53 protein-coding genes (1 of these 53 running past the window's edge) are annotated in these 57,671 nt (G+C 50.5%); 16 read left to right on the plus strand and 37 right to left on the minus strand.

Features of this window, described 5'->3' with window-relative positions:
- Positions 1–467 precede the first annotated feature (467 nt).
- The 4 genes from ACO0LL_RS26340 (at position 468) to ACO0LL_RS26355 (ending at position 8,973) form a co-directional block, all read left to right on the plus strand.
- The gene (locus ACO0LL_RS26340) at positions 468–1,517 is read left to right on the plus strand and encodes a MerR family transcriptional regulator (RefSeq protein ID WP_422953785.1); all 1,050 of its coding nucleotides are present in this window, start codon (positions 468–470) and stop codon (positions 1,515–1,517) included.
- 33 nt (positions 1,518–1,550) lie between these two features.
- The gene (locus ACO0LL_RS26345; RefSeq protein WP_422953786.1) at positions 1,551–2,342 is read left to right on the plus strand and encodes a fumarylacetoacetate hydrolase family protein; all 792 of its coding nucleotides are present in this window, start codon (positions 1,551–1,553) and stop codon (positions 2,340–2,342) included.
- The gene (locus tag ACO0LL_RS26350) at positions 2,329–4,836 is read left to right on the plus strand and encodes a DEAD/DEAH box helicase (RefSeq protein WP_422953787.1); all 2,508 of its coding nucleotides are present in this window, start codon (positions 2,329–2,331) and stop codon (positions 4,834–4,836) included. Before ACO0LL_RS26345 ends, ACO0LL_RS26350 begins: the two co-directional genes overlap by 14 nt.
- A gap of 282 nt (positions 4,837–5,118) precedes the next feature.
- Positions 5,119–8,973 (plus strand): EAL domain-containing protein, encoded by a 3,855-nt coding sequence (locus ACO0LL_RS26355; RefSeq protein ID WP_422953788.1) that lies wholly within the window; start codon positions 5,119–5,121, stop codon positions 8,971–8,973.
- A 44-nt stretch (positions 8,974–9,017) separates the two neighbouring features.
- Here the strand turns inward: ACO0LL_RS26355 and trmB are convergent, their stop codons facing one another.
- The 26 genes from trmB to ACO0LL_RS26485 all read right to left on the minus strand — a co-directional run bounded on the left by trmB (position 9,018) and on the right by ACO0LL_RS26485 (position 31,329).
- Positions 9,018–9,734 (minus strand): tRNA (guanosine(46)-N7)-methyltransferase TrmB, encoded by a 717-nt coding sequence (gene trmB, locus ACO0LL_RS26360; RefSeq protein WP_422953789.1) that lies wholly within the window; start codon positions 9,732–9,734, stop codon positions 9,018–9,020.
- A gap of 660 nt (positions 9,735–10,394) precedes the next feature.
- A complete protein-coding gene (locus tag ACO0LL_RS26365) occupies positions 10,395–11,768 on the minus strand; it encodes a hypothetical protein (protein WP_422953790.1) in 1,374 nt (457 codons plus the stop codon).
- A 585-nt stretch (positions 11,769–12,353) separates the two neighbouring features.
- Positions 12,354–12,719 (minus strand): hypothetical protein, encoded by a 366-nt coding sequence (locus tag ACO0LL_RS26370; RefSeq protein WP_422953791.1) that lies wholly within the window; start codon positions 12,717–12,719, stop codon positions 12,354–12,356.
- On the minus strand, positions 12,716–14,359 hold the full coding sequence (locus ACO0LL_RS26375) for a hypothetical protein (protein WP_422953792.1): 1,644 nt from the start codon (positions 14,357–14,359) through the stop codon (positions 12,716–12,718). Before ACO0LL_RS26375 ends, ACO0LL_RS26370 begins: the two co-directional genes overlap by 4 nt.
- 206 nt (positions 14,360–14,565) lie before the next feature.
- Complete coding sequence (locus ACO0LL_RS26380) at positions 14,566–14,811, minus strand: hypothetical protein (RefSeq protein ID WP_422953793.1); 246 nt, start codon at positions 14,809–14,811, stop codon at positions 14,566–14,568.
- 75 nt (positions 14,812–14,886) lie between these two features.
- Positions 14,887–15,309, minus strand: a complete 423-nt coding sequence (locus ACO0LL_RS26385; RefSeq protein ID WP_422953794.1) for a hypothetical protein — start codon at positions 15,307–15,309, stop codon at positions 14,887–14,889.
- Positions 15,302–15,784: a glycoside hydrolase family 108 protein gene (locus tag ACO0LL_RS26390; RefSeq protein ID WP_422953795.1), complete on the minus strand. Its 483-nt coding sequence runs from the start codon at positions 15,782–15,784 to the stop codon at positions 15,302–15,304. The genes ACO0LL_RS26385 and ACO0LL_RS26390 overlap by 8 nt, the downstream gene beginning before the upstream one ends.
- Positions 15,771–16,052 carry a hypothetical protein gene (locus ACO0LL_RS26395; RefSeq protein WP_422953796.1) on the minus strand — a complete coding sequence of 94 codons (282 nt, stop codon included), beginning with the start codon at positions 16,050–16,052 and terminating at the stop codon, positions 15,771–15,773. Before ACO0LL_RS26395 ends, ACO0LL_RS26390 begins: the two co-directional genes overlap by 14 nt.
- Positions 16,053–16,182: 130 nt before the next feature.
- Positions 16,183–17,772, minus strand: coding sequence for a hypothetical protein (locus tag ACO0LL_RS26400; RefSeq protein ID WP_422953797.1), 1,590 nt, complete (start codon positions 17,770–17,772; stop codon positions 16,183–16,185).
- Positions 17,772–18,203, minus strand: a complete 432-nt coding sequence (locus ACO0LL_RS26405; RefSeq protein WP_422953798.1) for a hypothetical protein — start codon at positions 18,201–18,203, stop codon at positions 17,772–17,774. The genes ACO0LL_RS26400 and ACO0LL_RS26405 overlap by 1 nt, the downstream gene beginning before the upstream one ends.
- Positions 18,204–18,206: 3 nt before the next feature.
- Positions 18,207–18,458: a hypothetical protein gene (locus tag ACO0LL_RS26410; protein ID WP_422953799.1), complete on the minus strand. Its 252-nt coding sequence runs from the start codon at positions 18,456–18,458 to the stop codon at positions 18,207–18,209.
- Between the two features lie 20 nt (positions 18,459–18,478).
- Positions 18,479–20,029, minus strand: coding sequence for a hypothetical protein (locus ACO0LL_RS26415; RefSeq protein ID WP_422953800.1), 1,551 nt, complete (start codon positions 20,027–20,029; stop codon positions 18,479–18,481).
- Positions 20,016–21,371, minus strand: coding sequence for a hypothetical protein (locus ACO0LL_RS26420; protein WP_422953801.1), 1,356 nt, complete (start codon positions 21,369–21,371; stop codon positions 20,016–20,018). Before ACO0LL_RS26420 ends, ACO0LL_RS26415 begins: the two co-directional genes overlap by 14 nt.
- Positions 21,372–21,519: 148 nt before the next feature.
- Positions 21,520–22,371, minus strand: a complete 852-nt coding sequence (locus tag ACO0LL_RS26425) for a hypothetical protein (RefSeq protein ID WP_422953802.1) — start codon at positions 22,369–22,371, stop codon at positions 21,520–21,522.
- A 2-nt stretch (positions 22,372–22,373) separates the two neighbouring features.
- On the minus strand, positions 22,374–22,793 hold the full coding sequence (locus ACO0LL_RS26430) for a hypothetical protein (protein ID WP_422953803.1): 420 nt from the start codon (positions 22,791–22,793) through the stop codon (positions 22,374–22,376).
- A gap of 9 nt (positions 22,794–22,802) precedes the next feature.
- Positions 22,803–23,582: a hypothetical protein gene (locus ACO0LL_RS26435; protein ID WP_422953804.1), complete on the minus strand. Its 780-nt coding sequence runs from the start codon at positions 23,580–23,582 to the stop codon at positions 22,803–22,805.
- Positions 23,582–24,190, minus strand: coding sequence for a phage adaptor protein (locus ACO0LL_RS26440; protein WP_422953805.1), 609 nt, complete (start codon positions 24,188–24,190; stop codon positions 23,582–23,584). Before ACO0LL_RS26440 ends, ACO0LL_RS26435 begins: the two co-directional genes overlap by 1 nt.
- Positions 24,187–24,471 (minus strand): hypothetical protein, encoded by a 285-nt coding sequence (locus ACO0LL_RS26445; RefSeq protein ID WP_162059863.1) that lies wholly within the window; start codon positions 24,469–24,471, stop codon positions 24,187–24,189. The genes ACO0LL_RS26440 and ACO0LL_RS26445 overlap by 4 nt, the downstream gene beginning before the upstream one ends.
- Positions 24,471–24,776, minus strand: coding sequence for a hypothetical protein (locus tag ACO0LL_RS26450; RefSeq protein ID WP_162042374.1), 306 nt, complete (start codon positions 24,774–24,776; stop codon positions 24,471–24,473). The genes ACO0LL_RS26445 and ACO0LL_RS26450 overlap by 1 nt, the downstream gene beginning before the upstream one ends.
- Positions 24,777–24,891: 115 nt before the next feature.
- Positions 24,892–25,815, minus strand: coding sequence for a DUF5309 domain-containing protein (locus ACO0LL_RS26455; RefSeq protein ID WP_110256865.1), 924 nt, complete (start codon positions 25,813–25,815; stop codon positions 24,892–24,894).
- Between the two features lie 24 nt (positions 25,816–25,839).
- Entirely contained in the window at positions 25,840–26,820 is a 981-nt protein-coding gene (locus ACO0LL_RS26460) for a hypothetical protein (protein WP_422953807.1), read from the minus strand.
- Positions 26,821–26,934: 114 nt separating this feature from the next.
- Positions 26,935–27,096 (minus strand): hypothetical protein, encoded by a 162-nt coding sequence (locus tag ACO0LL_RS26465; protein WP_422953808.1) that lies wholly within the window; start codon positions 27,094–27,096, stop codon positions 26,935–26,937.
- Entirely contained in the window at positions 27,093–27,374 is a 282-nt protein-coding gene (locus ACO0LL_RS26470) for a hypothetical protein (protein WP_422953809.1), read from the minus strand. The genes ACO0LL_RS26465 and ACO0LL_RS26470 overlap by 4 nt, the downstream gene beginning before the upstream one ends.
- Complete coding sequence (locus ACO0LL_RS26475) at positions 27,361–29,763, minus strand: portal protein (protein WP_422953810.1); 2,403 nt, start codon at positions 29,761–29,763, stop codon at positions 27,361–27,363. Before ACO0LL_RS26475 ends, ACO0LL_RS26470 begins: the two co-directional genes overlap by 14 nt.
- A gap of 8 nt (positions 29,764–29,771) precedes the next feature.
- Positions 29,772–31,019, minus strand: a complete 1,248-nt coding sequence (locus ACO0LL_RS26480) for a PBSX family phage terminase large subunit (protein ID WP_422953811.1) — start codon at positions 31,017–31,019, stop codon at positions 29,772–29,774.
- Positions 31,009–31,329 carry a hypothetical protein gene (locus tag ACO0LL_RS26485; protein WP_422953812.1) on the minus strand — a complete coding sequence of 107 codons (321 nt, stop codon included), beginning with the start codon at positions 31,327–31,329 and terminating at the stop codon, positions 31,009–31,011. The genes ACO0LL_RS26480 and ACO0LL_RS26485 overlap by 11 nt, the downstream gene beginning before the upstream one ends.
- A 1,144-nt stretch (positions 31,330–32,473) precedes the next feature.
- Here ACO0LL_RS26485 and ACO0LL_RS26490 point away from each other — a divergent pair.
- The gene (locus ACO0LL_RS26490) at positions 32,474–35,983 is read left to right on the plus strand and encodes a CHASE domain-containing protein (RefSeq protein ID WP_422953813.1); all 3,510 of its coding nucleotides are present in this window, start codon (positions 32,474–32,476) and stop codon (positions 35,981–35,983) included.
- 304 nt (positions 35,984–36,287) lie between these two features.
- Here the strand turns inward: ACO0LL_RS26490 and ACO0LL_RS26495 are convergent, their stop codons facing one another.
- Positions 36,288–36,743 (minus strand): hypothetical protein, encoded by a 456-nt coding sequence (locus ACO0LL_RS26495; RefSeq protein WP_422953814.1) that lies wholly within the window; start codon positions 36,741–36,743, stop codon positions 36,288–36,290.
- 371 nt (positions 36,744–37,114) lie between these two features.
- Between ACO0LL_RS26495 and ACO0LL_RS26500 the strand changes: the two genes are divergently transcribed.
- From ACO0LL_RS26500 to ACO0LL_RS26540, 9 genes are all read left to right on the plus strand, one after another.
- Positions 37,115–39,313, plus strand: coding sequence for a TonB-dependent hemoglobin/transferrin/lactoferrin family receptor (locus tag ACO0LL_RS26500; RefSeq protein WP_422953815.1), 2,199 nt, complete (start codon positions 37,115–37,117; stop codon positions 39,311–39,313).
- Between the two features lie 12 nt (positions 39,314–39,325).
- The gene (locus tag ACO0LL_RS26505) at positions 39,326–40,438 is read left to right on the plus strand and encodes a hemin-degrading factor (protein WP_422953816.1); all 1,113 of its coding nucleotides are present in this window, start codon (positions 39,326–39,328) and stop codon (positions 40,436–40,438) included.
- A complete protein-coding gene (locus tag ACO0LL_RS26510; protein WP_422953817.1) occupies positions 40,426–41,361 on the plus strand; it encodes a heme/hemin ABC transporter substrate-binding protein in 936 nt (311 codons plus the stop codon). Before ACO0LL_RS26505 ends, ACO0LL_RS26510 begins: the two co-directional genes overlap by 13 nt.
- A complete protein-coding gene (locus tag ACO0LL_RS26515) occupies positions 41,358–42,443 on the plus strand; it encodes a FecCD family ABC transporter permease (protein ID WP_422953818.1) in 1,086 nt (361 codons plus the stop codon). Before ACO0LL_RS26510 ends, ACO0LL_RS26515 begins: the two co-directional genes overlap by 4 nt.
- Positions 42,444–42,466: 23 nt before the next feature.
- The gene (locus tag ACO0LL_RS26520) at positions 42,467–43,282 is read left to right on the plus strand and encodes an ATP-binding cassette domain-containing protein (protein ID WP_422953819.1); all 816 of its coding nucleotides are present in this window, start codon (positions 42,467–42,469) and stop codon (positions 43,280–43,282) included.
- A 28-nt stretch (positions 43,283–43,310) separates the two neighbouring features.
- Complete coding sequence (locus ACO0LL_RS26525; RefSeq protein WP_422953820.1) at positions 43,311–43,682, plus strand: VOC family protein; 372 nt, start codon at positions 43,311–43,313, stop codon at positions 43,680–43,682.
- Between the two features lie 4 nt (positions 43,683–43,686).
- Positions 43,687–44,535, plus strand: coding sequence for a ChaN family lipoprotein (locus ACO0LL_RS26530; RefSeq protein ID WP_422953822.1), 849 nt, complete (start codon positions 43,687–43,689; stop codon positions 44,533–44,535).
- A gap of 43 nt (positions 44,536–44,578) precedes the next feature.
- Positions 44,579–44,851, plus strand: a complete 273-nt coding sequence (locus ACO0LL_RS26535) for a hypothetical protein (protein WP_422953823.1) — start codon at positions 44,579–44,581, stop codon at positions 44,849–44,851.
- 136 nt (positions 44,852–44,987) lie between these two features.
- Positions 44,988–46,211: a DUF2325 domain-containing protein gene (locus tag ACO0LL_RS26540; RefSeq protein ID WP_422953824.1), complete on the plus strand. Its 1,224-nt coding sequence runs from the start codon at positions 44,988–44,990 to the stop codon at positions 46,209–46,211.
- A gap of 161 nt (positions 46,212–46,372) precedes the next feature.
- On the opposite strand, the gene ACO0LL_RS26545 is transcribed toward ACO0LL_RS26540, so the two are convergent.
- Both ACO0LL_RS26545 and ACO0LL_RS26550 read right to left on the minus strand, forming a co-directional pair.
- Entirely contained in the window at positions 46,373–47,008 is a 636-nt protein-coding gene (locus ACO0LL_RS26545) for a hypothetical protein (RefSeq protein ID WP_422953825.1), read from the minus strand.
- Positions 47,009–47,312: 304 nt separating this feature from the next.
- Entirely contained in the window at positions 47,313–48,236 is a 924-nt protein-coding gene (locus ACO0LL_RS26550) for a LysR family transcriptional regulator (RefSeq protein WP_174244994.1), read from the minus strand.
- Between the two features lie 303 nt (positions 48,237–48,539).
- Here ACO0LL_RS26550 and metE point away from each other — a divergent pair, with 303 nt between their 5' ends.
- The gene (metE, locus tag ACO0LL_RS26555) at positions 48,540–50,840 is read left to right on the plus strand and encodes a 5-methyltetrahydropteroyltriglutamate--homocysteine S-methyltransferase (RefSeq protein ID WP_422953826.1); all 2,301 of its coding nucleotides are present in this window, start codon (positions 48,540–48,542) and stop codon (positions 50,838–50,840) included.
- Between the two features lie 238 nt (positions 50,841–51,078).
- Here the strand turns inward: metE and ACO0LL_RS26560 are convergent, their stop codons facing one another.
- The 6 genes from ACO0LL_RS26560 to ACO0LL_RS26585 all read right to left on the minus strand — a co-directional run bounded on the left by ACO0LL_RS26560 (position 51,079) and on the right by ACO0LL_RS26585 (position 54,426).
- Positions 51,079–51,321, minus strand: a complete 243-nt coding sequence (locus ACO0LL_RS26560) for a hypothetical protein (protein WP_422953827.1) — start codon at positions 51,319–51,321, stop codon at positions 51,079–51,081.
- A gap of 127 nt (positions 51,322–51,448) precedes the next feature.
- Positions 51,449–51,679, minus strand: coding sequence for a hypothetical protein (locus ACO0LL_RS26565; RefSeq protein WP_422953828.1), 231 nt, complete (start codon positions 51,677–51,679; stop codon positions 51,449–51,451).
- A gap of 139 nt (positions 51,680–51,818) precedes the next feature.
- Entirely contained in the window at positions 51,819–52,313 is a 495-nt protein-coding gene (locus tag ACO0LL_RS26570; RefSeq protein WP_422953829.1) for a hypothetical protein, read from the minus strand.
- Between the two features lie 127 nt (positions 52,314–52,440).
- Positions 52,441–52,800 carry a DUF6086 family protein gene (locus ACO0LL_RS26575; protein ID WP_422953830.1) on the minus strand — a complete coding sequence of 120 codons (360 nt, stop codon included), beginning with the start codon at positions 52,798–52,800 and terminating at the stop codon, positions 52,441–52,443.
- Positions 52,801–52,819: 19 nt separating this feature from the next.
- Positions 52,820–54,154 (minus strand): type II toxin-antitoxin system HipA family toxin, encoded by a 1,335-nt coding sequence (locus ACO0LL_RS26580; protein ID WP_422953831.1) that lies wholly within the window; start codon positions 54,152–54,154, stop codon positions 52,820–52,822.
- Positions 54,155–54,156: 2 nt separating this feature from the next.
- The gene (locus ACO0LL_RS26585) at positions 54,157–54,426 is read right to left on the minus strand and encodes a helix-turn-helix domain-containing protein (RefSeq protein WP_422953832.1); all 270 of its coding nucleotides are present in this window, start codon (positions 54,424–54,426) and stop codon (positions 54,157–54,159) included.
- 426 nt (positions 54,427–54,852) lie between these two features.
- Here ACO0LL_RS26585 and ACO0LL_RS26590 point away from each other — a divergent pair, with 426 nt between their 5' ends.
- Positions 54,853–56,571 (plus strand): serine hydrolase domain-containing protein, encoded by a 1,719-nt coding sequence (locus tag ACO0LL_RS26590; protein WP_422953833.1) that lies wholly within the window; start codon positions 54,853–54,855, stop codon positions 56,569–56,571.
- 144 nt (positions 56,572–56,715) lie between these two features.
- Here ACO0LL_RS26590 and ACO0LL_RS26595 read toward each other — a convergent pair whose 3' ends face one another.
- Positions 56,716–57,543: a hypothetical protein gene (locus ACO0LL_RS26595; RefSeq protein WP_422953834.1), complete on the minus strand. Its 828-nt coding sequence runs from the start codon at positions 57,541–57,543 to the stop codon at positions 56,716–56,718.
- 87 nt (positions 57,544–57,630) lie between these two features.
- A protein-coding gene (locus ACO0LL_RS26600; RefSeq protein ID WP_422953835.1) for a putative quinol monooxygenase crosses the window boundary here: on the minus strand, positions 57,631–57,671 show its 3' end. The gene runs 268 nt beyond the window's last position; only the last 41 of its 309 coding nucleotides appear in the window; the start codon falls outside the window, past its right edge; the stop codon is at positions 57,631–57,633.

Below are 57,671 nucleotides of genomic sequence, written 5' to 3' on the forward strand. Positions count from 1 at the left end.
TGGCGTATTCTGCTTGTTTGGAGAAGCTGTCGGCGATTTGGTTCAGTGTGAAACCTTGAGCCATCCAGTAGGCCAGACCATTTGGGTCTGCTGGGCGGTTGAAGTAGGCGATGTAAAGCTTTTGGATATCAGCTGATGTGTTGGCCATTTAGAATTCCAGACAAAATTTACAAACAAGATTTACAAACAAGAGAATGTTATTTAAATGCTAATTTAGCATTATTTATCGCACCATTATAGAAAAGTTATTTTCATGAGGAATGTTTTACTGCGGTTTCACTCTGAAATGTAACAATTATTTAAATTCTGTATCACTTATGCACAAAATTTATCCATTTTGATTGAATTTTTACAAATTATGCCCGGATTTTCGTGAAATTTTGCGATTGAGCATGACCCAGGGTCAGGCTTTATGATCGGCTGTGATCATTATCATCAGCAGCAGCAAACAGGGACACACGCATACAATGAAACTGAAAATAGGTGAACTGGCAAAACGCACTGGCCTGACCGTGCGTGCGCTGCACCACTATGACAAGATAGGCCTGCTGTGCCCAACGGCGCGGGCTGACAATACTTACCGTTTGTACGGCGATGACGATGTATTGCGACTGTACCGCATACAGGCTTTGCGCCGTTTGCAACTGTCACTGGAAGAAATAAGGGCGATACTGGATGATCAAAGCGTCAGCATGGGCGACATTGTCCGGCAGCAAATCAGTCTGATGGAAAAACAGGCGCGCGAGGCTTTGGCCTTGCGTGATCATTTGCTCCACCTGTCTGCGCATCTGGATGGAGCGCAGTTACCTGTCGTTGATGACTGGCTGACTGCACTTGAAATGACCGTACACAGCGAAAAATATTTTACAGCAGCCGAACTTGCGGCTTTGCGACGACAACGTGCGAGCATGGGGACGATAGATACTGCAGATAAATCTGCCCTCATCCACGCCTTGCATGAGTTAATGGAAAAACAGGTGTCGCCACAGGATGCGCTGGCGCAATCATTGAGTCAGCGCTGGCTGCGATGCATGCAGGATGAAAGCGGTGGTGATGCAGCAATACTGATCAAGTTTTATCAAATGCAAAGCGAAGAAAAAGCACTGCAATTATTTTCCGGACTGGATCAGCATACGCTTGACTACATGGTGCGCGCCCTGGCCTGTGCCACCCTGCCCTTGTATGCAGCTTACTGCGACGTGGTTGAAATGGAGATTTTGCGCCAGCATAGTGTGACAGATGCCGCAGCATGGCCAGCACTGATCGCAACTTTGCAGCTGGAATGTGCGGCAGGTACGCGCACCAACCACCCCAAAGTGCAGGAACTGGCAAAAGCCTGGCAATCCCTATCGCTGAAAAAAGCAGGCAATAGCATCAGCCTGCAAAAGAAAATCCAGCAGGCTTTTGCTGAGCAGCCGGCATTGCGCATGGGTATCGACCAGCGTCTGTTCAACTATCTGCAGTCGGCTTTGCAAAACCTGAGCAGCCATCAAACCAAACTGGCGATGGCGCGATAAAATGCCTGTTTTAGTTTTTTGCTTATTCTCATCATGAGTCAGTCAAGCATACAAGCGAGTCACCTGCAAGCCGCCACCATTCTGCTTGAGCGGCGGCAAAATGGCACGCGAGGTGATGCCCTGCCTGCGCCAATTCGTCCAGATAATCTGGAGACAGCATTTGCAATACAGTGCGCACTCAGCGAGCTCATTGATGTTCCTGTCGCTGCTTGGAAATGCGGCCTGCCTACGTCTGCTGCGCCAGACAAATGGGCGCTGGCACCGATCTATGCCAGTGACGTGCACGAAGCCAGCGAGCACACTTGCAAGGTCTGGGCCAGAGAGGGTCAGATCAAAATAGAACCAGAACTGGCCTTCATCCTGGCGCATGATTTACCCGCCAGAGCTGCACCCTACACGCCAGCAGATGTGGATGCTGCGGTGGCGGGAACCAGGCTGGCTCTGGAATTGATTGATAGCCGTTATACGCACCCGGAGCAGTTGACTTTTTATGACCATTTTGCTGATGGCTTGTTTAATCAGGGCTTGTTGCTCGGCCCTGCCGTTGAAACTCAACTGGCACAGCAAACCACCCAGCTATCCATAACGCTAAGTATTGCTGGCCAACCAGACATCACGCTGGATGGACGACACCCTGCTGGCATGCCGCGCCTGCCCCTGTATTGGCTGGCAGAATTCTTGCGCAGCACAGGCCTGGGTCTGCAAGCAGGCCAGGCTGTCATTACCGGATCATATGCAGGCAGCCCGACCGTGCCTGTTGGCACAGATATCCAAGTGCAGTTTGGTGAACTGGATTTGATACGGGCTGCCTTTGAAGGAAAATAAACCAGCTCCGCGTGGCTTGCCTGAAGTAACAGGACATTTCCGCCCGCGTATCACTTTGCAAACCCTGCACCGGGGTGATGGTTTGCTGGGCATGAAACCCAGCGGTGATTTTGGGCCGCGTGGTGGCAGTGTCACGGTGGTGGAAATCGACTGGCTATATCACACCGACACTGGCCTGCGCTGGCAAACCCCGGCACCCACTGCCCTGCTGAACCGCAGGCCGCATTCTACCCAACTGCTGCATGATGAAGATGGTAAGCCACTGAGTCTGTTGCGTGATCTGGGAGCAGAAGCAGATGCACTGGACAAGGTCTGGGATATCGCCCTGCAACCCCTGCCAGCAGCCAGCCTGCAATGGCGTAACGACAGCATTGCAGAAAATTTTGGCCCGCTCTGGAGTCTGGTACAGGAAGGATTTTTTGCCGACTTTTGGGCAGAGAAATTGCCGGAGATGCAGGCGCTGGGCTGGCAAGTCGTGGTGCGCCCCGGTTTTGCGCATGAGAGCGTGCCTGTCGATGCCTGGCATCTGATTATTGATGAAAGTACGGGTGCCATCACTGGCAAGCAGGTGGCATCACGCATGCGTGGCCGTAACGAGATCATCACCCCGTTAGGCCTGCCTGCGCGTGAAGGTTCATGGATGCTGAGTCTGGGGATAGAAATCGAAGGCGAAGTGCTGGATCTCGTGCCCATGCTGGCGCACCTGTTGCAACGCGATGCGCGCTGGCTGAATGCGAGGCAGATACGCCTGATTGATGACATGGCCGTCATACAATTGCGTGCACCCGGTGGCAAGCGCATTGACGCCATGGCAGCACCGCTGAAAGCCATCGTCATCCATATGCTGGACTTGCTGACTGACCGGCCACAGATGGAAGGGCCAGTGCCATTGTCGGCCTGGGACAGCTACCGGCTGGAAGCCCTGCGCGTCAGCCTGCTCGATAGCCAGCCTGCGCGTGCGGGAGAATACGGTGGCTGGCAATTGCAGGGCGATATGGGCTTGCGCAGCCTGGCACAACGCCTGAAGCAAGTTGGCGGCCCGCGTGCAGTCGCTGCGCCCGATGGCTTGGGCGTGACGCTGCGCCCGTATCAATTGCATGGCGTGGCCTGGTTGCAATACCTGCGCGAGCAACATCTGGCTGGCATCTTGGCTGATGATATGGGTTTGGGGAAAACAGCGCAGGTACTTGCCCACTTGCTGATAGAAAAGCAGCAGGGCCGTATGGATATCCCTGCCCTCATCGTGCTGCCAACTTCATTGATTTTCAACTGGCAGGCCGAGGCTAAACGCATGGCCCCTGCCCTGCGCGTATTGACACTGCAAGGGCCAGAACGTGCGGACTTGTTTGCCGATATCAAACAAGCAGATGTGATACTGACGACCTACCCCTTGCTTTGGCGCGATCTTGAGGTGTTGAAGGCGCAGCAATTTCATTTCCTGATACTTGATGAAGCGCAAACAGTCAAGAACGCCGCCAGCCGCAGTGCCGATGCAGTACGCCAGATCAATGCGCGACACAGGCTGTGCATGACAGGCACGCCACTGGAAAATAATCTGGGCGAGCTATGGGCGCAGTTTGATTTTTTGATGCCGGGCTTTCTGGGCGACATGCGCAGTTTTGCACGTCTGTGGCGCAAACCCATAGAAGTCAATGGCGAAACCCTGCGGGCCCAGTTACTTGCACAGCGGGTGCGTCCGTTTATCCTGCGCAGGCGCAAGGATGAAGTGGCAACAGAGTTACCGCCCCGTACCGAAGTCATCAAGCGCCTGCGTCTGCAGGGCAAACAGCGCGAATTATATGAAAGCGTGCGTGTCGCGGCTGATGAGCAGGTGCGTCGTATTTTGCAGCGCAAGGGCTTTGATGGTGCGCAGATCACGATACTGGATGCGCTATTGAAGCTGCGCCAGGTCTGCTGCGACCCTGCCTTGCTGAAGGGCCAGAATCTGCCACCGGAGATGGAAAGAGCCAAGCTGGAAATGCTCAGCGACATGCTGCCTGCGCTGGTGGAGGAAGGCCGCAGTATCCTGGTGTTCTCGCAATTTACTGAAATGCTGGAACTGATTGCCGCAGCTCTGAAGGATATGAATCTGAATTATCTGATGCTGACCGGCAAAACGGCTACTGCAGACCGTGGTGCGGTAGTCGCCAGTTTCCAGGACAGACAAGTACCCATCATGCTGATCAGCCTGAAGGCAGGCGGCGTCGGCCTGAACCTGACGGCCGCAGACACGATCATCCATATGGACCCATGGTGGAACCCGGCAGTGGAAGAACAAGCCAATGCACGCGCCCACCGCATAGGGCAGGAGCAAGCCGTGTTCATCTATAAATTGCTCATCGAAGGCAGTATAGAGGAACGCATTTTAGGCTTGCAGGCGCGCAAAGCCGCTCTCGCGGAAGGTGTGCTGGGCAGTGACACTGCTTTCGCCAGTAAATTCAGTGCAGAAGACTTGCAGGCCTTGCTGGCACCGTTGAGTGCCACTGCGATGTGAGGTCTGGGGTAACGTACGTGGAGACTTATGCAGTGACGTGCGCGATAATCTAAGACCTGAAGACACATATCCGGCACTCAGCAAAAACAGATTTTACGTTTCCAGTCTCTTTTATGTCAATTTTACAAATTTTGCCTTTTTGTACATTGACAAAAAAACACACTTAGCACATCTTGTTAGTAAGTGGCATTCAGGCATGTTAGGCTAGCAAATAATTCCATACGGCAATATTCATAACACCAGGCTTCACTTCCTTACCGATGTTGAAACGGCAGGTTTTTTATGATGACTACCTCGCGCAATCGCTATATCAGTATCGTCACGGTACTGTATTTGCTATTTGCGCTGGCGTGGATAATCTTGTCGGACAGCTTGCTGTCTAGCTTCAGCAATATCGCAGCAGTGACCTGGCTTTCCACGATCAAGGGGGTGTTTTTTGTCATTATCACGACATCCTTGTTTTTTTTGGCCATGCGGGCTGTGCCCCAATTTCCGTTTCATGATAAAGAAATTTCTGGCAGCCCTTTGCTGGAAGTGTTTTATCCACAATACAAAGTGCGCTGGCCCATCTATGTGATGGCGGTCGCCCTGCCCTTGTCTGTCTTGCTATTGCGTGTCGCCATGGCACCCAATTTTGAAAACAGACCCATGTTGATCATGTTTGTCTTGCCCATCATCCTGAGTGCGATGCTGGGTGGCCTGGGGCCAGGATTATTGTCTACCCTGATTGCCAGCCTGGGACTCAGCTATTTCGTCATTCCCCCATTGAACAGTTTTGCGATCAAAACTTCTCAGGATGTGCTGCAACTGGGCTTTCTTATTGTTAACGGTATCGCCGTCAGCTTGCTCAGTGAAGCGCTACGGCAATCCTTATCGAAGGCGCAGAATAGCCGCAATTTACTGGAAGCCATCATCAGCGGTACCCCGGACGCCATTTTCGTCAAGGACCTTAAGGGACGCTATGTCCTCGCCAATGAGTCTGTCATCAAATTAGCCGGCAAACCTTTACATGAAGTTATAGGTCATGATGACCATGCATTGTTCCCGCCAGAATCGGCACGCATGATTGCAGAAGTAGACCGTGCAGTTATCGCCAGCAAAGCAATACAGTCGCATGACGAATCCATCACTACCCTTGATGGGAAAGCCCTGGTATTCATGGTAACCAGGGGGCCCATGCTGGACAAGTTTGGCAAAGTGCAGGGTTTGTTTGGCATTGCCCGCAATATCACTGAGCGCAAGGAAGCTGAAGCCGCCTTAAAGGAAAGTGAAGCTGCCATGAAAGTGGCACAGCGCCTGGCAGCAGTCGGTAGCTGGAACTGGGATGTACGCACTGACGTGCATACCTGGTCGGAAGAAGTGTATTTGATCTATGGGCGTGACACATCTCTGCCACCGGCTGTCTATCCTGAGGTACAGCAATACTTCACGCCAGTGAGTTGGGCCAGGCTGGCAGATGCTGTGGAGCAAGCGATCAAGACATTTACGCCATATGCCTGTGATGCCGAGGTCGTCAGGCCAGACGGCAGCCATCGCTGGATCATCGCCCGTGGCGAAGCCTTGCAAGATGCAGCCGGCAAACTGATCAGGCTGCATGGCAGTGTACAAGATATTACTGACCGCAAGGTCACCGCGATGCAATTGCAAGCCAGTGAAGAACGTCTGCAAATGGCCATGGCTGCCACCAGTGAAGCGCTATGGGATTGGGATGTACCCAGCAACAAGGTATATCGTTCGCAGCGCTATTTTGACATGACGGGCTATACGGAAAGTGAAGAGAGCCAGGATCCGGAATTTCTCAAACGTAAAATTCATCCTGAAGACTTGCCAATGGTCTTGCAACATATTGCTGACTACAACACCCCATACTGCGGCGATATCGATTTTGAATATCGTCTGCTGACCAAACAAGGCGAAGTCAAATGGGTACATACACGCGGCCGCGTGGTAAGCCGTGATGCTGATGGCAAGGCTGTTCGTATCGTTGGAACGCTGGCTGACATCAATGAAAAAAAACTCATTGAAGCAGAATTGCTGGAAAGAGAGCAAAGACTGGAGCGCGTGATGCTGGGCTCAGACCTCGGTTATTGGGATTGGGATTTGCTCAGCAATACCTTCAAGGTCAGTGCGCGCTGGGAGACTATGCTGGGCTATGAGCCTGGCGAAATGAATGTCAGCCCTGAACATTGGGCAGACCATATCCATCCCGACGATGTGAAAGCATCGCATATCTCACTCGACAGGCATATCAAGGGACAAACGGCGAGCCATGAGCTGGAGTTGCGCTTAAGGAGTAAATCCGGGGAATGGCGCTGGATATTAACCAAAGGGGCAGTAGTAGCCTGGGACGAGCATGGCAAACCCCTCATCATGTCAGGCACTCATACCGACATCACTGAACAAAAAATGCTGGAACTGACGCAGCGAGAAGCTGCTACCGTGTTTTCCAGCAGCTTCGAGGGCATCATGGTGGTCAATCCCATGGGTTGTATCACCAAGATCAATCCAGCGTTTTCCCGCATCACGGGCTATACCGACAAAGAAGTCTATGGAAAATCAACCAGGATACTGGCATCTGGCCGTCACGCTGCCAGCTTTTATGCGGACATGTGGAAAGCGGTGAAAGAAGATGATTTCTGGCGTGGTGAAATCTGGAACAAGCGCAAGAATGGTGAGATATTTCCTGAGCTACTGTCCATCTCCGCTGTAAGGGATGCAATTGGTGAGATTCAGCACTATGTCGGTATCTTTACTGACATCAGTGAACTCAAGACCCATGAAGCCGAGCTGGACCGTATGGCGCATTATGATCCATTGACAGGCGCCCCTAACCGCCGCCTGCTGGCAGACCGTTTGAGCCAGGCTGTCAACCGTGCCAAACGCACCAATAAATCGCTGGCGGTCTGCTTTCTTGATCTGGATGGATTTAAAGAAATCAACGACAAATACGGACACGCCAGTGGCGACCGCTTGTTGATAGGCGTAACTGAAAACCTCAAGCATGTCTTGCGTGCTGACGATACTCTGGCTCGCCTCGGTGGCGATGAATTTGCGGTGCTACTGTCAGACATTTCTTCTGCCGAAGAAAGTGCCATGGTACTCGACCGCGTCCTGGCTGGCGTCAGCAAACCCATACAGATAGACTTAAAATCAATCAGCATCTCGGCCAGCATCGGTGTCAGCCTTTACCCCGACGATAATGTCGATGCCGACACCTTACTGCGGCATGCCGACCATGCCATGTACCAGGCCAAGGAAGCCGGGAAAAATCGTTATCATTTGTTTGACCCTGAAAATGACCGCAAGGCGCAGCAGCGCAGGCAAGTGCTGGAAAGGCTGGAGATTGCACTGGACCACGATGAATTCATACTCTACTACCAACCCAAGGTGGATTTGATCAGTGGCGAGATAGTCGGTGCAGAAGCCCTGATACGCTGGCAGCATCCTAACCGCGGCATACTGGCGCCTGGAGAGTTCTTGCCACATATCTATGGCAGCAAACTGGAAAAACCTTTGGGAGAATGGGTCATCAGGGCAGCGATACAGCAAGCCTATCACTGGCAATTGCGTGGCATTGCCGTCCGGGTCAGCGCCAATATCAGTGCCCATCATTTGCTGGCACCAGAGTTTTGCGATTATCTGCAAGCAGCCTTGCGGGTGCATCCTTACTTCCAGGCCAGTAATTTTGAACTGGAAGTATTGGAAACTGCCGCCATCGCCGATATGGAGCAGGCTGTCGCCATTCTTAACCGCTGCCGCCAGCTAGGCATACATTTTTCACTCGATGATTTTGGTACCGGCTATTCGTCCCTGACCTACCTGCGCAAACTACCGGTAGATACACTGAAGATAGACCAGAGCTTTGTGCGCGATATGCTGACCGATGTCGAGGACCTTGACATAGTCGAAGGCGTGATACGCCTGGCAGGCGCTTTTGACCGCCAGGTCATTGCTGAGGGGGTAGAGACAATGGCGCATGGGGCCAAACTGCTGGAACTGGGATGCCGCCTCGCACAGGGCTATGGCATTGCCCGCCCCATGCCTGCAGACCAGTTCGTAGAATGGTCGGTACGCTGGAAATCAGAAGCGCGCTGGCGTGACTTGCGTACGAGACCCGCTCTGCAAGTCTTGCAGTAAACCGCTAACACGCAAACAAAATGCAGATTTGATACTGACCGCGCTTACTTCTTGCGGAATACCAGATCCCACACGCCATGGCCAAGGCGCAGGCCACGGTTTTCAAATTTTGTCACAGGACGGTAATCAGGCCGCGGCGCATAGCCATCGGCAGTATTTTCCAGTGCTGGCTCGGCGTTCAATACTTCCAGCATCTGCACGGCATAGTCTTCCCAGTCAGTAGCACAGTGCAGATAGCCACCCGAAGCCAGACGAGATGCCAGCAAAGCCACCAGCGGGCCCTGTATCAGGCGACGCTTGTTATGACGTGCCTTGTGCCAGGGATCAGGGAAAAACACGTGGATGCCATGCAATGAAGCTGGCGCTATCATATGCGTCAGCACTTCAAAGGCGTCATGCTGGATAATGCGCTGGTTTTGCAAACCCAATTCGTCCGTCAGCTTGAGCAGGCTACCCACACCCGGCGTGTGTACCTCAACGCCGATGAAATTTTTTTCTGGCATGCCAGCAGAAATCTTGGCACTGGTCTCCCCCATACCAAAACCAATCTCAAACACGGTCGGCGCATTGCGGCCAAATGCCGCATTCATATCCAGCGGCGCTTTTTGGTAAGGGATGCAAAAACGCGGGCTCAGGCTTTCTATCGCCCTGGCCTGGGCATCAGACAAGCGTCCGGCACGGGTGACAAAGCTACGGATGCGGCGCTCGGTAGGGTCATAAAACATCGGCTTGGCACCGTCAGCAGGTTTGGAATCAGACATACGGGAAATCAACAAAGTGGAAGAGTTTCAGATACGAAATAAGGGAGGAAAAGAAGCAAAAACTACAACAATCATTTGCATAACGCCACATCGGCCAACTTTATAAAGCCAACCCGTATTTCTCGAAATACCGCATTTTAACAGATGGCCGAATCACTTAACATCGATTAAACCAGCGCCCCAAAAGCGGCGCATGGTCGCCAAACCCGCTATCCAAAAGCTTTGACGCTCGTAACCCCGCCAAATCAACGTCTCAATACCGACTGAATAATGGCAGCTTAATCAAGCCCTCAATCTTGCGCCCATCGACTGTCAGGTGTTAATGGTGCATCACAATAATGACATTTCTTTGGAAACAATAGTGTCTCATCAGCCTCAATGATTGCGGTATTTTATTGCGCCTTGGGCAACGATATCGAAACAGGCAATAAAATACTCCTGAGGCAATCGCTACTGCATTGAATAAAACAAAGCCACTGCTTTCATAATCAACTTTGAATATGTTAAAAATACGCAAGCATAGGTATGTAAGAGCAAAATTACCAAATACGCCCATAAATATCAGAAACAGTGCGATGGAATGTCTTTTCGCAAAGCTGCGTTTACTGAGTTCGGGATCATCACTCCCGCAATGATTTTTCTACCACGCGTTCAATGGCCTCATTTCTGCTCATTCCTTCTTTTGTATGCAAATTCCATAATATTCAACTTTGCCTCAGCCTGAGCCTTAAGCGCAGCGGGAGAAACTGTCATACTTGGTTTTACTTCGAAAAAACCGCCCTTATTGCCGTTATTGTTTGAGTATACTCCGCCAGACATTGCGCCTTCAACACCAACCGGTCCCAAACCAACGCCTAAAGTCAAACTAGGACCAACTCTAAAATCTCCCGGCAACTGTTTTTGTCCATAATTAAGAAAATCAAGATCATTTTTCCAATTACCAGCAGGCCCTCTCAAGATATCTTTATTTATTTTTTTGCTGCCTAAATGTGCGTGCCCGCCTGCCCCGACTCCCAAGCCTAGCTTGACATCAGTGACACGATTATTTTCCAGACCCAACTCAAACTCTCCACCAAGACCCATATACAAACCAGCACCGTAACTACCATCTGGTAAGCGGCTCGTGCCGCTGGGAATGCCTGCCTGTGCTTCACCAGTACCCCATCCAGGATAAAACGGATTCACCGGTATACTCCTGTAACTGGAGGAAGCGCCTTCTATCCGCACATTCGCCAAGCGATTCCGTTCTGCATTCGCTGCATACAGATGCGCTTGTGCGTCTCTCTGATACTCGTCTGCTGCAGATTTCATGCCTTGTGAGCGGGCCCAGTTTGCTGCATTAAATAAGGTATCAGCTCTGGAAAAAAGTACTTCTGGCGGCAAGGGTCCAGATTTAATCTCCGGCCTATCAACTGGCTTGACTTTCAACTTTCTGGAAACCAAAGGAACGGCTTGAGGCTTGTAATTATCGTCAACTTCACGTCCGTCTAAACGAGTATTGACATAATAATCGTCCGGGATACCTGGATTTACGCGTGCATCGTTACGACCATTGTCTGGCTCAATATCGGCAATATAATCCCTGTCCTTACTGTCATTCAACAACAGTGTCTGAGCGCGATCTGATAAATTTTTGGAATAGGAATCAAGGCGATTGTCAGGTCCGTTCATAGCCAACAGTCCACGAACCACTGTTGGAGTCGCACCTCCTCCAATTAGATTGAGATCATCGTTTCGTGGATAATCGTCAGAATTTTGATCATAAGATTGTGGAGAACGAAGAAAAATTGGCTGCTCCCAATCGTGCCCGGGGATAACCGACGGGAGTACCGCATTATTACTGCCATCGTCAGAGTCTGGCGACGTGTAAGCCCAAGCTTGGCGCACGACTGCGTTTGCAGGCAGCATAGCTGATTTTGAATCAAGCCTGCTCAGGTCATCCAGATAATCGTTATTATCATAAAGTCTTAAATCTCTCTGATACGGGTCATACAATTCAAGTTCATCATCTTTAAATGGCTTATATATACTCATTATTCTCTCTTGAGATTGATTGCTGCATACAGTTGCATATGCAGCTCAGGTTTTTCTTTGCGTCGACAGAGCGGGCAAAAATTCTTTTTGCCAGTCGACATGTATGATTAAAACTTGGGGGAAGTTATGTTTACTCGGCTACGCTAAATGCGCAAAGCAAGCAGAGTGAAAATGGGACGGGGCGCTCATGTTCATGTCGCCCGTCTTACGATGACTGTTTTGCTGGTATCATCCAGATACAACAAATTCAAGCGAATGAATTCGCCTGACTCATAGATATTGCACGCTGCAAATCCTGCGAAAACCTCAGTTTTATCGCTTCGTTAGCACAGACGTAATTGTGTCGGTTTTTTTTACCCTCAGTTACTCTTGTAACTAGGCATTGACTAGACATTGGTCAGAGGATGACTTTGCAGAGCCTCTTTGAACCGCTAAACAAAGATGAAGTTTTCGCCCAAATAGTCCTTGAACTTATCCGAACCCATTTCAAATTGACGCAAGCTATCCGGGCTTGGACCGTTTCTTACCCGATTCACTTTCCGTCAGAGTAAGCTGCGTACGACATTCAGATTGGCGTATCGAACCCTATGTGGTTTTCAATTGCATTTCTTTGATTTTATCGACCCAAGCCATGATCTTGTCGCGTATTGGAAAATTATCCTCAATAAAATCTGGGCGTGAGCTCTCTACAAAGTGAAAGCTCCCGTCGCCATCGAGCCTGTGAAAATTACGGATTGTGCCGCTTAAAGCAGCATTTATCGACATAAATCGCCACCAGATCGGTGGCCAGAAACGGTCATTTAACAAGGGCTCAATTATTTCCAAATCTGAATTTATCCACTTGATTGGAACCCATTTATGTTCATCCCCGAGGCTTAACAAGTATGACCGCAACGCCCTCAGCTCATTGAGTATCGAAGCTATTTCCTGCAATCTTTTATCCAATTTCATTTACTCCATGGAGTTGGTTTTGTAGAAATTTCGGAAAATGGGATCACTTTCCTGGAGTCAGGTACGTAAATTTGATAGCCGCCACCGGGTTGTAACCAGCCATATCGGAATTTAGATCCCAAAATTGCTCTTTCCGTATGGTGGCCCGTTATTGCCTGAGGAGCTGCTTCTCCACCCCAAGCCCAGCCGCCTTTAGGTGTCCAACTTCCTTCCACAGTACCATCATTACCCCATTCGTTCAATATTGCATATTTGTTCCGCCATTTTCCCAAGCTCGTGGGAGGTGGCTCTGTAGCCCAATATGCACCAACCGGTGAGGTTCTCACATTGTCTGATACACGATACAGCGTTTTTCCACCCACATAAACTGGCTCCGCAGAAGTGAAGTTTGGCGTTTGGTTCGAAGGAAGTGACTCCAGCAATCTACCTGGACTGACCATTGGATCTGTCGTCTCTAACTCAGGGCGCACTTTGTAAAACCCTAATTCTGCACCAGCTTCTGGCGCAAACTTGCGTTGAATTGCCTTATTTGTAGCGAAGCCTGCCGCAACACTGCCGGCATTTTCCGCTACGTCACCCCATCGCCCATCAAGAGCAGCACCAGCCATATCATAACTTGTCAACCCGGTTCCTAACACTTGCCCCATAACAGGAATGCCAGTTACAGACCGTAATGCAACTTCGCCCTTGCCCATCCCAGCTTCATAATTTTTTCCTATTGAACTTAGCCATTTCGGTTCGTATCGATCACCTGAAGCCAGTCCCAAAGCCACCTGTTCTAAATCTATTGTATTTGCAACTGGTTGCCAAACTGTATCCAGCAGTCCATTTCCTACGCCTTTTGCGAAGCGACGACTTAGATTACCAGGGGTCGCCAGGTTTTCATTTGCATGGGATCTTTCATCACCGGCAAGCGAAGAGTTACTGACTTGAGAAAGACGAGCATCCGTATAAAGCCCAAGTCGTGCCGCGTTTTCTAAACTTGGCCGGCGATCGGCTGCTGCCATTGTCATCTGATAATAAGGGTCAGCATTCTTCTCTGCTTGTGATGCTTTCCACAGATAACCATTGGTCAACGGATCATTTTGTGCAGCTTCTCTGCGCTTTTGAACAAAATAGTCATTCCTGGCCAAATAATCCTTGAGTTGATCCGAGTTCACCTCAACCTGATGCAGCCTGTCCAGACTTGGACTGTTTATTACCCGATTCACATTCAGTTGATGTGCGTTGCGCAAACCATTCAGACTGGCGTATTGAATCAACTCGCCTGCGCTTGGTGTATAGCCATAGTTCTTTTTGAACAGTGCCGTCATGGTGTCGCCAGCACGGCTCATATCTCTCCCGTCAAAGGCACCAGTTTGATAGCCAGCTTTTTCTGATCGCAAGAAATTGGATTTGGCAAGTTCAGTATCGTCATCTATCGCGCCGCGTTCTGGCGGGGCGACGGGAATCACTACACTGCCGTCAGAGACAGGTAATCGATAGCCAAAATCACGCTGCGCTTCAGTATAAGCCGGTAGCATTCCAGAGTTAAATCTCGGGTCGCTCAGCATATACAAAGAACTGGCGTCGTCATCAAGTTTCAAGCTCTTATATTGTTCAGCAAATTCTGAATCATCTTCGTCAGGATTGTAAAGCATGTCTTCCTCTTGATATTGGTTGTGACTTGCGCTTGCATGCCACCGACAGGTTAAAGTGACGTGTACCGACAGAACAGGCGTACAGCATCCTGCCTGTCGGCATGGTTTTTAAAAAGTCAGGAATTTGTGTTATGAGAAACGAAAGTAAAAACAAGCAGAAGGTTTGCTCGTCAAGCTAAGTCACTGTGATTACATGGCAGATTTGATCAGGCCGGACGCTTCGTCGCTGCGACCAGGTCATTGAACAGGCCACTGACATAGGGCCAGGCCTGTTCAATCTGGGCTTCTATGCCAAGACCGGTGGCAATGAAGTTGCGTGCGATCAGCGCCTTGTTGTTGCCTGCTGTGGCGGGAATGAGATTTTCTATGTCAAGTATCAGCTTTCTGATTTGCTCTTTATGTTCGGCCAGAAAGGCGATGACTTGCAAGATGGTGCTTGCTATTTGCAGCATAATACTATCCTTTAGATTTTACACTGATGGGTAATGGTGAGTCCTTTAACAGCCTTGAGATAGTCGCGCGCCGTGTCAGCCGCGGAATGTGGTGTCGAGCCCGGCAAGGGGGTTATCGCTGTCTGCCATTGCGGACTGAGGCTGGTGCTGCACTTCGCCTGTTGCCACAGATGCTGATATTGATGGCACGCCATCGCTGAAGCTATGATCTTCGATTGGAGCATGCTGACTGGCTTTTGCCGGCAATAGACCGGCTCGTTTAGAAGTAATGACGGGGAGCACGATGCCAACAAGGGTAACAATACCAACAGCCAGGCCATTGAGTTGCTCTGGTGTGATGGCGACATGGATGCCAAAGGCATCGCCAAATTGCGCCAACGCGCCCATGGCTGCGGCCAGGGCTGCGACCGAGATACCACGATTTTTCCAGGCTTCCACATTGCTGACCTCGCTTCCTTTGCGGAACAAGTTGATGACTGCATTAACTTTTTCAAGCATGATCGCTCTCCCATAAGACGTTGTTTGCCAGACGATTCATCCAGCCAGCGCCAAATGTGGGCCAGTTGGATAATTTGGTATAAAACTTGATGCGATAAGCCAGCATGCGCCTGGCCAGTTTGTCGGGAGTGATACTGGCAACTGCGGCCAGGGTAACGGGGCCGATGATGCCATCTTCTGCAATATCAAGGGCGCGTTGCAGCAGTCTGACTGCTGTGCCAGTACCGCAATTGACGGCACAATCAAAAAATTCAAAAGCGATAGTCAGCGGAAATTGATCCAGTTGATGGGCATCCCAAAAGTCACGCTTGTACAGCGCCCTGGCTTGCTCCAAAGTGAGCGCTGCAATATCTAGTTTTGGGTAGCTGCGCTGACTGATGCCAAACCGCGTCAGTTTGCCATTGTCCAGAGGGTGATTGCTGGTACCGCCTTCGTTTTTCAGCACCGGGGCAATACAGAGATCAAAGTTGTTCATGCTGATGTTCCTTCCATCGTTGTTCTGCTTCCTGTCGTTCTATTTCTGCTGTCTGCAGACTGACCCAGCGCTGGCGCAGCAGGATCAGTGAAATGGCTATGCCTATGAGCATGGATGCAATCGACAAATAGCCCTGGATTTCGGCTATTGAAGTCACGGGAGCAATTGCCGTCGTAATCGCTGGTACTGCCAAGGCAGTTTTTGGGTTATTGGTAACCGCCTCAGCCACCTGGCTGGCGGCAGTTTTGGCATGTTCGGGAATATTCATGAGTAAAGCTCTTGTAAATAAGAGGACGTCTATAAGGATGAAGAAAGTAAAGTGGAATCGATAGGTAATACTCTCTATTCGCTCAAAAAGGGGTTTGCATGAATTTGATGCGCGACAAGGTCATCAAATCTCAGGCAATGTCTCCTGGCTCCCAAGTGGTATAGTCATCTTCTTCGTCATTATTGGAAGAATTATTCGAGTCAGGGCTGCCGCGACCATTGCCAGCATTACCCCCACCCCTGCCATTGAAAATATTACCAACGCCTTTTACCAGGCCACCCAGCAGACTCGATCCCATATCACTTCCCTGGCTCGATTTTGTCGATGTCCCATTCGTTGTTGTCGTACCATTGACCCCCATATATGGCGACAGCAATCCGTTGATTCTGGTAGCCTGGTTCAGCGCATAATCATTCTGATTATTAGCAATGCCATAGGCATTGTTGATCAATGAAGTAACCGCATTAATACCATTAAGTTTGTTTTGGCTATTGAGCTGGTTATTGTTCAGTTGCCACGCAGCGTTTTGCATATTGGCTTGCTGGCGATTACCCAGGTTTGCCATATTGGTCGATTGCATACCCTGATAATTATTCTGGTTAGCTTGTTGCTGGAAACCCGCATTGGCCAGATTGGTTTGCAAGGCAGCGCCAAATAACTGCGACAGCACATTATTCTGCGCTGTCGCATTGAATTGATTATTGTTGTTCGCCATCTGCGCATTGCTGAGATTGACCTGGTTTTTTGCACCTGCATCAAGTCCAGCCACGTTATATTGCTGGCCCGACAGTCCCATGGCAGCATTCAGTTGATTTTGTCTGTCCTGGGTATATTGCCCGGATTGTGCGGCAACTGCAGCATCTGTCATGTTTTGCCCGACTTGTGACAGGGCACGACTCATATTGCGCGCCAGGGAATCTGCAGCTTTTCCCTCTGCGATACCCTGACGCGACCCACCATACTGGCCGTTAGCGATAGCGTCACCGCGCAAGGAAGGCAGGATGTCTTCCTTGAACTGTTGCATCGCATCGCTTTGCAGATTCTGGAATTGCGCCGAACTTTGATTCAGGCCCTTTTGAATCGCACCAGCCAGATAAGGATTATTCCCAAGGTCGCCATAAATCACGTCTTGAAAAGCCCTGCCCAGACCGAGATTATTTTGCCCAGGAGCGTCAATCATGGCCGCAGGGCCCGCTTGTGCCAGGCCAGAAGTTGCCGCCTGATAGCCTTGCGGCATTTGGCTGAAGGCCGCATTCATGGGCATGGTATAAGCACTTTGCGCGGCTTGCATGCTGACAGGGTCATAAGCATTCTTCATCAACCTGAAAGCCGAATCCCTCGCTTCCCCCATGTCCCAGGCAGAATTGGTGCCAAGATAGTTGTCAGCAGCCTGCCCATATAAACGCAGCCCTTCGTTTTGCGGCTTGTCCAGCAAGGCTTGGTACCGCTCAAGCAAGCCTCCACTGGTTTGATAATCTTCGGGTTTGTAAATGGGGTTCCCGTATTCATCTGCCCCTGTTGGTACAGCTCCTTTTTTTAAAACTTTTTCACCCGATCCAAACAAAATGGCAGCGATACGTGGATCAAGCTCTTGTTTGACAATTTGTGTTTGCGAGCCCGAACTACTACCTCCGTCACCTCCACCACCCCCGCCACCACTCTTCATGAGGCCACCAACAAAGGCGCTCGCCGCGCCACCTGCTACCGCTGCAAAAGACATTATGATTCCTCCAATTTTTTCAATTCTTTCGTTGAGATAAGATGTTGTCTGGTCTGAAGCTGATCACTCTCTTCTACCAATTCATCTTCTATCTCTTCAATGACAAGCAAGTCTGTCTTGCACACTGTTGTCCATGTCGTATCTGTATGCGCGTAGCCCACCCGCTTCATGCCGGCCTTAGTGGGCAAAACGTAATATCCACTTAGCCGTCTCATGCCCGTATCGGTTGACACCGAAATATCGCCACAAACAACATTCAGATGATCTGTTTTGTGCGTAGTACCAACCAGCACCGTGCCGGCTGGTATGTGTATAGTTCGCGCATACATCCCCCCCGACAAACAATGCTCGGTATTCAGATCAATCTGCGGGCCCTGCTTGAGGCAAGTCTCCAGCCTTGCCAGCGCATCAGGCTTTTTCAGTTCTTCCATGACTTATCCTAAAAATACCCAGGTTGAACTTGCGCCTTTGTAGTAATACACGCCAACGCCAGATCCAGGATTCCACAAACTACCGTCGGCGTAGCGAATGTCACCATCTCTGGGCTTGGCAGGGGCAACTGTGGTTTTGTCTAGATGACCCACCGATAATCCAGCAATGGCTGTGGCTATTTTCTGAAGTTCAGACGAAAAAAAACGCTGCATTTCAGCAGCGTCATCTGGCAATTTTGATGGCGCATAAGCCACCGTGTTTGAATTACTTGCTCTCACCATGCCCCCATGATATCCACGTCCAGATCAACCGAATCAAGTCGCCATTGAAATGCAGAGCCCGATGCGTAGCGATGCGCGATATAGCGACCACTGGCAAACAGATCAACGGCTACAGTAGAACCTATCGTATACGTTCCTGTGACCCATACTGGCTCATCATAAGGCGTGTCGGCATACCCTACGCTGACCTTGACTGTTTCACCCGCATTACCAACAATGCGTGGGCGCACGCCCTTCACCAGTTTAATGCTTTCAGGAGTATCAAATGACAAACCCCGTCGCTCCAGAAAAGCACTGGGTAAACTGCCATTGAAGGAAGCGGAGGCATCGAGCATATACAGTTTTTGATCATTCGACGCCATAACGACGCGAGCAGTATCCGGCGTGTAATCGGGGCCACTCCAGAATGTCAGGTCAGAATCCCAGGAGTCAGAATCCTGTGCCCAGGTACCACCAAGATCATTCGATACAGCACCATAACTGGCATAATTCACATTAGGCAAATCGCGAAATGAGACTGTCTTGTCAATAAAATTGTATACCATGGCCTTATCACAGACTGCAGAGCCTATAGATGGATAAGCCAGGTAAATTTCATTCAGAAATGGATTCTTGAATACGAATACATTGCCACGGCTATTGACATCAATATTCTGGAAAAAGAATCTGCGTATCTGCTTGTCCAGCACCGAGTTTGCTGTTTGCCCATCGTGAACAATGACGTCAGAGCCAGTAACCACGAAATGCCAGCCATCAAACTCAACTGCACAATTACGGTTGAGCATACCGGACATGCCAAGGATTTTGGAAAACCGGAACATCGATTGTCCGCCGACAAAATCCATACGATGGGTCGAATTTTCAGTATAGATGATGAAAGAATCGCGCAAAGGCAAACCATCGACAACTGGACTGTTTGCTTCTGCCAAATCAACTTCACCCGCATCCTTGGTGGCATCGGCAGCGTCCCAGGTTACTGGAAAAGCACCAGGATCAGCCGGATGCGACCATTTCACCAAAAATGGTTTATTCGTGCCGGCAACAGTCAGGTTCATGGCAATCAAAAAATTTTTATACGCCCGTAATGATTTGCAATAGGTGTTTGCAGGCCAGTTAGGTAAATCAACAAATTTATTTGCCATATTCAAGTCCCAGGACATCGGGATTCTTAATGCATCTCCAACATTTACTATTGGCAGACCTGAAAGCAAAGCATGGGTCCATTGATTGATCACACCCGCCCTGGGTGTCGCATGTGTAATATCGGTATGAGTCACGACACCACCAGAATAAGTCACCGCATGTGATTTGGCGGCACTCATGTATACCCAGTAACGGTTGCCCGAAATTGTCACTGGTAGCACATACTGCGGCACGACAGCTGGTGAGTTATATACTTCGCCATGGCCATAAAACTGATAAGCATAGCCATCCAGAAAACGAATATTGCGCGCATCTGTCCAGGCATTGACAGGTATTTCATGCTGCGACAAATCCTTGTTGACACCAAATTGCCCCACATTTTGTATTTTAACGAGAGCCATATGCGCTTAGTAAGCCGTAACGGTTTTGAGTATTTGAAGCAACTTGCTGCCCTTGATTTAACAAGCCACGCTGCTGGAAGTTATTTTGAAAATTATTTTGACGGTCATATGTATTTTGTGAATTGTTCCCCATACCATAAGGATTTGGCATATTTTGCTGTCCCCAGTTACTCTGAACAGACTGATTAGGACTTGCCCAATTTACGTTCACTGCACTGTTATATGCCTCAGTTTGCTGAAATGGCTGCAGATTTGGATATGGATTGCTTTGCTGTGGCGACTGGTATGCAGATTGCGACTGTTGCGGTCTTTGCCAGGGCATTTGCTGCACAAAACCTTTATTCGTGACCCATGGATTTTGATTTGAGACACCCTGCATAGTTTTTAAGCCAGTGTCCTGATTGATGTCACCAGGCAGGCGCGGCGCCTCTCCGCGATAGGTATTGACTGGCACATAATCAGGATGAGTTTGCATGTATTGCTGCACTCTTGATTGCGCAGATGCATCACTCAAGTTTTGGCCCGCAAATGGATCGTCAGTAATGCCGCGTAGCGCATTTTGAAAATTCAATTGCTCTTGCGTGGAATTCATTGTGTTTCCAAAGAAATTATCCATCCCGCCAGCCAAATCCATCTGGCGTCTTGTCGCACGCAGAAATTCTGGATCATAGCCAGCGTTGCCAACGCCGTTTTGCGCATAACCCATCTTGTTGGCTATCGAATTATCCTTGGCGTAAGCAGCCATGAAGCCGCCATTTCCGCGCACTTCAGCCAATGGGTCAAAGTCGGGGTTTTTAATCCATGATCCATTTGAATTGATGTATTGTTCATTTGACTGAGGCCTGCCATTTGACAATGTTTGCTGTGCTGGCTGGACTACTTGCGAATTGCCTGTCGTCGTTACGGAAGGGGAGGCCAAATCCCCACTTCCTATTCCCTTGCCATTTACCGCATTTTGAGCTGCAGCAATCAGAAAAGCATTATGAGAGACATCGTATCCTTTATTTTTTATTTCATTATTCCAGTAATCGATACCTGCCTGATCACCTACCTTACCAAAGGGGGCATACCAATTGCTTGCAGTACTTCCTCCAGCATTGTTTTGTATACTATCCGCACCTATGCCCTTACCCATCTGCATGTCTTTGGACGCAGCATTATAAAATGCACGGTGCGCTTCGGCCTCCCCTTTGCTAGCAATTTCCTTGTCCCAGTAGTCCATGCCAGCCTGGTCACCAACTCGTCCAAATGGCGTGTACCAGTCAGCTGACTTGTTTTTGCCGAGCTGATTGGCAGGTTTGGTGGGATCACTACCAATTTCAATGGTATTATTTTGTGCCATGGCAACCCTTATCCTTTCGATTTAGTAAATACCTGACCGTCCCAATGGTCGCCTATCGATACAGTATCGTCACAAGAAATGTAGCCGGCTACCACACCTAGAACGATATTCACTACGATACCATTCTCAATCTCTGAACTTTTCATCATCACCACCAGTAAATAACTACCAAACCATCACCACCTTTTCCGGAAGTACCAGAATCAGTTCCACCTCCGCCACCTGATGGGAAACCACCGTCATATCCATTGAGGCTAGTTGATTGCGCAGAAGCTCCTCCTGAGCCAGCCCCTCCCATCAATGCATGCAATATTCCATTGATGCTATTTGCAATCACTACCCCAGAATATGCTCCAGATTTACCGCCTCGATATTGCGACCAGCCCCCCCCTCCACCGCTGCCAGCAAAAAGACTCGCTCCAGGGGCAAATCCTATATTTGTTGACGAACCAGAGCCACCGCCCCACACTGCATTTCCACCATATCCCGCCGGATCAGCATTTGCACCACCTAAATCGCTAATTGCGTTCCAATTCAAATTAGTAATCAAGCCGTTTGAGGAGCGATTATTTGGGAAGCCGCCTACCCCATCGCTAGTTCCAATGCCGCAAATGCCACCACCACCACCACCACAGTTATTCCCACCTCCTCCCCCACCATATGCTTCGATTAAAAATCCCAATACTAATGAGCCGAAAGCAGATTTCCCCCCCGTATTTCCAACACCTACACCGCCTGTTACTGCTCCTCCCCCAGCTCCTACGATCACTGGAACCACAGTCCCAGGCTTCATCAATTGCGCTGGAATCATAGACCTATGTCTTGCCCCTCCACCGCCGCCAGAAGCATAAGTTGCGATACTTGCACCGCTACCACCGGCACCAAACACATCAACTAAATAATAGTTGGCCATGGGCACTTGAAAATTTCCAGACGCCTTAAATACCTGAAAACCTGCCCCTCGTGGCGCAGCCCCAACAAAACCTGTAAACCCGGTCATAATTAGTAATCCCCTGTATGCACACGTACACGCCAGCCCGCAGCTACCGCAGTCCCAATCGTGGCATACAAGATATATCCTGCTGGAATAGCACGATTAACAGGAATCACAACCTTCGTCTGAGCTGAGATTTCAGTTAAAGTGGTAGCTGGCAAATTCGCTTCTTCCCAAAGTATGTTATTTAAAGCTGCAGTGTTCGTAGAACCATTATTCAGAAATATGCGTAAAACTGACGCTGTATTTGTACCAATTGGAAGTGCCTCGACGCTCTCAACGAATGCGCCATTAACACCCGCAGAGGCAGAAATTTGTGTCACCGTACCTGTGCCATCTTTGGCAGTATTGGCCACAGTAATTACTGGCGGCATCGTCGCCGGAAATTTGGGTGTCAATGGAAATATAGGTTTTTGATTCGCTGCCATGCGGTCTCCTTAAAAATTATTATATAAATACAAATCACTACCGACGGAACCTGCATCCCCCCAAAAAGCGGTAGTGCCATCACTCAAGATGGTCTGGCCTGTTGTCGCAACACTCTGTCCAGGTAAAACTGCAGAAAAAACCAATCCATCTGCATACAGCTTGCTAACCGCATGCATTGCTGAGACCGGAGTAGCAACGCTCAGCACAGCTGTTGAGAAATCATGTGCACCTGCATAGTTTTCTCCCGCTTTATTCGCCTTGCCATTCATACTTGCACCAGTCAATGCGCCACCCACGTCCAAAGAACCACTGACAGTTTGATTACCACTCAACGTCAAATTCCCTGTCAAAGTCTGATTCCCAGTCCTCAACAACATCTCAGACCCGGCAATGATGACGAAATTTGTGCCGTCATACATCAACAGCAGTGGTTGACTGGCGACGATGTCGCCGGCAGTAGGATCCGCACCCAGCAAAGTCTTGACCGGTTTCGCACCCAGACCAGACACATTCACCGTCAAAGTGCCCGTTCCCACATTGACTGGCCGATACAACAGCAACAGCCCTGCGGTGTAAGCCAGCAAGGCAGTAGCAGGGTTCAGGATATGTGCCGCCGCAGTACCTGTTTCTGCTGCAGTAACAATCACCGCACCAGTAAAACCAGCAAAGCATTCCTTCAATACCGTTTTAAGCATGCGGATATGATCATCGCCCTGGGATTTAGGGTCAAATGCCGTAGGATTCGTGATCGTCAGATCATTGATATAGTTTGCAGTTTCCAATGCCATTATTTAGCCCTCACTTGCATGGTTGAACCTGAATACCAGTCTATGGAATTGATGGCATCCACACTTTGCAAATACAGTTTTTCAAAAGTAGGAATGCGCGCATCGTTCATAATAAATGGCTGAGCTGCACATAAAGCAGCGTACAGATATACATTAGGAAAAGCCGTCAATAGCCAGTTCGTCGTATTGATAGTTGTTAGCGCAGGTATGCGCTGCTGATACGTCAGTTCCAGCTGATAAGCTGCATCTGGTACAGGTGCCAGCTGCAGTTGCTGACCAATCACAGAAAATGCCACTGGTTTGCCAGTCGCTGCACTTGCGTGATCAGCACTGAGTTGATCTGGGGCAGCATAACGCAATACTGTTACTGGGTCGCTACGCAAGAGCAACCTTCTCATTTCAAGCATATCAAGCGGCAAGTTCACATATGCATTACCTGCTACCGTCAACAAATTGCTGCGTATATCCATGGGCCGCGCCACGATATCCGAAGACATTTTGGCTTCAGCCAAAGCAATAAAATCGGCAATAAACGGCGTCAGATCAGTACGATGTAACCAACTGCTCACTGCTGTTTGCAAACTTGCATAGTCAGTGATGGCACTCATACCCGGCCTCCCCAGACACGAAAGGCAGACAATGCCGGATCTGCCAGCATGCTCTTTACATGCACGGCTTCCGCCATGAACTCCTGGAAACTGATGCCTTTATCGTTCAGATATTTTTCTACGATCACCATGGGGAAAGACGCTGCATGCCGCATATCAGCCGAACCATGCTTTCCTTCCTTGTGCAGAGCTTGAGTATGCTCAGCAATGGCTGTGCAATCCTGTACACGCTCAAACGTGACATCGCCACCTTCGACATGGATATTGGTCGTGACTGCCATTACATGTTCTCCAGCGGAGAAACCTGCACCACGCCCGCAGCAGCCACCTGTATCGCCGCTATCCTGTCATTGCCATTCACACTCAGGATGACAGCATCACCAGGCTGCACCTGCAAATCTGTGCTCAAGGCAGTTGCGGATGATTTGCCAAGCCGTACACAAGCTGGCGCGGTCGCAGCAATACGGATAAAGCGCGGTAATTCACCGCTGGACATAGTTGGAATAGTTGCAGATGCAGACGTACCCGAAGTGGCGATTGCCACTCCGGTGGTCTGACTCGAAACGGTGATATATCCACCATTCATAAAACCTCCTGCGCTTCACAGCGTTTTAATTCAATTGAAAAAGGCGGGGCTTGCACCCGCCAGCTTTTTTATGAAGTCACAAAATCATGCTGACTACATAATGCGACTTCAAGAATTACAAGACGTCGTAAATCGCACCATGCGCTTTAGGTGCGCGGCACTCCAGCGTGTATTCCACCACCAGTTCGCGCTGCACTGCATCGCCCGTTGTCGCCAGTTCGATAGTGCTGAACGGACGCAGGTAAGCCAGTGCCAGTTTGTCAGCCTGCAAGACAAACACATCACGCGCTGCCTGGAAGCGATTCGGTACCACCTTCAAAGAACCAAAGTCTGATACATACACATCAATCGCCGCATACAGCTTGGCATCTTCCGACTTATCAAAGCGTGTAGCATTGCCAGAAAATGTAGAGAAAGTCTGTTTCTGTGCCGGGCCGACCATGATAGTGTCAGGCTCGCCACCGGCGCTATAACATTTCTGCAAAACATTCTTCAACTGCGCTTCAGTAAATGCACGTGGTGTACCAACTGTGCGGCCAGTATTGCCTGTATAAGATGCCAAAGTACCGGCATTATTATCGACGTTATCAACTACCCAACCGACCAGACCGCGTGCCTGGCGCGGGGAAGTTGCAGCAACATCCAATTGACAAAGGGCCGACTCCATATCACGTTTCAATTCCAGCGAAGCCATGGACAACTGGTAAGCCAGTTCATCCTTACGACCCGCAGGGTTCATCGCTTGTTGAGTACCCGAGACGATGACGGTCTTCGATGCGATCTGAGTACGATTACTCAAACGCACAGTCGGCGTCACGCTCTTGGCCGTGGCATTGTCACCCTCAGCCTGTGCATTGGTGGTGACTGCGCTGGCCAGATCCTGCGTTTGCCATTCATGCAAAGTATTGCTGGCTTTGGCCTTAGCCGCCATGTTCATCAATGGCGTAGTGGTGGGGGAAATGCGATAGATGATATCGCTGAGATCTTCCTTGTTACCAATTGCGCTGGTCGTTACATAAGTATTGCTTGGTGCTGTCATAGATTTCTCCGGGGTCTCGCGACCTTAAATAAATTTTGCAAAAAGGGATGCTGCGTCTTCAACTCTGCCGGATTTGGCAAGACGCTGCATGGCAGCCTGACGACCATCACCGCCGGGTGATTCGCCCACACCCGGCCTGATTACTTTTTGCGGTATGCTCGTCACACGCTTGGCTGCTGCGTTGGCTTTGGCCATCATGGCATCGTAAAGCATAGCCTTACGCCCCAACAGTACAGCCTTATGATCAGCGATACTATCGACTAACTGATGTTCAAACCCCTGCTCCAGTAAATACTGGCGAATAGCCTTACTTTCGGCTTCGGCCTTTCTGCTGTCTTTCCAGTCCGGTAGCTTGGCAAGAAGTTCTTCCTGCTGCGTATGGAGCACAGACTCCAGATGGTTTGCCTGTTCAGCCTGGGTGATATGTGCCAGGCGTTGTTGTTGCTGCATATTTTTCTGATAAGCGGCCTGTCTCCTTTGATAGAGATGCTGCTGTTTCAGATATTCAGCGGGATTATTGTCCAGCAAATGTTCCCAGTCTATCTGCTGTTGCTGGTTCAGGGCGCCTTCGATCTGAGCTGCCATCTTTTGCAGATTGCTGGCATACTCCTGGCGCTCCTGGCTGGCTCTATGGATTTCAGCTTCGGCAGCCTTACGCTGTTCAGCCACTTCCATGGTCTTTCTGGTGTAGTCAGATTGACGCAAGCCATTTTTATAGGCGTCTGCCAGCTCTGCCTTCGATAAATTAACAGTCTTGCCATCTATGACAATGGTGACAGCCTCATCATCTCCGGCATACAAGTCCGGCTCTGCGGCCTCAACGGAGGGTTCGGCAGACAAAGTATCATTCCTGTCTCTCCGGCCACTCAAATCATCCAGCACTTCCCTCTCCAGAGCCTGGGCACTTTTTTCATGTGCCTGCGGTTCAAGAAAAGCGCCCATGGCTTGCGCTGCACCATCTACATTTAAAGCACTACTTGTGGGTTCAGTTACCTGATTATCCATATTCCATCTCCAATCAATGAATGGGACTTACACCCATTCCCGGCGCCTCGCGGCGTTAAGATTTATCCGGCAGAAAAACCGCTACTGCGGCCATCCAGTGTGCCGGACCTGACACTAGATTTTTATTAATTCACCGCTATTCAGTTGGTATGCCGCCTCGCCACATGCCACCCTGACCCAACCCTTGGCTGTCTGTATCATCGCCACCGTGGGATGCGGATGAAAGGCCATGGCAACCGAATCCTTCCAGCCCTTGAAATTCTGTACCGCCTTCACCAATTCTTCAAACGATGCATCAGGCCTTGCTTGTGTTCCACTTCCAGTTGCGCCAGCTTGCCGGTTTCCAGCGTCGTATCGAGCTGGCTTTTGAGTTTCTTCAACATGGCCAGATACATCCAGAGTTTTTCCCGCCCCTCGGCGTCGCGTGCTGGTGAGTTTTTCCATTTTTCTGTGACCTCGTTTTCTATATCAGTAAAAGCCTGCTGATAGGCTTCATTCTCCAGCACTTCCCTGGCGCGGCTAGCTGCATGTACGCGTTGCTCAAATGTGCTCATCATTTGCTCCTGTCAATCCATCTGTCATCCCCGCAGTTAAACCTTCCATGCAAGCATCCGGTTGAACTTGTGGCTGCATCTTCGCTTCTGCCGCAATACGAGCGACCATCATTCTGGTTTCTGCCTCCAACTGCGCTTTCCAGCGATCAAACTCCATGCGTTGCTGAGCCAATTGTGCGTCGAGTTGTGCTTTATGCTGGCGCTCCTGCATATCATTCTGCGACTGCGCCTGCTGTTTTTGCGCCTCCAGTTGCAGTTCACGCTCACGTAGCATGGCTTCCTGTTGTAATTCGCGTTCGCGCATTTGCATGTCCATCATGTGCCTTTCTTTACTCGCCTGCATTTGCATCTGTGTTTTTTGTTGTTCGGCCTGCATCTGCATTTGTACAGGATCAGGCGGCGGTGGCGCTGGTGGTGCTGGTGGATTTTTAGCAGGGTCGCTAAAAAACTTGTCACCATTCTTAAAACCCAGCAAACGTGCCAGCTCCGAGCTGGATTGATAAATCCCTTGCGGATTCGCGATGCCTAAGGGGAAAACTTTTTCCTGCTGCGCCAGCAAAGCCATCAGATGATTCACTTTCTGGTCTTTGTTACCCAGACCTATACCGACATTGATGCTTACATCAAACTGGTTGCGCCATTCGCGCGGATCAATATCCACCCAGCCATTTGACAATCTGACTTGCGCCTTTTTATCCTGATGCTGGCATATTAATTTCAGCACCAGCTTAAACAGTTCAGTGAAGCCTTCTGCAAAATTACGAGAGATCAAATCCAGGCGCATATCTGCCTTGTTGGTGATGATATTCATCCCCTGCGCAGTCTGGTTCAAGCCATCAGAGTCATTGCCCTGGCTATAACGTGTCCAACCTGTCTTGTTTTCCAGGTCTTGCTGTATATAGTCCAGCAAACCCATGGCTTCACCTGTATTACCCTGCGCCTGGTCCAGCCTGCCTACCGCACCAGGCTGTTTGATACGTACCACGCCGCCAGGGCGTGAAGTCAGCAAATCATCCAGATTCACCTGGCCTTCGACGGCATAATATCGACCATTAACGTTCAGATACAGATTATCGAGCTGGCTGCGCAAGATGCTGGTCTTGGTCTTCTGGCTTTCCATCGCCAGATCAGCAATCGACAAACCAAAGAAGGTATGCGGCAATGGCACAGGCGTGATATCGACAAAGGGGATGAAATCTACCTCTTCATTGTCAAGCAACTCATTGCCCGCCACCGTCACCTTGCGCAATTCACTGATGCCATCGCCGTCAAAATCACAACGTACATAAGCTTCTGTAATCCAGATCTTGCGCTGGCTGTCGTCGGCATTCGTCACCTCATCCGACAGATAGGCATTTTCATCATTCCAGCTCAGTCGCTGTATGCGTTCCAGATTCAAGGCTTGCCCCTGATCTTCGCCGCTGATATTGTCCACGTTCTTGTAACCCATGGATTTCAGCTCAGACACTGTACGTTGCACTCTGTGTCCGACAAACTTGGCTGTCTGTATATCCTTGGCATTGCGAGCAATCAGAAATTCTTCAGGTGGCACATTGTCGATCTGTATCTTGCCGCCCGTCTTCACGCGCTTGCAAGTAATGTCATACAGCATTTCAGGTGGCTGTGACTGAATCTGCTGCAACTGCGCTTGCAGCTGTTGTACCGCTGGATTGGCTTGCGGGCTTGCGGGCGGATTTGCTGGCGGCATATTCGGCTGCCCAGGTGGCTGTCCGGGTTGCTGAACATTGGCCTGTGGTGCTTGAGGTGCCTGTTGCACCTGCATCGCCTGCTGCATTTGCTGACTGATTTGCAGGTTGATCTGTTCGACTGCCTCCTGACGCTGTTTGGCATCATCCTCATCCGGGTAAGCCTGCTGAGCTATCACCTCAATTTCCGGGTCATCCAGGATTTGCGCCAACTCTATCTGGTTCAAACCATTGTATTCTTCTTTCGCCTCTTCAAAGCGAGTATCCCACCACACTTTGACGATGCCATTTTTTTGTAGCAAAGCGTCCTTCATCCACACATAAGCTATCTTGTGACCATTGTTCTTTTTAAAGAACAGGTAATTGATATACTCCGTCGCTGCCTTTGCCCTGGCTTCGTCGTCCGGGTTTTGGGGTTCAAACTCGACAATCGAATCACCACCGCAAAACGTCAGCATCAATTGCGGCAGCATAGACTCTATGGTGTCACGGACATCGGTAGATACTACCGACGAACGGCCATCCACTTCTGGTGGCGACAAATCACCCACCGCCAGACCCAGATAATAATATTCCGCCTTTTGCCTGGCTTGCGACAAACGCGAAGATGAATAACCCAGGCTCTGACGCATTTCTGTCTGCACCAGTGCTTTCAATTCGTCTTGAGATAAAGCTTTAGCCATTCCATCCTCTATGCATAAGTAAATTTAGGGTAAGTCAGTTTGCCGCCCCATTCTTCATTCGACATCGTTTCTGCATTGATGCAGATATAGCGCAGGTTGTCCGCACCGTGGCTGAACTCATCATGCAAAGGCGCGCCAGCTTCATTCGTGCTTTGATTAATCACGCGGCGATAACGCTTGACGCATTCAATCAGGCGCGCAGTTTTGTCCGCATCAAACCACAGGCGTCCGAATGTCATACGCGTCAGGCGTATACCATCTTCCACACTCATGCTCGGCGTGATCGCCACATCCCAGCCCAGAGCCGTCATGATTTCTTCTGCACTCTTGCCAGTTTTGAAGTCCTTGTTGCGACCATCGTGAGGCAAAAATAATTTTCCCCAGTTCATATTTTTTTGTTTCAACAGGGCCGAGTAATAATCCAGCGTCTGATGGCTGTCTTCCAGATATTCAATCACCCGCAATTCAGAGCTTTGCCTTTGCACCAGGCTGATCGCCATCGCATCATTCCAACCCAGATCAACCACCACATGCACTTTCAGCAGGGGGTCATACGGCACATGACAAATCCTGCCCTGTGCCCCAGCCACTTCGTGGTAATAAATCGCGCCACTGACTGCCGGTTTGCATTCACCGTCCCAGATATTTTTATAAGCTTCGGGCTCGCGCTGCATGCAGGTTTGTCTTTCTCTTTCCAGCACTTCAGGGAACCAGGGATTATCCCGCCAGTTCATCAAGATAGAGACACAATCATGCGGTGGTCTTGCGACAAAACGCTGATGGGTAGGATCAGTTTCCAGCTCCGGGTTATAAGTCACCCAGATTTCTGAGCCTGCTGTGCGTATTGTCGGTATCAAAATACTCCATGACCTGTCTGACACACTCTGGCCTTCTTCTATCCACACCTTGGTGCAACCTTCAAAAGACTTGATACTGTCAGCCGTCTGGTCAGACAAACCACTGAAATAAAAACGCGTGCCATTCATACCGCGAATTTCTGATTCATACACCTGGTAGAAATGACTCAAGCCTAGCGCTGCAATCTGGTCACGCAAGAGTTGGTGCACAGATTGCTTGATCGACTTCTGCAACTCACGTGCGCATAAAATCCGCTCCACATTCTGAACACCCAGCAACAACAAGGCGCGGGCAAATCCCCAGGACTTACCGCTGCCGCGCCCACCGCGCGCCACCTTGTAGCGGGCTGGCTGGAACAAGAATTCCAGCTTTTCAGGAAACTCACATTCAATCTGCATTCGGCTTGACCAGTTTGATGGCGATATCGCTAATCAGATGTTCGCCGTTTTCTCCAGCCCCATTAACTTGCAGGGGTAAAATTTTCAGATACAACACTGTCCAGAAAGCTTTTTCATTGGTCGGGTCTTCCCTCGCCCACTGCGCCAAGCGCAGTGCACCGCCCAGTTCTTCGCCAGCTTTGGCAATCGCATCTCTGACAGTCAGTGTCGATTGACTGACTGCTTTCTTTGGTCGCCCGCGTGTCTTGGCAGCAGGCTTGGCCGTCACCTCAGATGCAACAGCAGCTCTCACAATTTTGCTTTCACTCATTTATTTTCAGGATGCCTTGCGGCTTGTCCTGCTCCAGGGTTATCGGCATTGGCCCGTCCGGGAACCATGGGCAGCGCAACTGCACAGTCTGCATAGACTGCAATTGCAGGCGCACATTCCCATGATTCCCATCAACGCCCAAAAAGATTTACCTGTCTGCTGCTTCGCGTTCAGTATGGTCAGCACTATGTGATAGGGTGATACGCTTGCAATCACAAACAGGTAAAAGCATGTGCGCCAGCACAAGCATGTCGTACGGCGCGATTCTGTCAATTTTCTGCAATCGTCAACAAGATTCATCAGCAAAATTTGCGAACAAAAATTCGTGAACAAAACGCAGAAAACAAAAAGCCCCGCTGCTTTACAGTAGCGGGGCCAGATCAACTCTAACAAATCAAATTCTTCAGGACGCAAATCGCCCTGAATAGAACTATATACTGATTATATAATCAGTGCAAATTTTTCTTAAGCTCAGGCATTCACAAGAAAACTCTCTGAAAACACAGCGCAAAAGTTTAAGAAAAATCCGTCAACTCAAAACCAAAAACCCCGCTTTTTTCAAAGCAGGGTTCGTGGTTTTTATCTGAGGGATACAACAATATGGCAACAGGACGCAGCTCGCCCTGAACAACACTATATACTGATTATTTAATCAGTGCAAATTTTTCTTATTAAATTAAAGTACGCAAACGCAGCAAGAAAACAACATCTGAATTCAGCCCGGCACACGCATTAACAAAAATAAAATAATCAATAAAAACAAGACTTTAAAAACAAAAAACCCCACTTTTCACAAAGCAGGGTCCGTTGTTTTTATCTGAGGGATACTACAGTAAGGCAATAGTGCGCAACTCTCCCTGAACAACACTATACACTGATTATTTAATCAGTACAAATTTTTCTTAAGTTTATTTTTCATGCCTATTCTCTCTATAAAAACAACTGGTGACGCAAGGAACCAAACCTGATTGGGCACACAAGCAAGCACGCAGACAAAGCGCAAATTCGTTCAGATGAATAAAATCACAATGACTTGCTTTCGGTCATATAATTATTCAAAGCAAATTTTTCGCTGTGAGGTGTTCACCATGGGGAGCCAGGTATTTTGCCCACATCGTCCTTGAACAATGTCTCCTCTCTGCTCGTGAGGAATCTGCTACTGGCCTTCGTCTATATCCTGTTTGGACGTATCGCCCTGCTGCTCGCGATTCCTCCCGGCTATGCCATTGCCGTCTTCCCACCGGCGGGCGTGGCAGTGATTGCCGTGTTAACGGGGGGATACCGTCTGCTACCTGGCGTAGCGCTGGGTTCATGCATCTTCAATCTGTGGATAGGCTGGGAAAGCCAGGGGCAATTAACGCTTACAAATAGCGGCCTGGCCCTGCTGGTTGCCGCTGGCGCCATGCTGCAGGCCATGAGTAGCGTTTATCTGCTGAAACGCTTTGTTGGCTATCCCGCTGCGCTTGATGACGAACGCCACGTTGCCCTCTTCCTGTTGCTGGCTGGACCAGTTGGTTGTCTCGTCAATGCCAGTGTCGGCATCTTTTCCCTGTTCACCCTGGGTCTGCTGCCAGTCGCAGACATGTTTGGCAACTGGCTTACATGGTGGGTCGGCGACATTCTTGGCGTTCTCATTGTCGCCCCATTGGTGATGATACTGGCGGGCCATCCGCGCACTATCTGGAAGTCGCGCGGTCTTAATGTAGGCGTGCCTTTGTTGCTGACACTATCGGTCGTTGTCTCTGTCTTTCTGTATGTACGCGAATCAGAATCCGACCGGCAAAAACAGGAATTCGACACCGAGGCCGGCCGCATGGTACAAGCCATACAGCAACGCTTCGATTTGCAGAGTGAATTACTGCGCAATCTGGAACGCTTCTTTGCCAGCACCGATCATGTCTCCAGAACAGATTTCCAAAGCTTTGTTGGCTCAACACTGCAAAGAGAAAGCACTATCATCGCAGTCGATTGGGCCCCTCTGGTCATGCACAGCGACAGAGCAAGTTTTGAGACCAGGCTGAGAAAAGAAAGCGATACCTCCTTCATTATCAAACAACGCAGCGATCAAGGGCCGCTCGCACCTGCCAGTGCGCGTGAATTTTATCTGCCTGTTGAATTTGTCGAACCTTACCTGGCCAACAAACCGGCCCTTGGTTTTGACCTGTTTTCTGAACCAGGCCGACGGGTCGCCATAGAAAGAGCACGCGACACCGGCCAAATGAGCACCAGCTCCCCAGTCAGCATCATCAATACAGACAGGGCAAAAAATGTCACTGGCAGCCTGATTTTTGCACCTGTGTATACCCGCCATCTGCCCATCTCCACGATGGAACAAAGACGTGCGGCATTTCGCGGCGTTGTGCTCAGCGTCTTGCAGGTAGATGACCTGATACGGCATGTATTCAGCGAGGATATACGCGAGCAGATTCAGTTCCGCCTGCGCGACCTCAACAGCGCCACCGGCAAGGGCGATGTCTATGACACTCTGGAAAAGAATCAGACAAGCACATCATTTCGCAGCATCATCCTGTTCGGCGACCATGAATTTGAATTCAGCGCCCAACCTTCTCCCGCCTACTGGCAACTGCACCACTCCTGGTCAGCCTGGGCCACCCTGATAGGCGGCCTGTTCTTTACCAGCCTTGTCAGCGTGTATCTACTGGTCGTCAGCGGCAATGCCTATCATATCGAACATAAGGTCACACAACGCACGCTGGAGCTGGAGGCCAGCAAAGAAGAGTTAATACGCAGTGGCCTGCTCTTGCAAACCGTCATGGAAGGGACCGAATCCTATATCCATGTGCGCGACCTTGATGGCCGCTACCTCTACATCAACAAGGAATATGAAACTGTTTTCCAGATGAAGCGCGAGCAATTGATAGGCCAGACCATAGAAGACGTTTTTCCGCCTGATCTCGCCAGAAAATACCGCAGCGCCGAACAAACCGTCATCGCCACTAAGACAGCTTTGCGTACTGAAGCAATGGTGCAGCAAAAAGACGGCATGCACACCTACCTGGTCGTGCGCTCCCCGCTCATCAATGCCGATGGCGAAGTCTTTGGTGCCTGTGGCGTAGGTACCGACATCACCCAACGCAAAAAAGATGAAGTAGCCCAATATGAAAACCTCATGCTGCTCCAGGCAGTCATGGACAGTACCGCTTCAGCAGTCTGCCTGCGCGACAAAAATGGCAACTACCTTTATGCCAACAAAGAATATGACAGGCTCTTCAAGCCTGCCAACATCACCAGCCTGATCGGCACCAGCGTCTATTATCTGTTCTCGCGCGACAAGGCAGAGCAATACATGCGCCTGTCAGAAGAAGTCGTCAGGCAGGGAACCACATACCGCACAGAAGTCGCTGTCACTGCTGGTGGCATCAACACTACCCACATCCTCATGCTCACTCCCTTGCGCAATGAGTCGGGTGAAATTTATGGTGTCTGCACGGTCGGTACCGACATCAGCCAGCGCAAACAGTCAGAAGAAGCCATTCTTGCCCTGAACTCCCAGTTGGCCGCCACCACAGCCCTGCAAAACGCCATACTCGACAGCGCCAATTTCTCCATCATTGCCACTGACACTGCTGGCCTCATACAAGTCTGGAGCAAGGGCGCAGAACTCATGCTCGGCTATTCTGCAACAGAAATGATAGGCCAGCAAACCCCGCTTTGCCTGCATGAAGCTGCCGAACTAAGCAGCCGTGCCGCCAGGCTCAGTCAAGAGTTTGATACACCGGTAACAGCCGGGTTTGCAGTATTTGCCCTGCGCGCCTTACATGGCATGGCCGATGAAAGCGAATGGACATACAAGCGCAAAGACGGCAGCCACCTGCCCGTCATGCTCTCGGTCACCGCGCTCAGGGACAGCGAGGGAGAGATCTCCGGCTTCCTCAATATTGCCTACGACATCACCGAGCGCAAAAAAGTCGAGATCATGAAAAATGAATTCATCTCTACCGTCTCGCACGAATTGCGCACCCCACTGACCTCCATACGCGGCGCACTGGGTTTGCTGATGGGCGGCGCACTCGGTAAAATGCCAGAGAGTGCAGAAAAAATCCTTGACATCGCCACCAAGAATTGCCAGCGCCTGGTCAGAATGATCAATGACATTCTTGACGTAGAAAAAATTGAAGCGGGCAAGATGGAATTCAATTTCGCACAGGTACATTTGATTCCTGTGCTGGAGCAAGCCATTGCTGCCACGGTTTCTTATGCAGAACAGCACCAGGTCAATCTCAGGCTGCAGACAGAAGTCAAAGACGACATCGTCAGGATAGACACAGACCGTATCACCCAGGTCCTCATCAACCTTCTCTCGAATGCCGCCAAGTTTTCCCCTCAAGGTGCCACTGTCGATGTGCTGCTGACATACCAAACAGGCCAATTGCGGGTCGCTATCATCGACCAGGGCATAGGCATAGCCGATGAATTCCGTGAACGTATATTTCAAAAATTTGCTCAGGCAATATCGTCCGACTTCAACAAAAAAAGCGGCACTGGTCTGGGCCTGAGCATTTCCAAAGCCATCGTCGAACACCATGGCGGGCAGATTGGTTTTACCAGCGTCATCGGCCAAGGTAGTGAATTTTTCTTTACCCTGCCCGTTGATATCGAAGCTGCAAGTCGACAAAAAGTAAATCTAGCCTGAAAAAATATCGCCCCGACGGCTGCCCCAAATAAGGCTTGAGCATCGCAATAAATTTACAAGGCGTTGCATAACCCAAGGTATCGGCAACTGTGGCTAATGCATCGCCAGCAGCAAGGTGTTCCAACGCGTTCAAAAGTTGCTCCTGCTGACGTCACTGTTCTGGTCAGAACAAATAAGCACACCGAGCTTATTATTTACTCACGTACCGACTATCAAGCAACATTATCAATATAAAAGTGTCAACACCTGGTGACAGTCAAAAACGACACAGTGATTCGACATGATATCGCTGATACTCACCTGCCTAATCAGGTTGCGGCGAGAACTCGAGTATGAAAGTTTTTTTCCCATCGTTGACGCTAACTAATTTTCGTTCCGCAATCCTCCTGTTCCAATTTTGAGTGCGACCGCCAAACATATCTGGAGAAAATGATTCAATCAAAATGTCTTTTTCTACCTTGAATGTGCCAGCGGAGCAACTTGGATCATAGTCTCCAACATGCGGTGCACGACCACGCTTAGCAAGTGCCCAGAGATCGTCGGTAACAGTTTCTGTGAAAGCCCAGAAATCAAACGGGTGATCGCGGTAACAGCTAATCCAATCGCCATTGGCGTAGTAGCGCATGTAATGAAAACGAACACCATGCATGCGCACACCAGCATGCCACTCCTCCCATTCTTGAGCACCAGATGCATAAAAACCATCAAATAAAACAAATGCACTCACTATCGGCGTCTTGCGGAACTTGAACCAAACCATTATTGGGTCCTGAGCTTATAAATTGCAGTTAATAGGGATTCATTGCATGGAGATTCAGTAGCTTGAGTATGCTTAGATTCTATATCGCTTTGCCAACGTAATAAGAGGGTCATATCAGGCAGAGGCAAAAGAGCGCAGCAGAATCTAGAAAAAAACCAACAAAGAAAACTTCAAATGCACTTGCGACTGAGAATGATTCTCATTTATAATAAACTCGATTAAAATATATTAGTCGTAAAAACTCCCCTTTTTACGATGCTCCCAGCCTCAAGCACGGTGCAATGTCCGTGCGGGTTATGGAGTTGACCATGATACGCACAAGCCAGTCGCCGCTAGCCAGTGTTCAATTTTTCTAATTATTAGGAAACACGATGCTAAGCAAGACGCAAATCGCCCTGGCGCTGGGTATGGCATGGGGCATGGCTCCGGCAACTACTTTTGCACAAACTCCCGGCCCGGTCCCACCAACAGAAGCAACTACTCTCAAAGACATTACTGTCACCTCTACGCGTACCGCCAGGACAGTCGATAGTGTACCCAATACCGTCACCGTCATCCCTGCTGCCAGGATAGAGCAAGAAGGTGGTCGCGACATTAAGGACCTGTTCCGCAATGAACTCGATATCAGCGTGCGCGTTGCCCCTACCCGCTTTACAGCAGCTGGCAGCTCCACTGGACGCGCTGGTAATGAAGGCATTAATATTCGCGGTCTGGAAGGTAATCAGGTCTTGATGTTGGTTGATGGAACGCGTGTACCAGGTAGTTTTTCGTTTGGCGCATTTGCGACAGGCCGTGGTGATTTCCTTGAACTTGATGGCATCAAGGCAGTAGAAATTTTGCGTGGCCCCACCTCCACACAGTTCGGTAGTGATGGTCTGGCTGGTGCAGTCAGCTTCCGCACGCTGGACCCGTCTGATCTGCTCAAAAAAGGCCAGTCTTTTGGCGGCTTCGTGCGTTCTGGCTATGCCACAGTAGACCGCTCATGGCGCAATACCGCCGCTATCGCTGGCGACAACGGTAGCTGGCAAGGTTTGCTGCTGGTCAGCGACCGCCGTGGTCATGAAACAGAAAACCGTGCAGACAATGACGCAAAAAACGTCAACCGCACCAAACCAAATCCAGTGGATTTCAATGCCCAATACCTGCTGGGTAAAGCAATCTTCAAAATCGATGGCAACCAGCAAATCGAAGCCAGCGTAGAAGCACAAAAACGCACGCAGGATACTGATGTTTATTCAGCCCGCGCCGTACCGCCACTGGCATCCACAAGTACCCTGGACCTGGATACCCGCGACAAGGTAGAACGCAATAAACTCAGTCTGGCGCATCGCTATAAAAACCTGAATTCCAGCTGGTTGCACAATGCCGAGACACGCCTGTACTGGCAAGATGCCAAGGTCAGCCAATACTCTGCCGAAGACAGAAACACCGCCGCTGACCGCACCCGCGACAATCACTACAACACCAAGATCGTCGGCTTGTCCAACATCATGGAAAGCAATTTCTCCGGTGCTGTTGAACAAAAACTCAGCTATGGCTTTGACTGGAACCGCACAGAAGTCACTGGCCTGCGCGATGGCACGGTAGCACCATTTGGTGAAACTTTCCCAGCCAAGCCTTTCCCTGATACGACTTACACAGTTACAGGCGCCTTCATCCAGGATGAAATCGAAGCGGGCAAGCTGAGCATCATCCCCAGCCTGCGTTATGACCATTACAAACTCGCTCCATCGAGTGCAGGTTACACGGGCGGCGCAGTCGCAACCCTGTCTGACAGTGCAGTCACACCACGCCTGGGTGTGGTATGGCAACTCGACACTGCCTTTGCGCCTTACGCACAATTCGCCAAGGGCTTCCGCGCACCGACACCAGACCAGGTCAACAATGGTTTCACCAACCTGGCATCCGGTTACACCAGCGTAGGCAATTCACAACTGAAAGCAGAACGTGCAGACAGCTTTGAGATTGGCTTCCGTGGCAAGGTGCAGGGTTTGCGCTATTCCTTCGCCGCATTTGACAATAGCTACAAAGACTTCATCAGCCAGCAAGTAGTACGCGGCACAGGCACTGCAGTCGATCCGCTGGTATTCCAGTACATCAACCTGGCCAAGGCGCAAATCCGTGGTGCAGAAGCACGTGCAGAATTGCAAATCGACAGTAACTGGCAAGCCACTGCCGGTGTCTCCTACACCAAGGGCGACAGCGAAGTTGCTGGCGTAAAAACACCCCTCGACACCATCAACCCGATGAAATTCCTAGCAGGCGTGCGCTATGACACAGCAGCCTGGGGTGCGCGTGCACAATTCCAGCACCATCAAGGCAAGCAGCTCGACAGAATCGCACCAGCAGCGACAACACAGTTTGCACCAGGTTCTTACCACGTCGTTGACCTCGGCGTGTACTGGAAGCCCATGCCTAACCTGACAGTCAATGCCAACCTCAACAATGTCTTTGATACCAAGTACTGGGCCTGGTCTGATGTACGCGGCCTGGCTGACAACACCAACGTCAAAGATGCTTACACCGCCCCTGGCCGGAATGCCCAGGTATCAGTTCGTTACGACTTTTAAGAAGGAATCGTCATGCCAGCCCAACATTTGAACCCGCAGCAAAATGCTAAAGTACGTGAAGAATTCGCCAGCATGCGCCGCGAGAAAAAAGCCAGACATCGTGACATCGCCGAAACCCTGGAGATCAGTGAAGGCGAGCTGATCGCCGCCCATGCAGGCACAGCAGCCATAGAAAGCAACTGCCTGCTGCGTGCCACCTGCCTGCGCGCAGAGTGGCCAGAAATCATTGCCGCGGTAGAAAGCCTGGGCGAAGTCATGGCCCTGACCCGCAATCCTTCCTGCGTCCATGAAAAAACGGGCACCTACAGTAAAATCAGCCACAACCACCATGTCGGCTTGGTGCTGGCTGGTGAAATCGATTTACGGATTTTTTATCAGCAATGGGCGTTTGGTTTTGCCGTGACAGAGCAAACAGGAAGCGGCGAAGAGCCCAGCGAGCAAAAAAGCCTGCAATTCTATGATGCTACCGGCACTGCCATCCACAAGATTTTCATTAAGCCACAAAGCAATATAGAAGCATATGAAGCCCTGGTCGCCAGCTTTGCCGCTGTTGAACAGCAAACCGGTATCCAAACAAAAGACGCCGCAGAAAAACTGCTGGAACTGGCTGACAAAGACATCGATGTCACTGGCTTCCGTCAGGCCTGGGCATCTTTGCGTGATACTCATGAGTTCTTTGGCCTCATGAAAAAATTTGCCGTGACACGCACCCAGGCATTGCGCGTGGCTGATGCCCAGTTTGTCCAGCAAATTGATGTCAGCAGTTGCCAGGACCTGTTGCAGGCAGCCGCTGCCGAAGCCGTGCCTATCATGGTATTTACCGGCAATGCCGGCATGATACAAATCCACTCCGGCCCGGTCAGCAAGATTGCCAAAATGGGCCCATGGGTGAATGTGCTTGACCCACGCTTCAACCTGCATCTGCGTGAAGACCATATCGCCAGTGCATGGGTCGTCAAAAAACCAACCACGGATGGCCTCGTCACTTCACTGGAATTGTTTGATGCCGATGGCGAAACCATCGCCATGTTCTTTGGTGAACGCAAACCCGGCAAACCAGAACTCTGCGAATGGCGCGCACTGATCGACAACCTCTTGTCAGAAAGCCAGACATGCGCAGCATAAGCACAACAAATCACCTGCGCAGGCAGGCTTTGATGCAACTGGCAGGTTTGGCGGGCTTGGCTGGTTCCAGCCTGTTGCCATCCTTTGCACTAGCCGCAACTGGCAAAGGCAAACAGCGCATCATCAGCGTAGGCGGAGCAATCACCGAGATCATCTTCGCCCTCAATGCCAGCAATGACCTGGTTGCCGTTGATACCACCTCCAACTTCCCTGAGGGTGTGCAAAAACTGCCTAATGTTGGTTATGCCCGCGCCCTGTCGGCAGAAGGTGTGCTGGCCCTGGCGCCAACGCAAATCATCGCCAGCGAAGATGCAGGCCCGCCTGCCGTGATACGCCAGCTGACATCCTCCGGCATCCCGCTGGCGGTCTTGCCTGCGCATCACAAGTTTGAAGGCGTGCTCGACCGCATCAAGCAAATCGGTGAACTGACTGGCACACAAGCCCAGGCAGCTACCCTGATGCAAAGCCTGCAGCAGGAATGGACCAGGGTCCGTACACCGATAGAGCAGCGTAAGGGCAAAGGCCCCAAAGCCGTATTCATCCTGGCTCATGCTCCTAACCAGATCATGGTGGCAGGTCGTGAAACCGCTGCCCATGCCGTGCTTGAATATGCAGGTGCCAGCAATGCGCTGACTACGGCCAATGGTGGCAACGGCAGCAGCGGTTTCAATGGTTACAAGCCTTTGACACCAGAAGCCATGATCGCTGCCCAGCCCGACATCATCCTCGTGACTGACCAGGGCCTCAAAGCCTCGGGCGGCATAGAGTCTGTGCTGAAATTGCCGGGTGTGGAACAAACACCGGCAGGCCGCAAGCGCCGCGTGCTGTCACAAGAAGCCATGCTCATGCTGGGCTTTGGGCCGCGCCTGCCATCGGCAATCAGCCAGCTTGACAGCGCCATCACCCGGGCCATGCAGGCATGAAAGCCTCGGTAGCCGTGTCTGGTGAATTGCCACCAAGTTTGCAGGCAAAGCTTTTGCAAGGCGGCAGGCCTGGCCTGCTGCTGGTGCTGAGTATCTCCCTGCTTGCCGCTTTGCTGCTGAGTGTGCAATTCGGTGCAGTGCCTGTCAAATTGCAAGACTGGCTGACCCTGCTAGACTTCAGCGACGACCAGACGCTGACAGGTAGCAGCTATGTCTTGTGGAATATCCGCCTGCCACGGGCCCTGTTTGCCGTGCTGGTTGGTGCAGCACTCGGCATGTCAGGCGCATTGACACAAGGCTTGTTCCGCAATCCGCTGGCAGATCCCAATTTGCTGGGCATTACTGCCGGTGCTGCTGCTGCTGCGGGTTTGAGTATCGTTGTCCTGTCAGGCATGCACTTGCCTATCCCCATATCCTGGCGTATGTGGATTTTGCCGGTCACTGCGTTCAGCGGTGCCTTGCTGGTTTGCTTTGCACTTGATCGTGTGGCGCGCTGGATTTCACCTGGCTCTATCGTTGGCCTGCTGCTGACAGGTATTGCCCTCAATGCCCTGGGTGCTGCCGTGTTGGGTCTGTGCACTTACCTGGCAACTGACGAGCAATTGCGCAACCTGAGTTTCTGGACCCTGGGTTCTCTGGCAGGCGCAAGCTGGCTGGCTGCTGGCTTGTTACTGGCATTGCTGTTGCCAGCCTGGTGGTGGGTCAGGCGCATGATCAGCGCCATGAATGCCCTGGCACTGGGCGAAGCTGCGGCTGCCCATGTCGGCATCGATGTGCGCCGCCTGCGCACCCAGGTCATTGTCCTGGTCGCTGTACTGACCGGGTTTGCCGTAGCCTGGTGCGGCATGATAGGCTTCATCAGCCTGGTTGCACCGCATCTGGTACGCACCATGGGTGGGCCAGATCAAAGACAGGTGATACCACGCTCCATGCTCATGGGTGGTTTGCTCTTGCTGCTGGCCGACACCGTGGCGCGCTGCATCGCCATCCCGACTGAAGTACCAGTGGGTATTTTCACCGCCCTGCTGGGCAGCCCTTTCTTTTTGATCCTGCTGCGTAATGCACGTGGTCGCTTAGCCTGAATCGTATGTATGAGAAACGCATCATGTTAATGAAAACCACCACACAACAGGGTTTGCTCCAGCTTGACGCCGTCTGCGCCAGGCTGGGAAAGAAAGACTTTGGGCCTTTTAACCTGAGCATAGCCAAGGCAGAAAAAGTCGCCATCCTTGGCCCCAGCGGCGCAGGCAAATCCACGTTGCTGAAACTGCTGTCCCGTGAATTGAAATCCACAAGCGGCGACATCGCTTTCCAGTCACGCCCGCTGGCAAGCTGGTCCTTGATGGAACTCAGCCGCCTGCGTGCCGTCCTGCCGCAAAACAGTGACGTGGCCTTTGGTCTGGAGACTGATCTGGTCATCAGCCTGGGCCGCGTCAGCCGTGCACATGACCCTGAACTGTCCAACATCGTCAGGCAGGCCGCAGGCATGGCGCATGCAGCCCATTTGCTGGGCCGCCGCTTTGACAGTCTCTCTGGCGGTGAACAGGCACGCATACAACTGGCGCGCATCTTTGCCCAGCTGTGGGATCAGCGCGATGGCCTGATACTCGTCGATGAACCGCTGGCAGCGCTCGACCCCGGCCTGCAATTTGACCTGCTCGCCAGTCTTGAAGAATATGCGACAGAACGCCAGCATGCCATTGTCGCCATCCTGCATGACATCAACCATGCGATGCAGGCGTTCGAACGTCTGCTGTTAGTCAAGAATGGCCAGCTCGTCGCCGATATCGCCAGCAACCGTGAAGCAGTACCAGCGCTGGAAGACTTATACAATATTGCTCTGACTTGCATGCACAATGAAGAAGGTGATTTGCTGGTCACCCCCTTGCGCGCTTCATCCCGCGCCAGAAAAAGCGCATAGCAAACAATATTGTCGAATGAGAGAGATCATGCAAAAACCAAAGATGCAAGAAATCAAGGCCTTTGTGCCTGCCAAAAATTTTGAAACTTCCCTGGCCTTTTATCAAGACCTGGGCTTTGAAGTCGTCTTTAGTGAAGATGGCATTGCCCATCTCAAATATGCACAATGCAGCTTCATGCTGCAAGAGTTCTATGTCGCTGATCACACCAATAATTTCATGATGCATATCCTGGTCGATGATGTCGGCATCTGGCACGAGTTCATCGTCTCATCCGGCATTGCAGAAAAATACCAGGTGCGCCTAACCCCAGTCGTTGAACAGCCTTATGGCATGTGCGACTTCACACTCACAGACCCTAGCGGTGTTCTGTGGTTCATAGGCCAGAATATGGATACTTGAGACAATGCGTAAATCAAACCTGCTCATCGCTGTGATCACCGCCAGCCTTTTATCAGCATGCGCGACCCAGGCTGAAAAACCAGTCAGTGGCAGCAAGATATTGTTATTGGGCGAAGTTCACGACAATCCAGATGGACATGCCCAACGCTATGCCGACCTGCAAAAACTGGTTGTCGCAGGCTGGCGTCCCGCCATCGCCATGGAACAGTTCGACCGCGAAAACCAAGCAGAACTCACCCAGGCACAGGCAACTTGCACTGATGCAGACTGCATCATCAGCAAAGTCGGCAACAAGCGCTGGGAATGGCCGCATTATCGACCCGTGATCCAGCTCGCCATCGATTACAAGCTGCCGCTGCTGGCAGCCAACCTGTCCCGTAGCGATGCTGCCCGCGTCATGCGTGAAGGCTATGCAGCCGTGCTCGACAAGAACACCATCGCCAGCTACAAGCTCGACCAGCCTTTGCCTGTCGTGGTAGTCGATGGCCAGCGTGCTGCCATGGAAAGTGGCCATTGCGGCAAGATGCCAGACAATATCGTCCCCAGCATGGTCAGGGCGCAAGTCGCGCGTGACGTCGTAATGGCCAAGATCGTCACTGAAAACGCCGACCGCGGCGTCGTCCTGCTGGCTGGCAATGGCCACGTCAGGCGTGACCTGGGTGTGCCGGTATGGCTGCCTGCCAGCCAGCAAGCCAACCTGCAAATCCATGGCTATGTAGAAACAGATGACAGCAAATCGGGAGGCGCGTCTATTGCGTCAACTGCGTCCATCTATGACGTCAGCCATGTCGTCAAGACACATGCCCGCCCCGATCCATGCCTGAGTATTCAAGCACCTAAAAGCTCAACTTAGAATCCAACTTAGAACCCAACTTAAGCCTAGCGCAGAGGAACACATGAAACATCAGCCATCAGCCAACGCTTGCCAGCACCTCGGTCTGGCCTCAAGCAAAGTCGGCGAAGTCATGATCTGCCCTGAATGCGGGGTAGTCCATCTGTCTTTGAACCATGTGTCCCTGCGCTTTGATGTCGAGGCTTTCCGTATCCTCGCCTATATGCTGGCAGAAGCGCAGTTGAACATAGAAAGCTATGATGCGCGCCTGCCAAAAACCCCGGAAGCGCCTCACGTCACCGGCTTTGAAATAGCACCGGGTAAAAAAATGCATTAACCCGATTTATGCAAAATCCTTGCAGCATGGCGACAGTGGGCGTTCATCAGCTCGCACAGTTCGCGACGAAATGTCTGCAATATCATTTGGGCTGTTTTGCATAAGTCCTCACTAATAGCATCAAGAGGAGTACCGTATGTGTGAACATGACAAACATAGTATTGCATTAACACCAGAAGCCACACCGGCAGGTTCACGCCGTCGCCGCATCTGGGATTTGACGCATGAATGCCATTGCCCCGTCGTCGGTGTCTGCATACCACTAACGACCTTGCGACGCATCGTCAACAAAGCCATGAATGGCCAGGCCATTGCCGAAGACTATGAAATCCATGTCGGCGCGATTGCAGAATGTGGCCGCCGCAATCGCCTCTCAGAAGCCATACAGCAAGAGCTGGAACAGCGCTATGCCCGCACCATACAGGAATTCCGCGCAGCAAAAACAGTAGAAGCCGTCACCCGCCTGTGGCTGGCCGCCATCGACAAAGGTGATGTTGCCGGAGCGTTCTGGGCCGCACTGACACACCCGCGTTGCGACGCCGATTTGCAAGACGGCTTATGCCGCGACATGCACATGCTGCAACACCAGGCTGGTGCCAGCGTGCGCATAGATATCGCTCGCTTCAATGCACTCGTCGAACAAAACAAATTGCTGACCCGCGAACTGGGCCGCGTGCAGGAAAGACATAACCGCGCCCTGGCTGAGAAAACCCGCGAGATAGAAAAACAAAATACCCAGTTGATACAACTGCGCGCAGAAAGCATAGGCAAGGACAGCAGCATCCATTTCCTCAGTTGTGACATCACCGCGCTGAAAGCAGAAATCCCCGAACTGGAAACCCGCCAGCGCCTGCTCAAGAAAATCGAGCAGATGGCGGAGCGCCAAACCGAAACAGAAAACCAGGTACGCGAGCTAAAACAAAAACTCGCAGAAGCCAGCAAAGCCGCCGCCGACATACAAGAGCAGGCAGCAGAACAAAGCAGGCAACAACCAGAAGAAAAAGTCTACCCCATCGCCCTGCACCTGAAGCAAAAAACAGTCTTGTGCGTAGGTGGCCGCAGCGGCAATGTCCCCACCTATCGCGACCTCATAGAGCGCATAGGCGGCCGCTTCGCCCACCATGACGGTGGCCTCGAAGACAACCAGAGCCTGCTCGACGCTAGCCTGGCCGCCGCCGACCTCGTCATCTGCCAGACCGGCTGCATCAGCCACACCGCCTACTGGCGCGTCAAGGATTTCTGCAAACGCACCGGCAAACGCTGCGTCTTCGTAGAAAACCCCAGCGTCTCATCACTGGCACGCGGGCTGGAAAAATTCTCGGAAGATGAAGCCGCACACACAGAAATGGCCAGTCAATAAAACCAGCGCAATCCTCTGTAGGAGCGGCTTCAGCCGCGAACAGCAAGTGCGGCAATGGCCAGCACTGTACACGACTCATGCAGCAAAGTGTTCGCGGCTAAAGCCGCTCCTACCAAAAACATCTAGCCTATGGCATTTTTCAACGCCTTATTGATCACAGGTCAGTTCTTTTTAATCGCGCCTCTCAAAAGCTCGGTCGGAAAGATATCCGTCATAAGAACCATCGCTTTTTCTTTTTTTGCGTTTTCTATCATTGCGCCCAAAACACCACCGACAATACCACCAGTGGCTCCTGCTGCAACTGGAGAGGCACCGTTAGGATTGCTCAAGGCAATTTGTGTCGCAACTGTTGAAATGTCACCTGATGATCCACTGGCAGGCGAACGATAGCGGCTGCCCGAAAATTCATGAGAATAAATTTTTGATAAAGACTTTGATGCAGGATCGCGTGGCAACCAAAATCCACCATCACGCGTATCCACAATCTTATTGTCCTTCGTATTGATCAGCACCACGCAATCGTCAGGACCACGATAATAAACCCCACCTTCCGCCTCAAAGACCGGCACGTACACTCCTTTTGTTACACCAACAGCCAAACCAGTATTCCAGCCCAGACGTGTTTGTAAACTGACGTCTTTATCCAACTCAATAGATGGACGGCCTGGTATAGAGGGCTTTAGACTGCTCTTGGAAACATAAGGAAGGTGCCCACACCCACCAAGTGCGAGAATGAAAAAAAATAAAACAAATTTGCGAATGATCGTGTTCATTAAGATGAGAGAGTAAAGAGGCATGAATGCACTGATTGAAAAGTCATGTTTTTTTGGCTATCAACATAGCCAGGCGGAGTATGCCAGCTTATTAATTCCAGCGCCATGCCTTGTGTCTGAAGCAAAAACTCCTTGGTGTACAAGTGGCTCTAGCGGCAATGTGAAAAATGACCGTGACCTCACACAAAACAAATCTGTCCGGTTATGCGCAGCTTTGCTGCTAATAGCAAATGCGACAAAGCTAGTGCTGCGTCATAGCCTGTGCAGCAAAGTGCTCGCGGCTAGAGCCGCTCCTACAAATAGCCAGACCTGCCTATCAACAATGCACTCAAATCAACTCTATACTCTGCAAATTCAAATAACTACTCTCCCGTATCGTCGTCACAAAATCACTGAGATACGCCTTGGCAGACAAATCCGGCAGGCAGGCTGCATACAGTCTGCCTGTCAAACCATCCGCGGTAATGCGCTTGGGCAGTACATAATCGCGGTTCACATAATTTTGCGCGGCCCACACCGGCAGGGTGGCAATGCCGCGCTTGCTGGCGACCAGTTGCAGCATGGCGACTGTCAGCTCTGTCGTGCGGCGTGTGGTATCTATCCCGGCGGGCTTCAAGACCTGGCGTACCACGTCCAGCATTTCATCCGGCACGGGGTAGGTAATCAGGGTATCCGTCGCAAAATCTTGCGCCACCAGATAATCGCGCGTTGCCAGCGCATGGTCTTTGGCGATCAAGGCAATGATCTCGAAGCGGAACAAGGGGTGATAAGCCACGCTCTCATCGGCATCCATTTCTGACACGATGGCCACATCCGCCTTGTGACTGTATAACAGCCCTACAGGGTCTGCCTGGAAACCCGAGACGATATCCAGCTCCACCTCAGGCCAGCGCTGGCGGAACAGATCCATCGCGGGCATGAGCCAGTCAAAGCAGGTATGGCATTCAACCGCTATGCGCAATTGCCCCGCCACACCTTGGGCCATGCGTGCCAGGTCGCGCTCGCAATTGGCCACCTGCGGCAGGACACTGTCTGCCAGCTGCAGCAGGCGCTCACCCGCAGGCGTGAAGCGTATAGGTGTGGTCTTGCGCTCGAACAAGGGTGTGCCGTGATGTTCTTCCAGCAACTTGATCTGGTGCGACAGCGCTGATTGCGTGACATTCAACAGAACCGCCGCACGCAATAAATTACCAGACTCGCGCAGGGCATGCAGGGTTTTCAGGTGGCGTAGCTCTAATATGGATTGCATGATCGCTGAGCCTTGCAGGCCCCATTATGAATAAAATTCAAGATGATTCTTAAAATATGTCGTTTGAATCATAGTCAATTCTAACCCATCATGCTAGCACCCATAGGACTTTTGCAAAATTGTCCCAGCAAGGCTAACGCCTTTAGGAAACATCCCTTGCAAGGGATGTCCGTTTCGTCGGCAGACAATATATTGTCTGAAACCCCGACTACACCGCAGCGACGAAGACAGTACTTTAGTACGGCTAGGAGCTGCAACGCAGCTGGGGCGGTTTTGCATAAGTCCTCCCACGATAGGAGAAATGAAATGACAACAGCACACACCCTGGGCTTCCCCCGCATCGGCGCCCAAAGAGAATTGAAATTCGCACAAGAATCCTTCTGGCGCGGCGATATCACCGAAGCCACCCTGCATGAAACCGGTGCCGATTTGCGCGCCCGCCATTGGGCTTTGCAAAAGCAGGCTGGCCTCGATTTTGTCAGCGTTGGTGACTTTGCCTGGTATGACCAGGTCTTGAACACCCTGGCCTTGCTGGGCGCCCTGCCTACGCGCTTTGGCTTTGATGCAAAAAAACTGAGCCTGGCAGACTACTACGTCGCCGCCCGTGGTAATCCCCAGCACTTTGCGATGGAAATGACCAAATGGTTTGACACCAACTACCATTATCTCGTACCAGAGTGGACAGCCGACACCAGCTTTGATGGTGGCACAGACTGGCTGTTTGAAGAACTGGCACAAGCCCAGTCCCTGGGCCACAAAGCCAAAGCCACCCTGGTTGGCCCCCTGACCCTGCTCTACCTTGGCAAGATCAAAAATGGCCTGGATATTAAACTCGATTTGCTACCCAAAATCATCCCCGCCTACCAGCGCCTGCTGGCACGCCTGCAAGAGCAAGGCGTTGAATGGGTGCAGATAGATGAACCTATCCTGGCACTGGACCTCGACAATGCCTGGCTGGATGCCTTTGTGCTGGCCTACAATGCCCTCGCACAAAACACACCCAAGTTGCTGCTATCGACTTACTTTGAATCAGTGCAGGAACGCGCCGCCCTCTTGCATGCCCTGCCTGTCGCTGGCATTCACCTGGACCTGGTACGCGCTCCTCAGCAACTGTCTGTCCTGCTGGCCAACTGGCCGCAAGACCGCGTATTGTCCGCCGGGGTCATCGATGGTCGCAATATCTGGCGGGCAGACCTGACAGGCTTGCTGGCCAGCCTGCAAACCGCCCACGCCCAATTGGGCGACAACTTGTGGCTGGCCGCAAGCTGCTCCCTTCTGCACGTACCGGTGGATCTCGCAGCGGAGACAGCACTCGATGCAGAAACCCTGAGCTGGCTGGCTTTTGCCACCCAAAAACTTGATGAAATCGTCGCCCTCAAGCAAGCCCTGAATGGCAATGCTGCCAGCGTCGCCCAGCAATTCAAGGCTGCAGAGCAGGCTGTCACCAGCCGCCGCACCTCAGTACGCATCCACAACCCCATCGTACAAAAACGCCTGGCCTCGGTTACAGAACAGGATGTCACCCGCCATAATGCTTTTGCAGGTCGCATCAGCGAACAGCAAAAGCGTTTTGCGCTGCCCCTGTTCCCAACCACCAGCATAGGGTCCTTCCCGCAAACCAAGACCATACGCCAGGCCCGCGCAGCGTATAAACGTGGTGACTTGTCGCATCTCGAATACCTCGAAGCCATGCGCGCAGAAATCCGCCTGGTCGTTGAGCAACAAGAAAAGCTCGACATCGACGTACTGGTGCATGGCGAACCAGAGCGCAATGACATGGTTGAATATTTCGGCGAACAACTCTGGGGCTATGGCTTCACCCTGAACGGCTGGGTACAAAGCTATGGCTCACGCTGCGTCAAACCGCCCTTCATCTATGGTGATGTCTATCGCCCGGAAGCCATGACAGTCAGCTGGAGCGAATACGCCCAAAGCCTGACTGCCAAAACCATGAAAGGCATGCTGACCGGCCCCGTCACCATGCTGCAATGGTCCTTCGTGCGCGACGACCAGCCACGCTCCACCACCGCCCTGCAAATCGCCCTGGCCCTGCGTGATGAAGTTGCCGACCTCGAAAAAGCTGGCATAGGCATGATACAGATAGACGAACCAGCCTTCCGCGAGGGCCTGCCGCTGAAACAGCAAGACTGGTCCGCCTATCTCGACTGGGCTGTGCGTGCCTTCAAGCTGAGTTCAGCCGCCGTCAGGGACGATACGCAAATCCATACCCACATGTGCTATTCAGAATTCAACGACATCCTGCCATGGATAGCCGCCATGGATGCTGACGTCATCACCATAGAAACCTCACGCTCGGACATGGAATTACTCGACGGCTTCGGCGAATTCGCCTACCCGAATGACATCGGCCCAGGCGTGTATGACATCCACTCACCACGCGTACCCAAGGTCAAAGAAATGCAAAGGCTACTGCAAAAAGCCCGCAGCGTACTCCCCGATGCCCGACTCTGGGTCAACCCCGACTGCGGCCTCAAAACCCGCGACTGGCCAGAGACGATAGCTGCGCTGGAAAACATGGTGCAGGCAGCCAAGTTGCTAAGGGCAACCGTGGCGGCAGATGATGAAGAGCATCAGGACTGCTGCTGATAAAGACAGACCAGGCAGTTTGAAATAAAGCCCGGGCGCATCTCAGCTTTTGATGAGAGGCGCCCGCCTGCATTGAAGCGCAAAGCCCACCATCATGTAGGAGCAGCTTCAGCCGCGAACAAGCTTTACCGTAACGCCAAAATCCCGCAAGTCAGCAATTGCCCCTATCCTCGCGGCTAAAGCCGTTCCTGCAAGCGGTGCAATCGCCATCTGATGAGTGAGTAATAGCCGTTCAACTTCAGAAAACCTCATCTGCGATCCCTTCATCCACACGCGGAATACCTGATACCTTGGTAAAAACGTCCCATTCCACGATATCAATGCGACTTAATACATGGTATATTTTTTCTGTCATGCTCACATTACAGCTATGCTGTTGATGTGCCTGAACCGGAAAACAATGCTGATCAACAGCCAAATTTATGCAATGAGCCTTATCCCACGTCATACTTGTCCGCAGCGTCATAGCGATATTTTCCATATGCTGTCTCGCCTTGTTTACGTCTGCAAGTCGCGCTGAAGTGCCTCCGCTTAAAGCCGCTGTGCTTGATGCCATGCCATTCAAATTTGAGGCTCAAGTAATCTCTGTAAGCTCAAAAACCCTGGCGTCAGACAACTGCAAAACAGAAGTCAGATTTGAGCTTACGGCAAGCAAAGTCAAAGACATGGGCACTCAGCACATTCCTGATGAATTCAAACTGATTGGCAGTGCCTTCAGTTACCATTCCGGTTGTGTTGGCCCAGGCGGCATGCGCATTTTTTAATTCATCAAACCAGGTGAGCACATCCTGATCCATGCGAACAGCAAAGCTACGGACGACAGCTTCGAACTTACTCATTATTCGCAAGTTACTTATTTACCGCTTCAGAGCCCATAAAATCACTGTCAGCGCCGTCCAAGAGGCAGGAAAGTATTTCTGATGCCTATTTTACTAATCAACTCGCTCGTCGCAATGTAGCATTCAACAGCTCAATCAACTATTTGGGTACAGTCTTATCGTCAAAAACATAATATTTATTTTTGAAATCATAAATACGGACAAAATCTCTCAGTGCACCTGACCACATGCCAAAATGGCCCGTATCGCTCTGGTCAAAAAATGCCTCTATAGTTGCCACCTTGCCGTTAAATTTATAGAGTAACTTATATTTTTTATCGATTCGCTTCCTGTCATCCTCCGTTTCATACGGCCCGGAATCGACATTTAGCCAAAGGCAATCCTTGCTGGAATTTCTGACCTTTGTCAAACATATGGACATATTTTCCCTGCCAACAGTCACATAGCCAGTCACCAAGACAAGTTTTCCATCGTAACGTTCAGGTGTCGCGATCAGATTAATGAGAGACAGGCTTTGAAAGCGATTTTCGACATCGGCTTCAGTGGCAGTGGCAGTGGCAGTGGCAAAAAGACTAGTTCCAGAAAACAGGCAGACAACCATTAGGCGGTGGATTTGATTGTATATTTTTTTCATCTTATATAACCTGATAAACAGCCTCATAAAAAACAGCCTCATAAAAAACAACCTCATAAAAAACAACCTCATAAAAACCGATAGCAAGATCAAGCTGCTCACGAATCTCCATCGTGAAATGGCACGCTCAACTTGGCATGGACTTGCTCACCTCGGCAGAAATTGCCAGTAATTCCTCTGAAACTAAAAGCTTTTCAAAGTTGCCGGAATTTACTCTCTTGAATAACTCAATCATGATCGCTAGCGTCGGCAAAAGCTGACTTTTAAGAACAACATGGCGACTCTCAGTTTGAAATTCACATAATTTCGCGATAAATACATTCAATTGATCTTCGTGTATATCGAACATGTCCGAGGCTTGTTCTACAAATCCGCTCTCCAGTTTCAGTACATTTTCCATTACCCTGATTTGGGCAATAAACAGTTTTCCTATCGTCAAACTTGGCTGCCAAATTGATTTGTCGCCAATACCTATCCAGTATCCCATTTCATTTACCTCAGGTTACTCATGAAGACTTGTCTTCCATTTCAGACAAAAAACGTTGCTGCTGCCTGAGCATCCCATCCCTGATACTGCTCCATATCTGCTCAGGAAAATGTACTGGCAATTCGTGCTCAACCTGCGCCAAGGCATCTGGTACATGTTGAACCAGTCGTTGCATCTGCGCAAAACCATCCACAACACCAGTCTGCGCGGCCAGTCCCTGCCAATGCCGTACATGCATCTCACTCATTTTGAAGTGCGCATTCTTTGATCTCAAAGCCATGGCCATCTTGATTTTCTTTTCCTGCAATTGATTTGCACCACGCCCTATCACTGGCCATGCTGACAAAATATCGTACATGGGTGTCATGCGGTAATCGCCACCAGTAAGCAAAGAAATTGAGAAGTTTTTGGCATGACCATCAGTCGCTGCCAGCAACCAGAATGCCAGGTTCACCAATACAAAATTCAGTTTATCTTTGGCTGCGCTGACACTGCCCTCCAATATGTGCAGACACTGCGCCATGCCAGGCCCGCCGTCAGCTTCATATTTATTGTCTGGCGCAACGCCGCTGGCTTGGCAGAAATCTTCTTGTGGCAACCTGGCTATCCAGTGCCCCATCCACTTTCTGTCAAAACGCTCAACCACCAAAACTTTTTGTGTGCCAAATTGCGCAATCTCAGTCTTGGCTACGTCAAATCCCAGTGCTGCCATGATACGCATGCACAGCCATTCGTTTTCTATGGACCCAGACATATCGACACGCATGCCACCAATCAAACCCAAAGGTAATTTAAGGATATGTGTCGTCGGTGTCATACCGTGTGGTACATGCCATTGGTTCTGATACCAGAGCAAAGCAGTTTTCTCTTGCGCCCCTGCCAGCGAAATACGGAAGTCGTCGATGAAATCGGCGTCATCTTCATCACTGGTCACATTCAACAATAATTTTTCGACTTCACCATCTGTCAGCCTGGTCGCGGTAATTTTATCGAAGCCCTCAGGTTTTATATTCAACGGTAAAATTTGTATGGCACCTATGCAATCACGACCCAATGCTCCCAGCAAGTCAGGCACATTTGTAGACACAAGTTGATAGCGATGACTTATGCGCTGCCTGATCTTTTTATTGTCAGGTAAGAGATTGTCAAAGAAGTTTTTTACAGCCTTGCCACGCAAGATGCTCTTGCCTGCGGTAATAGGTAATGAGAGTGACAGGGGACGAGCCGCCGCCGATTTAATCCAGCTTTCTGCATACTCAAATTGATGTGTGTCAGTGCGATCCCAACTCCACACGCCAACCAGCAAGCCGTTCATCCAGACATTGAGTGATTGATGAATACGAGATTTGCTCATGATTACCAATCCGGCGTAGTGTCGTTATCGGGTTTGCCTGTAGCAGTTTCATCATCCTGACGCTGGTAGATAGACAAACTGCAGCCAAGCAAATGCAAGATGCTCAGCATTTGATCCACGCTTACTGCCCCAGGATTATTTTCTATATTGGCGATCCTGACTTGCCCCACGCCCAGCATTTTTCCGAGAGCAGCCTGTGACAAGCCCTGTTGACTGCGCAAAGACTTGAGATGACTACTAAGCTGCGTTGCCAGGCTGATTCTGTAATCCATGATTCCCCTATCTCTGCATTGCTTTTACATGTCCGGATAAGAAGCAATGAGCACCTTTGGACATTATTCAATTTATCACTCAAAAGTAATAATATCAATATATCACTTTAAGATGATATTTTATATTTATCACTAACAAACTATAAATCACACCCAGCCATATTTTTGCCGACGAATCAACTCTATCGATACCTCCCTCATCACCATTGCAACACTGAACAGGCCGTGCAAGCCACTCATTGCAGAGAGTGACCATGACAGCAGACTCAGCCCCTATCCATGCGCCTCCTCCCACCATGATCAATTGAGCATGCATATATTGCATTCCATGACTGCAATGCCGCGTTCTGTCGCTTAACCGCGCGAATTACCTTGGCAATTCAGTATGCTGTAGTTTATCCATCAACCCCACCACGGACACCCATCATGCGTGCATACCGTCAGCCAGTACCATCCCGTGCAACAACAAAATCCATCGCATTGCTTGGCCTGATTGCCTTTTCTCTTGCCGGTTCCAGTGTCTATGCGGGGGTGGCTGCGACTACCTCTGCATTGCCAGACGTAAAATCGCTTGCAGGGCAATGTGATGCCATCCTGCAAGGAGTGTCTGATGCAGGACCTGGCACCGTGGTACTTGCAGCGCGCAAAGGCGAGCTGATTTGTACTTCGGCACGCGGCATGGCTGATATCGAATTAGGCTTGGCATTAAAGCCTGAGCAAAAATTCCGGATAGGTTCCATCACCAAGCAGTTCACCGCCGTTGCACTATTAAAATTGGTAGATCAAGGCAAAGCCAGGCTGGACGATCCCTTATCCAAATACCTGAGCGATTTTCCTGATGGCAGCAAAATCACCTTGCTGCAGTTACTCAATCACACCGCTGGCGTAGGCGAACTCACCAGCACGCCAAAATTTGCAGAGACCACGCAAAGGATAGACACCAATAGCAAAGACTTGGTCAAATCGATCAGCGCCTTACCAGCAGACTTTGCCCCAGGCACGTCATGGAAATACTCCAATTCTGGTTATATCCTGTTGAGTTCCGTGATCGAAAAAATTACTGGTAAAAGCTGGAATCTCGCCCTCGACGAATTAATCTTCAAGCCACTCAATCTCAAGGATACTGGTTGGGAAAACCCGGAACAAGTCTGGCCTGGCCTGGTGCGCGGTTACCAAAAAAATGCCCAGGGTGGCTATGCCCCTGCCAGCCCTATCAGCATGACCGTACCGCAAGGTGCAGGTGCGCTGATCTCCACGGTCAATGACTTGTGGCGCTGGAACGAAGCCCTGCATGGCGGACGCCTGTTGTCGGCAGCATCGTATCAGCAAATGACGACGCCACAAGGCACTGCGGTAAAAGGCCGCTATGGTTTTGGCATAGTGAATAATCAGGTGCGCGGCCATTCTGCCTTTTGGCATAACGGCGGCATTAATGGCTTCGTTTCTGGTCTGACGTATATACCAGAAAGCGGCACCACGGTCGTACAGTTGAATAACCTCGAGGGCCCACCCGGCCCTTATCTGTTGCAAATGGCAGCGCAAGTCATAGGCGACCCTTTTGTTGTTCTCGCACGAGAAAAATGGACCGAAGAAAGCATGAAAAATGCGCAAGGCATCTACGCCAAAGATGGCGTGACACGCACCATCAAATTCCAGGATGGCAAACTCTATTCGCGACGCCAGGGCGGGAAAGACCTGGCACTCATCACAGCGACACAAGAACGCCTCGGCTTTGACATAGATCCACTCAACTGGATGGAGTTGGTACGTGACGGGCAAAGAAAAGTCACCGCACTCAACTTTTATCCGCAAGGCGGCTCGGCAAGTGAGCTATGGACACGCCAGGGTGACCTGCCAGCAGAAGCTGCTGCCCCCACACTGAGTGAAGCACAGCTCGCACGACTCGTCGGTTCATATACCAGCCCAGCGTTCAGTGTCGATGTCAGGCGCACCGCCAAGGGCGGCCTGGAAGTCCAGGCCAAAGGTCAACCCAGTGCCGAGATTGTGGCTACAGACGTTAATAAATTTAAACTCATCGTCGTTGATGCAAGCCTGGAATTTGATGCTCAAGGGCCGCTCGCAGAAAATGTTGTTTTGCGCCAGGGTGGGCAAGAAATAAAAATGCAGCGCGTCAGCGAGAAATAGGTTTGCACTGAAACTGCGCAAGATTGTTGAGGACGATTGTCGCGACGGATGATAAAGAGTATCGGAATTGTTATTAAAGTTAAAGCGGTGTCTTCAGTAACTGTCTGACATCGCTTTAAACTCATAAAAGACATTCAGTTTCAGCTAATCCAGTTTTTTTATTTCTCCCTGAGTGTCCAGGCCAAACGACACCAAGAGTTCCATTCGATCAGGGTGATGTTTTTGCAAGTAATCAATATTCCCATATCCTGCTGGTGCAGAAATATTCTGGATATTCATTTTATTCATTACACCGACTGTTGCAACCCATACCCGTTTGTAAAAGACAGGTTCATGCCCTAGCCTGGTTATATACTCATTCACATTTATTTTCTTAAAAAAATGCCGCTGTTCAGACAATAATAGATTGGAACCCTCATATCGTAATTTATCACTATCCAAATACGCTATTTGCTCCGCGGACGCTTTCCCAGCTAAAGAAAGCGCCAAATAGTCCTCATACTTTTTATTCATTTCCCTGATAGTCCATTGCTCCGCACTACCATGCCAAATAACCAATGCGGAAGGCCTGATTATTTTTGCTTTTGCTGCGGTAAATACATAGTTTGCGCATGAGGACATGCACAAACTAGGCACTTCGACCTCAATCTGATTGTCGTATACCCAATGTCCAAAGAGGATGCCGAAGTGTGCATCTCCTCCCTGGGAATTAATGAACAAACGTTCTATTTTTTTATCCGCCGCAGCAGAAATAAAGTCATTGACCGTTTCATCAATAACACCAAAATAAAGACCAACATTATCTATAAAATAGAATTTTGCAGGCGTCCTGCTTTTTTCAGGTTTAGATTCATCAGCCATTGCACTAATTGATAATGCGGCCATTGTCAGCGCAACCACGGTCTGTTTATATGTCTTCATGCACTTGGAATTCAAATTAATTTTTTGAGGTAAGTCTGTTTGGTGTCTCAATATATACCTCCTGGAGGAAGGCGATATTTCATCTTAAAGTACAGATTAAAATTATGAGCTCTAGCTATGTTAATACGATCGTCAAAATCAGGGATTCTTCACCCACATCGGCGTCAACGCCGTCACCT

The organism is Undibacterium sp. TC4M20W, from assembly GCF_049340245.1.
GTDB lineage: Bacteria > Pseudomonadota > Gammaproteobacteria > Burkholderiales > Burkholderiaceae_D > Undibacterium.

Coding starts and splice junctions, on each gene's coding strand:
- ACO0LL_RS26530 (WP_422953822.1), top strand. CDS start 43,687: ATGCGTAAATCAAACCTGCTCATCGCTGTGATCACCGCCAGCCTTTTA.
- ACO0LL_RS26575 (WP_422953830.1), bottom strand. CDS start 52,800: ATGGGATACTGGATAGGTATTGGCGACAAATCAATTTGGCAGCCAAGT.
- ACO0LL_RS26475 (WP_422953810.1), bottom strand. CDS start 29,763: ATGGCTAAAGCTTTATCTCAAGACGAATTGAAAGCACTGGTGCAGACA.
- ACO0LL_RS26585 (WP_422953832.1), bottom strand. CDS start 54,426: ATGGATTACAGAATCAGCCTGGCAACGCAGCTTAGTAGTCATCTCAAG.
- ACO0LL_RS26540 (WP_422953824.1), top strand. CDS start 44,988: ATGTGTGAACATGACAAACATAGTATTGCATTAACACCAGAAGCCACA.
- ACO0LL_RS26485 (WP_422953812.1), bottom strand. CDS start 31,329: ATGAGTGAAAGCAAAATTGTGAGAGCTGCTGTTGCATCTGAGGTGACG.
- ACO0LL_RS26495 (WP_422953814.1), bottom strand. CDS start 36,743: ATGGTTTGGTTCAAGTTCCGCAAGACGCCGATAGTGAGTGCATTTGTT.
- ACO0LL_RS26570 (WP_422953829.1), bottom strand. CDS start 52,313: ATGAAAAAAATATACAATCAAATCCACCGCCTAATGGTTGTCTGCCTG.
- ACO0LL_RS26385 (WP_422953794.1), bottom strand. CDS start 15,309: ATGCTTGAAAAAGTTAATGCAGTCATCAACTTGTTCCGCAAAGGAAGC.
- ACO0LL_RS26400 (WP_422953797.1), bottom strand. CDS start 17,772: ATGTCTTTTGCAGCGGTAGCAGGTGGCGCGGCGAGCGCCTTTGTTGGT.
- trmB (WP_422953789.1), bottom strand. CDS start 9,734: ATGTCTGATTCCAAACCTGCTGACGGTGCCAAGCCGATGTTTTATGAC.
- ACO0LL_RS26390 (WP_422953795.1), bottom strand. CDS start 15,784: ATGAACAACTTTGATCTCTGTATTGCCCCGGTGCTGAAAAACGAAGGC.
- ACO0LL_RS26580 (WP_422953831.1), bottom strand. CDS start 54,154: ATGAGCAAATCTCGTATTCATCAATCACTCAATGTCTGGATGAACGGC.
- ACO0LL_RS26440 (WP_422953805.1), bottom strand. CDS start 24,190: ATGAGTGCCATCACTGACTATGCAAGTTTGCAAACAGCAGTGAGCAGT.
- ACO0LL_RS26415 (WP_422953800.1), bottom strand. CDS start 20,029: ATGGCTCTCGTTAAAATACAAAATGTGGGGCAATTTGGTGTCAACAAG.
- ACO0LL_RS26515 (WP_422953818.1), top strand. CDS start 41,358: ATGAAAGCCTCGGTAGCCGTGTCTGGTGAATTGCCACCAAGTTTGCAG.
- ACO0LL_RS26375 (WP_422953792.1), bottom strand. CDS start 14,359: ATGCTTTACAATCCTGACGAAGATGATTCAGAATTTGCTGAACAATAT.
- ACO0LL_RS26430 (WP_422953803.1), bottom strand. CDS start 22,793: ATGGCAGCGAATCAAAAACCTATATTTCCATTGACACCCAAATTTCCG.
- ACO0LL_RS26380 (WP_422953793.1), bottom strand. CDS start 14,811: ATGCTGCAAATAGCAAGCACCATCTTGCAAGTCATCGCCTTTCTGGCC.
- ACO0LL_RS26510 (WP_422953817.1), top strand. CDS start 40,426: ATGCGCAGCATAAGCACAACAAATCACCTGCGCAGGCAGGCTTTGATG.
- ACO0LL_RS26435 (WP_422953804.1), bottom strand. CDS start 23,582: ATGGCATTGGAAACTGCAAACTATATCAATGATCTGACGATCACGAAT.
- metE (WP_422953826.1), top strand. CDS start 48,540: ATGACAACAGCACACACCCTGGGCTTCCCCCGCATCGGCGCCCAAAGA.
- ACO0LL_RS26425 (WP_422953802.1), bottom strand. CDS start 22,371: ATGACCGGGTTTACAGGTTTTGTTGGGGCTGCGCCACGAGGGGCAGGT.
- ACO0LL_RS26450 (WP_162042374.1), bottom strand. CDS start 24,776: ATGAATGGTGGATATATCACCGTTTCGAGTCAGACCACCGGAGTGGCA.
- ACO0LL_RS26565 (WP_422953828.1), bottom strand. CDS start 51,679: ATGAGTAAGTTCGAAGCTGTCGTCCGTAGCTTTGCTGTTCGCATGGAT.
- ACO0LL_RS26520 (WP_422953819.1), top strand. CDS start 42,467: ATGTTAATGAAAACCACCACACAACAGGGTTTGCTCCAGCTTGACGCC.
- ACO0LL_RS26345 (WP_422953786.1), top strand. CDS start 1,551: ATGAGTCAGTCAAGCATACAAGCGAGTCACCTGCAAGCCGCCACCATT.
- ACO0LL_RS26340 (WP_422953785.1), top strand. CDS start 468: ATGAAACTGAAAATAGGTGAACTGGCAAAACGCACTGGCCTGACCGTG.
- ACO0LL_RS26355 (WP_422953788.1), top strand. CDS start 5,119: ATGATGACTACCTCGCGCAATCGCTATATCAGTATCGTCACGGTACTG.
- ACO0LL_RS26480 (WP_422953811.1), bottom strand. CDS start 31,019: ATGCAGATTGAATGTGAGTTTCCTGAAAAGCTGGAATTCTTGTTCCAG.
- ACO0LL_RS26395 (WP_422953796.1), bottom strand. CDS start 16,052: ATGAATATTCCCGAACATGCCAAAACTGCCGCCAGCCAGGTGGCTGAG.
- ACO0LL_RS26460 (WP_422953807.1), bottom strand. CDS start 26,820: ATGGATAATCAGGTAACTGAACCCACAAGTAGTGCTTTAAATGTAGAT.
- ACO0LL_RS26365 (WP_422953790.1), bottom strand. CDS start 11,768: ATGAGTATATATAAGCCATTTAAAGATGATGAACTTGAATTGTATGAC.
- ACO0LL_RS26500 (WP_422953815.1), top strand. CDS start 37,115: ATGCTAAGCAAGACGCAAATCGCCCTGGCGCTGGGTATGGCATGGGGC.
- ACO0LL_RS26455 (WP_110256865.1), bottom strand. CDS start 25,815: ATGACAGCACCAAGCAATACTTATGTAACGACCAGCGCAATTGGTAAC.
- ACO0LL_RS26370 (WP_422953791.1), bottom strand. CDS start 12,719: ATGAAATTGGATAAAAGATTGCAGGAAATAGCTTCGATACTCAATGAG.
- ACO0LL_RS26590 (WP_422953833.1), top strand. CDS start 54,853: ATGCGTGCATACCGTCAGCCAGTACCATCCCGTGCAACAACAAAATCC.
- ACO0LL_RS26505 (WP_422953816.1), top strand. CDS start 39,326: ATGCCAGCCCAACATTTGAACCCGCAGCAAAATGCTAAAGTACGTGAA.
- ACO0LL_RS26535 (WP_422953823.1), top strand. CDS start 44,579: ATGAAACATCAGCCATCAGCCAACGCTTGCCAGCACCTCGGTCTGGCC.
- ACO0LL_RS26545 (WP_422953825.1), bottom strand. CDS start 47,008: ATGCCTCTTTACTCTCTCATCTTAATGAACACGATCATTCGCAAATTT.
- ACO0LL_RS26470 (WP_422953809.1), bottom strand. CDS start 27,374: ATGAGCACATTTGAGCAACGCGTACATGCAGCTAGCCGCGCCAGGGAA.
- ACO0LL_RS26405 (WP_422953798.1), bottom strand. CDS start 18,203: ATGGAAGAACTGAAAAAGCCTGATGCGCTGGCAAGGCTGGAGACTTGC.
- ACO0LL_RS26445 (WP_162059863.1), bottom strand. CDS start 24,471: ATGGCAGTCACGACCAATATCCATGTCGAAGGTGGCGATGTCACGTTT.
- ACO0LL_RS26525 (WP_422953820.1), top strand. CDS start 43,311: ATGCAAAAACCAAAGATGCAAGAAATCAAGGCCTTTGTGCCTGCCAAA.
- ACO0LL_RS26420 (WP_422953801.1), bottom strand. CDS start 21,371: ATGGCACAAAATAATACCATTGAAATTGGTAGTGATCCCACCAAACCT.
- ACO0LL_RS26560 (WP_422953827.1), bottom strand. CDS start 51,321: ATGGAAAATATCGCTATGACGCTGCGGACAAGTATGACGTGGGATAAG.